Source organism: Haemophilus sp. CCUG 66565, assembly GCF_001679495.1.
In the GTDB taxonomy this organism is placed as follows: Bacteria; Pseudomonadota; Gammaproteobacteria; order Enterobacterales; family Pasteurellaceae; genus Haemophilus; species Haemophilus haemolyticus_K.
On record NZ_LZOX01000017.1, the window covers coordinates 172,281 to 229,951 of the forward strand.

Sequence of the window (57,671 nt, forward strand, 5' to 3'; positions counted from 1 at the left end):
GGCTTTTTCATCAATGGCGGTTTGAATGATTTTGTCCGCTGGCACCATTACGCCCAAGTCAATCACTTCAAAGTTATTACATTGCAACACCACGCTCACAATGTTTTTGCCGATGTCATGCACGTCGCCTTTCACGGTGGCGATCACCACTTTACCGTTACTAGAACCTTTTTGTTTGGTGGCATTGATAAACGGCTCTAAATACGCCACGGATTGTTTCATCACGCGTGCGGATTTCACCACTTGTGGGAGGAACATTTTGCCGTCGCCAAACAAATCGCCCACTACGTCCATACCCGCCATGAGCGGACCTTCGATCACCTCTAACGGCGTTGGCAATTTTTGGCGCGCTTCTTCGGTGTCTTCGATGATGTGCGTGGTAATGCCTTTCACAAGGGCGTGTTTCAAGCGTTCTTCCACCGGCCACGTACGCCATTCTGCCACAGAATCCACCGCACTTTCATCGTTACCTTGGTTGCGATATTTTTCCGCAATATCCAGTAAACGTTCTGTGCCATCAGGCGTGCGGTTTAAGACGGCGTCTTCAATCACATTGCGTAATTCAGGATCCAGATCATCGTAAATTGCAAGCTGACCTGCGTTCACGATCCCCATATCCATGCCTTGTTTGATAGCATGATAGAGGAAGACCGCATGAATGGCTTCACGCATGACGTTGTTACCACGGAAAGAGAAGGACACATTTGACACACCGCCGGAGATTTTGGCGTGTGGCAAGCTGCGTTTAATACGGCCTGTGGCGTTAATGAAATCTACGCCATAGTTGTTGTGTTCTTCAATTCCGGTACCGATGGCGAAAATGTTCGGGTCGAAAATAATGTCTTCTGGCGAGAAGCCTACTTGGTTGACTAAGATGTTATAAGCACGGGTACAGATTTCGACTTTACGCTCTTCGGTATCAGCTTGCCCTACTTCATCAAATGCCATCACCACAACAGCTGCACCGTATTTACGCACCAATTTAGCCTGATGGATAAATTTTTCCTCGCCTTCTTTTAAGGAAATAGAGTTAACGATTGGTTTACCTTGCACCGACTGTAAACCTGCCTCAATCACTTCCCATTTGGAGGAGTCGATCATCACCGGCACTTTTGCCGCATCAGGTTCGGTCGCCATAATGTTGAGGAAACGGGTCATGCATTTTTTGCCGTCGAGCAAGGCTTCATCCATGTTCACATCGATCACTTGCGCGCCGTTTTCTACTTGGTCGATGGCAATTTCAATGGCTTCGGCAAATTTGTCTTCTTTAATTAAGCGCTTAAATTTCGCCGAACCCGTCACGTTATTGCGTTCGCCCACGTTCACGAACAGGCTTTCATCGTCAATATTGAGTGGTTCTAAACCGGATAAACGCATGGCGGTTTTGATTTGTGGCAATTTGCGTGGTGGAATATTTTCTACCGCTGCAGAAAAGGCTTTGATGTGTTCCGGTGTGGTACCACAACAACCACCAATAATGTTCACAAAACCACTTTCTGCCCACTCTTTTAAGTGAGCAGCCATCTCTTCTGCCCCTAAATCATAACCACCAAAAGCATTCGGCAAACCCGCATTCGGATGCACAGAAACATAGGTTTCACTGATTTTTGAAAGCTGTTCTACATACTGGCGTAATTCTTTCGGGCCTAAAGCACAGTTCAAACCGAAAGTGAGCGGTTTTGCGTGACGGAGGGAGTTATAGAAAGCCTCTGTAGTTTGCCCAGAGAGGGTTCGCCCTGAAGCATCAGTAATGGTGCCGGAAATCATGATTGGCAATTCCACGCCTAATTCTTCGAACACGCTTTCAATAGCAAAAACTGCCGCTTTAGCGTTAAGCGTATCGAAAATAGTTTCGATCATAATTAAATCTGCACCACCTTCGATCAAGCCTTTTGTTGCTTGGGCATAAGTATTCACCAACTCCATAAAAGTAACATTACGGAAACTCGGATCATTGACATCGGGTGAAATAGAGGCTGTACGGTTAGTTGGCCCTAATACGCCCGCGACAAAGCGAGGTTTTTCTGGCGTGCTATATTTATCGGCAGCCAAACGAGCTAATTTTGCGCCAACAAAATTGAGTTCATAAGCGATAGATTGCAAGTCGTAATCCGCTTGAGCAATCGTAGTTGAACTAAAAGTATTGGTTTCAATAATATCGGCACCCGCTGCTAAATATTTCTCATGAATAGCGGAGATTAGCAGTGGCTGAGTCAATGTCAGTAAATCATTATTACCGCGTAAATCGACCGCACTTTCCTTAAACTTCTCACCTCTAAAATCGGCTTCTGTCAGTTTATATTTTTGGATCATCGTCCCCATCGCACCGTCTAAAATGAGAATACGATTTTCTAGAGCTTGTTTAAGTTGAGCGGTTTTATTCACCATAATTATTTTGTTCCGTAAATCTTAATAAATAACGAGGAAATAATAGGTGTAAGGGCTAGGGGTGTCAAATGTTAGAAGGAAAGTGCGGTTGGAAAATAAAATATTTTTTATATAGGAAAAATAAAAAGTTTACGCAAAACGGTTGAATTATTGCTCCAAAATCCGTTAGCATAGTAGCGTATTAGTTTATCTAATATGTTAAGTTTAACTATTATTAACTAGAGGATCTCTTCATGAAGAAACTTATCGCAGTTGCGGTGCTTTCTGCATGTGGCTCGTTAGCTCATGCAAACACCAATATTCCAAACTACAATACAGACACCCATCTTTACGAATTCACGCAAACCTACGATTTAATTGCGCCAAAAGGCTCACAAGGACAAACCAATTTATGGGTCCCGTTGCCATTTAATGGGGAATACCAACAAGTGAAATCGATTCACTTTGAAGGTAATTACATGAATGCCTATGTAACAGAAAACAATAAATACGGTGCAAAAACCTTATTTGCCACTTGGGATAAAGATGCACAAAAACGTGATTTAAAAGTCACTATGGTCATTGAAACAAAAGACCGTGAACCGATGGTGAAAGGCGCTTTAGAGAATTATGCTCCGCCAAAAGATATTCAGTATTCCGTGGATGTACAAGAATACTTAAAAGCTACTCAACACATTAAGACTGATGGTATTGTGAAAGAATTTGCTGACAAAATCGTAGGTAAAGAAACTAATCCATTGGAGAAAGCTGAACTTATTCACCACTGGATCGTAAAAAATATGGAACGTGATAATTCTGTATTAGGTTGTGGTGACGGCGATGTAGAAAAAATTCTTACCACTGGCGTGTTAAAAGGTAAATGTACCGATATTAACTCTGTATTTGTGGCACTTGCTCGTGCGGCTGGCATCCCAGCCCGTGAAATTTTTGGTATTCGCTTAGGTGCGGCAGAGAAAATGGGCAAATATTCCAAAGGTGCTTTCGGTAGTGCAAATGAACAAGGCATCGCAAACGTAAGTGGTGGCCAACATTGCCGTGCTGAATTCTACCTTGCAGGTTTTGGATGGGTACCAGTTGATTCCGCAGACGTTGCCAAAATGCGTTTAGCAGAGAAAAAATCTGTTGAAGATAAAGATACACAAGCCGTAGCAAAATATTTGTTTGGTAACTGGGAAGCAAACTGGGTGGGATTTAATCATGCCCGTGACTTCGATTTATATCCACAACCAGAACTTGCTCCAATCAATAACTTCGGCTATCCATATGCTGAAGTGGGTGGTGATCCATTAAATTCCTTTGATCCAAAAGAATTTAAATATGACTACGTCTCTAAAAAACTCTAATAAATCCTTTTGGGTTGCCATAGCCACCGCACTTAGCGCCGCGGTGGCATCAACTTTGTGCTGCATCGCACCATTAATCTATTTAGTGTTCGGCGTATCATCTACTTGGTTGATTGGCTTAGGCGAATATGATTATTTGCGTATTCCCATGCTCATTATTTCATTATGCGCCTTTGCCTATGGATTTTGGCTGTTGATGTTTTCCAAAAAAATTATTTGTAGCAAATATATTTCCCGTAAAAAACTCATCGTTTTATATTGGATTGTATTTATCGTGATGATTTTTTTCTTAACCTATCCAACAATTTTGCCTTGGATTTTAGAATTAGCTAATTAGGAATAAAAATGAAGAAATTATGTACCGCACTTTTACTTTCGCTGTTTGCCATTTCTTTCGCTCATGCGAATGAAACCAAACAAATTGTGCTAAAAGTAAAAGAAATGAATTGCCAGCTTTGTGCTTACTTAGTCAATAAAGAACTGCGCAATATCGATGGCGTTATTTCAACAAAAGCATCCATTAAAGATGGTTTAGTGACAGTTGTGGAAGATCCCAAAGTCACAAACCAACAATTATTCGATGCGATTCACAAGCTGAAATATACTGCTGAAGTCGTGAATTAAATGCTAAATATCTAGCAAAAAAAGTGCGGTGAAAATTCACCGCACTTTTCGTTTCGAACAATCAAATTATTTAATCACGCCACATGCCATACGTGGGCCGCCACCGCCAAGTGGAGCTGGATGATCGGAGTGATTATCACCACCAGCGTGAATCATAATAGAGTGACCGCGAACATCATCTAAATGTTTAAGACGTGGTGCTAAAACAGGGTTTGTTGCTGTGCCATCATGTAATACAGTTAATGCCGGTAAATCACCTAAGTGTGCATCATCTTGCCATGGGTAACCATGTTGTTTTGCACCTTTAGGATCCCAGTGACCGCCAGCGCCTAAACCAGCTGTCAATTTACCCTCTTTTTCTTTTGGCTCACAACTTGGGTTTTCATGGATGTGGAAACCATGTAAGCCTTCGCTTAATCCTTGTAAATTAGGGGTAAACACAAGACCATAGTTAGATTCAGTAATAGTCACTGTACCCACATCTTTGTTACCGTTTACGGGATCAAGTTGTTGCACTTTCACTTCAATAGAAGCACCTTTTGATGCCATATTGTGATCATGATTATGCTCATGTGCTTGCGCAACACCAACTGAACATACCGCACTAACCGCTAGTGCTAATAAGGTTTTCATATTCATTGCAATCTCCTTTATTGCAGTAAAAACTCATGACTATTTTAGTCAATTTCGTTTAAAAAGCCGACAAGTTTTTACGAAAATTTCACATTATTTTAAACATCCACGTACAATCAATACGCCAACATTTCGAGCTTGCGCAACAGCTTTCGGTTTACTCAGTTTAATTTTTAATCCTTGAAGTTGATAACGTGACTCAAGCAAATCCGCCACTTCATAAGCCACTCGCTCAATCAGCAAGAAAGGTTTGCTTTCCACATAATCAATTATCACTTGGCTCACTTCAGCATAATTCAAACAATATGCAACATCATCCGTTTCCGCCGCTTGCTTACAATCCCAAGCCATTTCCAAATCAAACACAAGTTTTTGCTTAATTTGCTGTTCCCAATCATATACACCGATTTGTGCAAAAACAGTCAATTCTTCAATAAAAACACGATCCATAATATTTCCTCTAAAATTATTGTAGGCGTATGCTATCAACTTTGGGTAGAATAACGAATAATTTTTCTTGCTGGAGTACAAAATGAGCCTTTTCGCCCTTTTTTATATGCTTTGCGCCTATCTTTTAGGCTCTATTTCCAGTGCTATTCTAATTTGTCGCGTTGCAGGCTTGCCAGATCCTCGTCAAAATGGATCATGTACCCCAGATGTAACAAATGTATTTCGTATTGGTAATTATTGGGCTGCATTAATTGTATTAATCCTTGATCTTTTAAAGGGTATGCTCCCCGTATGGGTTGGTTATTATTTAGGTTTAACTCAATTTGAATTAGGTATGGTTGCTTTAGCTGCATGTTTAGGCCATATTTTCCCACTATTCTTTCAATTTAAGGGAGGAAAAGGTGTGCCGACTGCATTTGGTGCGATAGCGCCTATTTCATGGGCTGTTGCGGGTTCAATGTTTGGAACGTGGATATTGCTCTTTCTTGTTAGTCGTTATGCATCATTAAGCTCCGTACTTGCGGCATTGCTTGTGCCTTTTTATGTATGGTGGTTTAAACCTGAATTTACTTTCCCTGTTGCTTTAGTTTGTTGTTTATTGGTTTATCGTCATCACGATAATATTCAACGTTTATGGCGAGGTCAGGAAGATAAAGTTTGGAGTCAATTAAAAAAGAAGTAAGAAAATAACCGCACTTTTATCTATAAATTGATGTTATTTCATTGGAGTTGCTGTGCATACTAAACATTCTGTTTCTACACGTATTGCTAAATATTTATTTATTATCCTTATTGTTTCTGGTGTTATTAGCTCACTAAGTTTAGCAATTATGAGTAGCAATAAGTATGATGCTGAAGCGATTAATATTTCAGGTTCATTGCGCATGCAAAGCTATCGTTTGCTCTATGAAATGCAATCTCAACCCTCAACAGTCGAGGCTAATTTACGGCATTATAATATTAGCCTCCATTCATCTGCATTATTAGAAATTCAACGTCAATTTTTTACTCCAGATGCAGTCAAACAATCCTACCATACCATTTTACAGCGTTGGGCATTAATGGAAAAATATGCCCAACAGAAAAATGTAAAAAGTTATAGCGAACAATTAACGGATTATGTCGCAGATGTTGATCGTTTTGTGTTTGAATTACAGCGTTTTAGTGAGCAAAAATGGATCCTTGGCGTATTTGTACTTTGTTTAGCTATGTTATTAATTTTGGTCATGGTTTCCTATTTGATTTGGTATACTCATCGTGAGGTAGTGAAACCTTTAGAGCTGATGACAAAAGCAAGCATGCAAGTGCAGATGCGTCAGTTTAATCATATTTCATTAGATACAACAAAACAGAATGAATTGGGCACATTGGCACATGTTTTTACACAAATGTCGATGGAATTAGGTCAACTTTATTCTCGTTTAGAAGATGCCGTAAATGAAAAAACACAAAAATTACGCCAAACCAACCGCTCTTTGACAAACCTTTATCAAAGTTCACAGATTCTTAATGCGAATTCTATTAATGATAAAATTTTAAGCCAAGTGTTAGATCTCATACGTGTGAGTGAGCATTTGCAATATATCAAAATAGAAGTTATGGGGGCGGAGCATTGGAATATTGCTTTTGGAGAGCAGGATTCTCATCGTACTTTACAACTCGAAGTGCTATCGGTAGATAATGAAGATTTAGGCGTACTTTCTTGGCAATCAGGATTGCCTTGTCCCGACCCTAGAATGATGCAGAATCTGGCACAAATGCTTGCACGAGCTTTGTACTTCCATAAAAGTTTGCGTCAGCAAGAACAGCTTTTGTTGATGGAAGAACGTTCTATTATTGCAAGAGAACTTCATGATTCTTTAGCTCAAGTATTATCGTTTCTGCAAATTCAACTTACGTTGCTTAAACATAATTTAAGGAAAGAAGAACCACACGCAAGAGAAAAAAGCTTGGGGATTATTGCTGATTTTGAACAAGCACTTTCAGGTGGTTATGCACAATTGCGTGAACTTTTAGCAACATTCCGATTAACGATTCAAGAAGCTAACTTACAACTGGCTTTAGAGCAAGTGATTGATTCTTTACGTGCTCAAACTAGTATGAAAATGAGTGTGAATAGTCATTTGCCTTCACAAAGTTTAAATCCTCAGCAGTTAGTACATGTATTGCAAATCGTACGTGAAGCAACAACAAATGCGATAAAACATTCTAAAGGTTCTGCTATTGAAATTCATGCCCTGATTAACCCTGAGGGAGAGTATGAAATTTCTGTGCTAGATAATGGCATCGGTATTCTTAATCTTGAAGAGCCCGAAGGACATTATGGTTTGAATATTATGACAGAACGTTGTCGTCAATTGAATGCAGAATTAGATATTCGACGTCGAGAAGAGGGGGGGACTCAGGTAAAAATTACTTTACCTCATACCCTAGTTTAAACGTAGAGTGAATTTAAAAATTCATACACTTTTGATAATTCATGCACGAGTAGCAAAGCATAAGTGCATCCTAAAATGGTATTTTAAATGCAAAATTTACAACCTTTTCATACTTTTCATATTTCTGTTCAAGCCCATGAAATTATTGATGCGCATAGTGTGGCACAATTGCAAGAAGCTTGGGATCATGCAAAAGCAATGAATCTCCCCATACTTTTTCTTGGTCAAGGAAGCAATATGCTATTTTTAGCAGACTTCAGTGGTATTGTTGTGCTTAATCGATTAATGGGGATTACACATAAACAAGATACTGACTTTCATTATCTTCATGTAAATGGTGGCGAAAATTGGCATCATTTGGTGGAATGGAGTGTAAATGAAGGTATCTATGGTTTGGAAAATCTTGCACTCATTCCAGGTTGTGCAGGCTCAGCACCGATCCAAAATATTGGTGCTTATGGCGTAGAATTTAAAGATATATGCCATTATGTAGAGGTGTTAAATTTAAGTACTCATGAAATATTTCGATTAACAGTTGAAGAATGTGAATTCGGTTATCGAGACAGTATCTTTAAACACCATTATCAGTCTGGCTATGTGATCACTGCGATAGGATTGAAATTAAACAAAAACTGGCAGCCAGTGCTAAAATATGGCTCTTTAACTGAGTTTGATTCTCTGAAAGTTACGGCAAAACAAATTTTTGATGAAATATGTCAAATTCGTCAAAGTAAATTGCCTAACCAAGATGAATTTGGTAATGCAGGAAGTTTCTTTAAAAATCCCGTAGTGAGTGCAGAGCATTTTGCGGAAATCAAAAAATATCACGAAAATTTACCGCACTTTCCACAACCTGATGGCTCAGTCAAACTTGCTGCTGGATGGTTAATCGATCAATGTCAATTAAAAGGTTATCAAATTGGTGGAGCAGCAGTACATGAAAAACAAGCACTGGTGTTGATTAATAAGGGCGGAGCTACTGGTGAAGATGTGGCAAATCTAGCTCGTCATGTGCGTCATACTGTGGAAATTAAATTTGGTGTATGTTTACAGCCAGAAGTCCGTTTTATAGGTGCTGAAGGGGAGGTTGATTCTGTTTCAGTAATTCGTTAACAATCATTAATTTTATTTCAAGACATATTAATCAAATCAGGAACATTATGCGTAACTACATTAAAATTGGCGTGGCAGGCCCTGTTGGCGCGGGCAAAACTGCCTTAATTGAAAAACTCACTCGCGAAATGGCGAATAAATATAGCGTGGCAGTAATTACTAACGATATTTACACCCAAGAAGATGCGGAATTTTTAACGAAAAATAGTTTACTTCCGCCAGAGCGAATTATGGGGGTAGAAACAGGCGGTTGCCCACATACGGCAATTCGTGAAGATGCCTCAATGAATTTAGAAGCGGTCGATGAAATGGTGGCACGTTTCCCTGATGTAGAAATTGTTTTTATCGAATCAGGCGGCGATAACTTATCGGCAACTTTTAGCCCTGATTTAGCAGACGTGACAATTTTCGTGATTGACGTCGCACAAGGCGAGAAAATCCCACGCAAAGGTGGGCCAGGTATCACTCGTTCAGATTTGTTAGTGATTAACAAAACAGACCTTGCACCATTTGTTGGCGCGGATTTAAGTATTATGGAACGAGATGCGCGTCGTATGCGTAATGGTCAGCCGTTTATTTTCACTAATTTGATGAAAAAAGAAAATCTCGATGGCGTGATTGGTTGGATTGAAAAATATGCGTTGTTGAAGAATATAGAAGAACCTGAGGCATTAGTGAGATAAAGAATCATCCCCTCTCCTTTAAAGAGGGGAGTTTTTTACAAATTAAAAAGATTATGAATAGTACCCTCAAACTTTCAACTAAACTTTCCTCAAACGGCAAAACTCAACTTAATGAATACTTTGTGACGCCACCTTTTAAAGTAATGACATTGCCCGCTTACGCTGATTCTTGGGAAAATGGACTTAGCGCAATGCAAATGTCATCTTCGCCAGGGTTATTGGCAGGGGATCGAGTTGATATTCAAATAACGCTCGAAAAATCTACCGCACTTTCTTTAAATACGCAGGCATTTACTCGAGTTCAGGCAATGAATGAGGGAGATTTTGCCGAGCAAAATACATTGATTCAACTTGCTGAGAAAAGTCGTTTATTTTATTTACCTCATCCATTAGTTTTGCATAAGAATTCTGCTCTTAAGCAAAAAACGTTAATCAATATGCAACCTGAGAGTACGCTCATTTATGGTGAAATTGTGGCTATTGGGCGAGTGGCAAATGATGAACGTTTTGAATTTCGCCAATTTTCTTCTCATTTAAAAGTTCAGCTTGTGCAAGAAAATGGGAAAGTTAAACCGCTGATGTTGGATTGTATTCAGTGGTTGCCGTCTAAAATGAATTTAACCGCGTTAAGCCAAATGGAAGGTTTTTCACATCAGGGATCATTGGTTTACATTAACTTACAAAAAACATCTGTAGAAATTAAGCAGATAGCGCAGCAGCTTCAACAGAAAGAAACAGATAAATCCTTACTTCTTGGTATATCTCAGTTGAATGAAGGTGGATTGATTGTACGGGTGTTAGGGCATAGGGCAGAGCAAATTCAGAAATTGTTTGAGAAAATTGGTGAGCAGTTAAAAACTGCGTAAGATTGATAGAAAACTTATTTTCCCCTAAAAAAACTAATCCGAAAAATGAAAATATGTCTTGAGAGCATTTTTTGAAAATGTGATCTTGGTCAAGTTTTTTCTCCTTAAAATTTCTATAATGGCGTCAAATTAACTAACCAGATAAGGTGATTCAAATGACTCAATTTAGAAAAGAAGTAGATTTACTCGGCGAACGTGATGTACCAGCAGATGCGTACTGGGGTATTCATACATTAAGAGCGGTAGAAAATTTCAATATTTCTAACGTAACCATTTCTGACGTACCAGAGTTTGTACGTGGTATGGTGATGGTGAAAAAAGCAACGGCTTTAGCCAATGGTGAATTAGGTGCAATTCCAAGTGATATTGCAAAAGCGATTGTGGCTGCTTGTGATGAAATTCTTACCACTGGAAAATGCTTAGATCAATTCCCATCAGACGTATATCAAGGTGGAGCAGGTACGTCTGTCAATATGAATACCAATGAAGTAGTTGCTAACCTTGCCCTTGAAAAAATTGGCCATAAAAAAGGCGAATATAACGTGATTAATCCAATGGACCACGTTAATGCAAGCCAATCAACCAACGATGCGTATCCTACAGGTTTCCGTATTGCGGTGTATAACAGCATCTTAAAATTGATCGATAAAATTCAATATTTACACGACGGTTTTGATAATAAAGCAAAAGAGTTTGCGAACATCTTAAAAATGGGTCGAACCCAATTACAAGATGCCGTGCCAATGACTGTTGGCCAAGAATTCAAAGCTTTCGCCGTATTACTTGAAGAAGAAGTGCGTAACTTAAAACGTACAGCAGATTTACTCCTTGAAGTAAACCTTGGTGCAACGGCAATCGGTACTGGTTTAAATACTCCACAAGGCTATACAGAATTAGTTGTAAAACACCTTGCTGAAGTGACTGGATTAGCTTGTGTACCAGCAGAAAACTTAATCGAAGCAACATCTGACTGTGGTGCTTATGTCATGGTTCACGGAGCATTAAAACGTACTGCAGTGAAACTTTCTAAAGTATGTAATGACTTGCGTTTACTTTCTTCTGGTCCACGTGCTGGTATTAAAGAAATTAACTTACCTGAATTACAAGCAGGCTCTTCTATCATGCCGGCAAAAGTAAACCCCGTTGTTCCTGAAGTAGTAAACCAAGTATGCTTTAAAGTAATTGGTAACGATACCACTGTGACCTTCGCATCTGAAGCAGGTCAATTACAATTAAACGTAATGGAACCAGTGATTGGTCAAGCAATGTTCGAATCTATTGATATTTTAACGAATGCTTGTGTGAACTTACGCGATAAATGTGTGGATGGCATCACTGTAAACAAAGAAATTTGTGAAAACTACGTGTTTAATTCAATCGGTATCGTGACTTACTTAAATCCATTTATTGGTCACCACAACGGCGACTTAGTGGGTAAAATCTGTGCACAAACAGGTAAAGGCGTACGTGAAGTTGTGTTAGAAAAAGGTTTATTAACAGAAGAACAATTAGATGACATTCTTTCTGTAGAAAACTTAATGAATCCAACTTATAAAGCGAAATTAAATAAATAATCTCGATCTAAATCATCGGGCATTTAAGTCATTAAAGCTCGGTGATTAGCAAATATGATAAAGGGAACTTAACGTTCCCTTATTTTTTACAAGTATAACCTAAAGAATCATTTTCACCAATTTATCTGCTTTAATTCGTGCAAATTTTTTTAAAAGTTTTTGCACTGGTTCTGGGTATTGATTCAATTCTTCTAATTCAGTGTAATGTTTTAATACTTTTGTATGTTGGCGAATTTGGTTTTGCTCTTTTTCCACTTGGGCTAAAAGCTGTTGTTGTGGATCGTAAATTAATAAGCCATTTTCTGCATCTAAACGCCAAGCTCGAGGGTTAAGATTATTGCCCGTAAGTAAAATATAACGGTCATCTACCCACACACCTTTTAAGTGGTAAGTATTATCGCCATCACGCCATAAACGCACCACAAGCTGACCATTTTCAATTTGAGACTCAAATTTTTCACAGAAACGGCGAAGATTACTTTCATAAAGATAAGGTAACGCTCCCGCCATTTTGAATGGTTGTTCTGGTGGAATATAAAAATCGTTTGCGACTTTATCGCCAACAATAATTTCTACCCGTTTACCGTTTTCCAATAACGTTGCTATTTTATGTTGCAATGTGCGTGGGAAATTAAAGTATGGCGTACAAATCACCAATTTTTCTTGCACTTGCAAGAATAAATCTTCAATTACTTGATTTAATTCATTGCCTGATGCGCCTAAGCCAAACAGTGGCGATACACTTAAAACATTCGGTAATTTCACCGCACTTTTTAATGAATATTCTCCATTTTGTGCAAGGTCTTTACGATAAGCGCGTATATTGCCGCGGATCTCTTTGGTGCGAGGGCGGTTGGTGACATCAAGTGGATAAACTGCACTGAAATCTAACAAGTAATCATTGATGAAATTCACCATCGAATCAGCTAATTCGGCATGAGTGATTTTTTGATAGCGGTCGTAACGATATTTTTCAAATTGATGAAGATAGACATTATTAATGCTTGCACCGCTATAAAGCACCGTATCATCAAATACAAAGCCTTTAACGTGCAATACACCAAAAACTTCTCGCGTGTTAATTGGCACACCAAAGAACATATTCGGATCATCTGGCAACTGATAAGTTTGGCGTTGCTCGCAATACCAATCTGCATTGGTGGCCGATTTTTCCGCCCCTAATAAATTGCGTTGTGCGCGATGCCAATCTATGAGAATTTTTACATCCAAGTGTGGATTTTCTTGCTTCACGCGATAAATTTCATCAAGGATTTCCTGCCCCGCTTCATCTTTTTGCCAATAAAGTGTGGTGACATAAATACGTTTTTTTGCGTTTCTGATTAATTCAATAATTTGAGTTTTAAATTCAGCCGGGCTACCCAAAAATTCAATTTGCTCAGCTTGCAAAGCAAGGAATGGCAAATTATTTAAATTTTGTTCAGCTCGTTTGGTTTTATTGATTAACATAATCCATCTCGTGATTAAAGACTAGTGCGTTAGTTTACAATATTTCACGCGCTTATTAATAGAAAAAAGGCTTTTTTTCGTTATAATGCTCACAAATTTTAGCATTTTTTGGCTAAAAAATATTCATTTTTATTCAGGGAAACCCTATGAACGACAAACGCAAACCGTCTTTTCAATCCGCTGGCAGATCCTTTCAAGAACGCTCAGTAGATGAAAAATATAGAGAAAAACCAACTCAAAATCGACCGCACTCTAATGATAAGTTTAATGGAAATAGAAACGAAAAATCTCGTTTTCCTCGTGATAAACAAGAAGTAAAAGAAACTAAAATTACGCAACTTTCTTTATCTCGTGCGCCATCAAATAAAAATGTAGAACAACCTAAAGTTCAAGTGACGATAAAAAGTACGGGTACGGTTTATAAAACAAAAGAAAAGAAAACGGGTGCGCTTTCTCCTAGAGCACCTGAAAAAATTAAGAAAAACCGTGCGGAAGAAATGAAAGTTTATGGTGAAAATTCCTGTTTAGCTTTATTTGCCGAACGTCCTGAAAGTATTGTTCGATTGTGGGCAACCGTACAAATGTCACACAAAATTGGTGAGGTATTGAGTTATTTAGCCGAAAACAAGAAGGCTTATCATGTTGTAGATAGCGAAGAATTAGCTCGAGTGAGTGGAACCGAACATCATGGTGGCATTTGCTTATTGGTGAAGAAACCTCGCGCTTTCACGTTGCAAGGGTATTTAGATATTCCTCGTGAAGAGGATTGTTTAGTGCTATTAGACAACGTGAATAATGCGCAAAATATTGGTGGCGTATTGCGTACTTGCGCTTATTTTGGCGTGAAAAATATTGTCGCCGATAATGTGGAAAATCTGTATTCGGCAGCCTCAATGCGCGTAGCAGAAGGTGGTGCAGAATATATTCGAGTGTTAGAAACGGATTATATCGATTCAGCCTTGATGCAATTGCGCAAATCAGGCTATCAAATTATTCACGTATCGCACAATAAACAAGGCGAGCCGTTGGATAAAGTGCGGTTAAAAAATAAAGTGGTTTTTGTGCTAAGTGAAAGTTCTACGGAAAGTTTAGCGACTCAAGAAGACACGCAAGTGCGTTTAACGCTTGCAAGTCCAATTAAATCAGGCTTAAACATTGCAGTGAATGCGGGTGTGTTGTTAGCGAAGTGGTATTTTAGATAGTGATGATTAAAGGGGAAAATAGTTTCCCCTTTAAAATTTCAAATAAAAGTCTTTAGTCAATTCAATAAACGCTTCAGTGTATTGATTATCCTCATCATAAATCACTAATTGATCTTGCATTAAAACTTGGGGCTGTTTAGCAAAGGTAAGTAGCATTCTCTGGGGAGTTTTTCCCACTTTAGTAACGACATTCGTCTGTTTTATGCAAAAAAGTGCGGTAGATTTTATAAGCGTTTTGCCTGCATCATAAGGTAAAACAAAACTTATTTTCCCATTTTCCGCTAAGCGCATTGCAGCCCATTCTAACCAATTTAAGTGGCTTTGCTTGGTATAACGAGCCAATTCTCTTTCCTCATTTTTGCAGGCAATACCTTGTTCAAAATAAGGTGGATTTGCCACAATTAAATCAAAGGTTTGTTCAGTGGTTTGTAAAAAATGTTGTATATCTGTTTGAATAAGTTGAATGCGATTTTTCCAGACAGAATCATTGATGTTTTCTTGTGCTTGTTTTGCTGCAATGGGATCCAACTCAACCGCTTGAATTTGACAGTTTTCTTCAGTTCGTTGTGCCAACATTAGAGCCAATAATCCTGTACCACTGCCCATATCTAAAATATTTTTACAATGTTTTACATCAGCCCAAGTACCTAACAAAATGCCATCAGTGCCGACTTTCATGGCACAAGAATCTTGATTGATATGGAATTGTTTAAAGGTAAATCCGCTCATAAATTTTTCGTAAATTGACCGCACTTTCAGGTATAATCCCCACTAATTTTAACAAAGAACCGCACAATAATGAATTTATCCCAATTTGAACAATTTGATCTTTCTCCCGAACTTTTAAAGGCGCTTGAAAAAAAAGGTTATTCCCGCCCAACAGCTATTCAAATGGAAGCCATTCCTGCAGCAATGGAAGAGCGTGATGTATTAGGCTCTGCACCAACGGGAACAGGGAAAACGGCTGCTTTTTTATTACCTGCGCTACAACATTTATTGGATTATCCGCGTCGTAAACCCGGACCGCCGCGTATTTTGGTATTAACACCAACCCGTGAACTGGCAATGCAAGTGGCAGAACAAGCGGAAGAATTAGCACAGTTCACCCATTTAAATATTGCGACAATTACAGGTGGCGTGGCGTATCAAAATCATGGTGATGTATTCAATACCAATCAGGATTTGGTGGTGGCTACGCCAGGTCGTTTATTGCAATATATTAAGGAAGAAAATTTTGATTGCCGTTCGGTTGAAATGCTGATTTTTGACGAAGCAGATAGAATGTTACAAATGGGATTTGGACAAGATGCAGAAAAAATTGCGGCTGAAACCCGTTGGAGAAAACAAACCTTGTTGTTTTCTGCAACCTTGGAAGGGGAGTTGTTGGTCGATTTCGCAGAGCGTTTGTTGAATGATCCTGTTAAAGTGGATGCTGAACCAAGCCGTCGAGAAAGAAAAAAAATTAATCAATGGTATTATCACGCAGACAGCAATGAACACAAAATCAAATTGCTTGCACGTTTTATTGAAACTGAAGAAGTGACGCGTGGAATTGTGTTTGTTCGTCGTCGTGAAGATGTGCGTGAACTTTCTGAAACATTGCGTAAACGAGGTATTCGTTCTGCGTATTTAGAAGGTGAAATGGCACAAACTCAACGTAACAATGCGATTGATAAATTGAAATCAGGTATTGTGACGGTATTGGTTGCAACGGATGTGGCTGCGCGTGGTATTGATATTGATGATGTAAGCCATGTTATGAATTTTGATTTACCCTATAGTGCGGATACTTATTTACATCGAATTGGACGAACAGCACGAGCAGGCAAAAAGGGCACGGCAGTCTCTTTTGTCGAAGCCCATGATTATAAGTTACTCGGTAAAATCAAACGCTATACCGAGGAAATTTTAAAGGCGCGCATTTTAGAAGGTTTAGAACCTCGCACTAAGCCACCAAAAGATGGTGAAGTGAAATCTGTAAGCAAAAAACAAAAGGCACGTATTAAAGAAAAACGTGAAGAAAAGAAAAAAACAGAGGCGAAGAAAAAAGTGAAATTGCGTCATAAGGATACGAAAAATATCGGCAAACGACGTAAGCCGAGTAATCCTATATTTTATCAATGATGTTTTTATTAAAATGGCGTATGTTTATTCACATCACATACGCCTTATTTTTTAATTGTGTTTTATTTTAAGAAAAATTGTCCTTTGGCTAATTTGTAGATGGTCATTAATACGAGTAAGCCAATCATAAGGTTAGAGAATACAAAGGCAAAAATTGAGATACCTTGTAATACGTCGCCGTGAAAAAAGGCAATTGAGCTATTTGCCATAGACGCTAATCCGAATGAGAATCCCCATAATCCAATATTCAAGCCTTTTTCCATAATCCAAGGTAATAACCGTAATAAGAAAAAGAGTTGTAGAAAGCCATATCCCCAAAGAATTTTGACGAATGTATCAATTTCCCCTTTATTTAGAGATAAATATGCAGCAGCTCCTACAAACGCTGGAGCAAGAATGATTCCCATCGTAGCTCGAAATGGTGGTTCAAGTGATGAAATTCGTAGGTGTTGAAGCAATACGGGTTCAAAAATGATCCATGCTATTAGACCTGCACCAAAAAATAAATACCCTAAATCGTGATAGCCAAGTAAGGCAAGAGAGCTTGCACTCGTGAAGTTGGCTGCAACAGCAGGTAAATAAAAAGGTGGGCGAGTAGATTTTTGTTCAAATACACCACCTTGCCATAGCTCACTAATGCGTAAGGACGAGAAAAGTAATTGACCAATAGTGCCAAGCCAAATCATTACTTCCGCAAGCCATGGAGTCCAGCGATAAGTAATATCGCCTATAAGCATTGTGGTGATAGGAATGAGTGCAATGAAAGAAAAACGTACTGGGCAATGATATTCTGAGCGAACTTCATCACTATAATAACGAAGTTTATAGGCGTACATTAGAATAAATAGAATCCAAATTGCACTTGCTATGATACCGATTACATCACTTATAGTGCGAGCTACTGGAAAGTGATTTTCTAAGTGCAACCAAGCTAGAGATAATGCTGCCAGTCCAAGAGGAATACCGAAATAACCCGTAGGAAGCGGGAATGTTTTTGTTGAATTCATAACATAGTCCTTGTATTAATAAATTTCCTATTATATTACTGCGTATCTTAAGTAATCACTTTGCTTAGAATCTCAAATTATTGTATTTTTGATTAAATAAGTATTATTTAAATGGTACTGGTTTACCGAATATTCGTCTTTTAATTCGCCCCAATTCATTGATCACTTTTTCTAATGGGGTTGTTTTGGTTTGATTAGCATGAACGGTTCCTCTACCATCTTGTAAGCTACTCTTAAATTTACCTTCACCATTTATAATTAAATCTTGGATACAGACAGCGGGATAGAGTTGCATAACTTTATATTCTCTTTGGTTTAAGAGTTTATCAAAAATAAGCGTGTCTATTGCTAGAACAAGTTGTCTATTTTGGATTTTATTCAATAAATATCGAGCACCTTTGGCTGTGATGGTATACCCTCCCATACCAGTATGTTTATACTTTAATTGAAATATATTTCGTTGACATTTTATTTTATACATACTGCCGAGCATAATTTTACCGTACAATGTTTCTAGTTTAAGAATATCGGTATCTTTGGGGATGTAATCGATTTCAAGTAATTCTTTTGCATTTTCCCCCAAATAAATATCATCTTCAAAAATATTAATATAATCTAAATTATTTTCTAAAACGAAATTCCATAAAACGATATGGCTTAGTGCACAGGCTATCTCACCGTCACACAAAGTTGCTTTTGATGAACGATCAAAGGTGATATTGAATTTTTTAGCCGTTTCTTCAATAAGTTCAGGCGTGATAGCATCAAAAAATTCAAAAGGAATATTCTGCTTACCGAATTCTTCTGTAATATGTTTTCGGCGTTTTTGTTCAGTAGTTAAACTGATAACATAATTGTGCTGAGCTGAGCATAAAAGTTACCCAAATAAATAAAATGTGGAATGGTATAAGATAAAAAGTGCGGTGAAAAATCATAGAAATTTTCACCGCACTTCTTCATTTTAAATATTATGTGCTAAACGATATTCAACCAAATCTTCAATGGTTAGCACAGAATAACCAAATTTCTTTGCAAATTCTACAATCTCAGGGGCGCGAGCCATTGTGCCGTCGTCATTCGTGATTTCACAAATCACACCTGCATGTTTAAATCCAGCTAGACGTGCTAAATCAACAGAAGCTTCAGTGTGTCCGCGGCGGGTAAGTACGCCACCATTTGCTGCACGAAGTGGAAAAACATGACCGGGACGATGTAAATCTTTTGGAACTGCATTATCAGCAATCGCTGTTTTAATGGTTGTGACTCGGTCTGCGGCAGATACGCCTGTAGAAACACCTTTCGCGGCTTCAATCGTTACAGTAAAAGCCGTTTTGTTTACGCTATTATTATGTTCTACCATTGGCGGTAAATCGAGTTGTTGGCAACGTTTATCGGTAATGCATAAACAAACGATACCACTTCCATAACGAATTAATTTTGCCATTTGCTCTGGCGTGATTGTTTCTGCTGGGAAAATTAAATCGCCTTCATTTTCACGATCTTCATCATCTAAAACTAATACGCCATTTCCATTTTTGAAGGCATTAATTGCGTTAAGTACGCGTTCTTCAGCGGTATTGCCGAATGGAGATAAAATTGACTGATTCATAGTAATTTCCTAATTTGAGATTTCAATTAAATACCAGAATCAGGGCTGAGAAATGCAAATAAAATGAACGATTTGGGAACCCAACTCGTTTTATTCTCTTTCATCCAGACTTTACTGTCGGCTTTGGAATTTCACCAAATCTGCTGACTTTAAAAGTGAAAATCAGGACAATTTAGCTGGAAAAATTTGCCAAAAATTGACCGCACTTTTAAACGCTCGTGGGCTTTACCACCGGTAGGGAATTTCACCCTGCCCTGAGAATGCGCACTAAGTATAGCGCAAAATACCTAGGCACTAAATCAGAACGTGAAAAATATTTTCATTTAGCCTACAATAAACGTACTCAATTCTTACGCTATCAAGAGCCGATTATGTCAAAAGCAAAAGAGAAAAAAGTCGGTGTCATTTTCGGGAAATTTTATCCCGTGCACACAGGCCATATAAATATGATTTATGAAGCGTTCAGTAAAGTAGATGAACTACACGTTATCGTGTGTAGTGATACGGAGCGCGATTTGAAATTATTTTACGATAGTAAAATGAAACGCATGCCAACCGTGCAAGATCGTTTGCGTTGGATGCAGCAAATTTTCAAATATCAAAAAAATCAGATTTTTATTCATCATTTGGTTGAAGACGGTATTCCGAGTTATCCAAATGGCTGGCAATCTTGGAGCGAAGCGGTTAAAACCCTATTTCATGAAAAACATTTTGAACCTTCAATCGTATTTAGTAGCGAACCTCAAGATAAAGCACCTTACGAGAAATACTTAGGTTTAGAAGTTTCGTTAGTCGATCCTGACCGCACTTTCTTTAATGTGTCTGCAACTAAAATTCGTACGACTCCATTCCAATATTGGAAATTTATTCCGAAAGAAGTTCGCCCTTTCTTTGCCAAAACGGTGGCGATTTTAGGTGGAGAAAGCAGCGGTAAAAGTGTGCTTGTGAATAAGTTAGCTGCCGTATTTAATACCACGTCTGCATGGGAATACGGCCGTGAATTTGTATTTGAAAAGCTAGGTGGCAATGAGCAGGCCATGCAATATTCTGACTATCCGCAAATGGCTCTTGGTCATCAACGATACATTGATTATGCAGTGCGCCATGCACATAAAATTGCATTTATTGATACGGATTTCATCACCACGCAAGCGTTCTGCATTCAGTACGAAGGAAAAGCCCATCCATTTTTAGATTCGATGATTAAAGAATATCCATTCGATGTCACTATTTTGCTTAAAAATAATACTGAATGGGTGGATGATGGCTTGCGCAGTTTAGGTTCACAAAAGCAACGCCAACAATTTCAACAACTACTCAAAAAACTGTTAGATAAATATAAAGTCCCTTACATAGAAATTGAATCGCCAAGTTATCTTGATCGCTATAACCAAGTGAAAGCAGTCATTGAGAAAGTGTTAAATGAAGAAGAAATCAGTGAATTGCAAAATAGTCCATTTGTTATAAAAGGAAAACATCAATGATCTTATTTGCCGGTGATCCACACGGAAGCTACGATCATATTTACCCTTTTGTGAGAGAACAGGAAAATGTCGCACTCATAATTTTAGGCGATTTACAGCTCACGACAACAGATGAGTTGGATAAACTTGCTAAACATTGTGATATTTGGTTTATTCATGGAAATCATGATAGCAAAACAATTAGTGCTTTTGATGCGATTTGGGGTTCTGAATGGCAATCACGGAATTTACACAATCGCGTAGTTGATATTCAAGGCACCCGCATTGCAGGATTAGGCGGTGTATTCCGAGGGCAAATTTGGATGCCGCCAAATCGCCCCATGTTTTTTGATCCTATTCATTATTGTCAATATAGCCCACAAGAGAAAATCTGGCGAGGCGGTGTGCCTTTACGTCATCGCACGTCAATTTTCCCATCGGATATTGAAATCTTAGAAAACCAACAAGCGGATGTGTTGATTTGTCACGAAGCCCCTAAGCCACATCCGATGGGTTTCCAAGTGATTAATGATTTGGCAATGAAGATGGGTGTTAAGCAAGTATTCCACGGTCATCATCACGAAAACTTTACTTATCGAACAAAGTATCCCTACAAAATCACGAATGTAGGTTTCCGCAGTCTTGCTGATGCAGATGGAAATTATTTGCTACAAACTATCGACGATCGTGAAAAATAAATCTATTCCAAAACAAAAGCCGATTCAAATGAATCGGCTTTTTTACATTCAAAGTGCGGTATTATTCCGCATTGTTTTTCGATTTAATAATGGCATAAACCACACCTGTTGATAAAGCACCAATCGCAATTGCACCAAGATATTTCAACGGCTCAGATACAAATGGAATTACAAATAATCCGCCGTGTGGAGCTTGTAATGTAATATTTAAGCCCATAGAAATCGCACCAGCCACTGCACCACCAATCACAGAGCTAATAATGACACGAATTGGATCTGCTGCCACAAATGGTAATGCACCTTCGGAAATAAAACATAAACCAAGAACGAATGATGCTTTCCCCGCATCGCGTTGGCTAACAGTGAATTTATTGCGAGCAATCCAAGTCGCCACTGTCATACCAATTGGTGGAACCATACCCGCGGCCATTGCCGCAGCCATTGGCGTATAAATTTGGGATGCAATCAATCCAACAGAAAAGGTGTATGCTGCTTTATTTACCGGCCCGCCCATATCGATACACATCATTGCACCAATAATTGCGCCTAACACAATCGCATTCACTTCGCCCATTGAAGTAAGCCAATTACTTAGCTCTTTCATAATTTCAGCTACTGGTGGATTAATGAGGTAAATCATCGTCAAACCAACAATCATCGAACCCAAGAGCGGTAAAATTAAAATCGGTTTTAATGAAGTCAGGCTTGCTGGCAATCGAATAATCACATTCAGCCCTTTCACTACATAGCCCGCTAAGAAACCCGCAATAATACCGCCAAGAATCCCTGCACCCGCTTCACTTGCCAGCATCCCCGCAATCAAACCAACTGCAAGCCCTGGACGATCAGCGATAGAAAATGCAACATAACCGGCAAACACGGCAATCATTAACTTGAACGCCACACCACTACCGATATTCATCAACATATTGGGAAGATCTTGAAAAACTCCTGTATTTTCAATTACATTAAAACTGAACATAAACGAAATCGCGATCAACAACCCACCCGCAACCACTAACGGTAACATATGAGAAACGCCAGTCATTAAGTGTTTGTACACACCTTTTTTCTCACGGCTTTCTTCTTTTGAGCCAGCATTATTTCTGCCATCAAAAACTTTGGCCTCTTTAAATGCTTTATCAAATTCTTGCTCGGTTTTCTTCAAGGCTAATCCTGTTGAAGTGCGATACATTGGTTTACCTTTAAATTTATCTAAAGACACATCAATATCTGCTGCAACAAATACCAAATCAGCCGCCGCGACTTCTTCTGCAGTAATTTCATTGCCAGCCCCAACTTGACCACGGGTTTCAACTTTTACATTCCAACCTTGTTTTTTCGCATAGGCTTCAATCGCTTCGGCTGACATAAACGTATGTGCAACGCCAGTTGGACAAGCAGTTACCGCAACAATATTTTTTACACCAGAAACACCTGTAAAATTCACCGCACTTTTCGGAGCAACATAATCTGCTCCATTGGCTAAGGCATTTGCCAGCGTGACTTCAGGAGAAATCATGGCGATAGCTTCGCCGATAATAAAGACTTTTTTACCAACTAACGCAGGGTTATTGGGTAATACAGAACCAAATACGAGAACAAGATCTGCTTCGGCTGGTGTTTCTACAATAGAGACATTTGCTTTTTGCGCAGCTACTCGAAAAACTTCATGTAATAAATAGGCTTTCGCATCGCCTACATTAGCTGATTGGGTTAAAAATAACTTCATACTATCCTTCAATCATCGTTATTTGTACTTTTTCTAAAATGGGCTCAAGTAAATTCAAATCACTCACACCGACATTACTTTGAGACACCGCAAAAGCGGACACAGCCGTAGCAAAAGCTAAGGTTTCAGCTTTCGATAAACCTTTTTCAAAACCATAAATTAAGCCTGCTACCATTGAATCGCCTGCCCCAACAGTACTCACTACATTTTCACATTTTGGCGGTTCGGCTTTGAGCACGCTTTCATTATTAATCCATAAAGAACCTTTGGCTCCCATTGAAATAATCACGTTTTCAATACCTTCCGCTTTGAGTTGCTGTGCAGCAGCAATAATTTCTTCAAGACGATTTAATGGATGACCAACCCAAGCCTCAAGTTCTCGATGATTGGGTTTTACTAGCCAAGGTTTCGCTTTTAATCCAGCGGTAAGCGCAGCATTGCTACTATCAAGCACCACTTTTACGCCAGCTTGGTGAAGCTGACTCAACCAATCAGCAAATAATTCAGGAGATACACCTAGAGGTAAACTGCCACAAACTGCGACAATGTCATAATTTAAACAATAAGCCAAAGAATCCGTCACAAATTGTTGCCAAACTTGTGGGCTTATTTGATATCCCAAGAAATTTAAATCTGTCACATCTGCTTCAGTTTCGGTAATTTTTACATTGATACGAGTTTTGCCATCCACACGGTTGAATTTATCTTCCAAACCGTGCTTATTAAACATTTGCTCGAAATCAGCTGAATTATCCTCGCCCAAGAAACCGCCTACTGAAACATCAACGCCTAAATCTTTTAGTACTTTTGCGACATTAATGCCTTTCCCCGCAGGAAATAAGCCAAGGGTTTCTACGGTATTTACTTCACCAAGTTGGATATGAGTTAAACGCCCGACTAAATCATAGGCGGAATTTAAAGTAATTGTTACAACGCTTGCCATACTATTCCCCTAAACCCGATTCAATCACAGCACCGATTCCATCAATAGCCTGTTGCGCTTCATCGCCCGTTGCAACAAAACGTAAACGAGTCCCTTTTACTACGCCTAATGCCACAATTTTCATTAAGCTTTTAGCACTCACTAATTGAGAATTACGATCAAGATTCTGAACCGCTACAGAGGCATTATATTTTTTCACTTCGTTTACCAACACTGCACTTGGGCGAGCGTGCAAACCGTGTTCATTCTTAATTACAAACACTGCCTCAATAGCATTTGCCGGCAAGTTATTATCTTCTGTTACCTCTGGTGCGTGAATTTGCTCCCCCATAATTTCAATGGTATCTGGTTCAGATGGCGGCACGGCAGAAACATTCTCACCCAAGCCGTCGGCAATCACTTTGCCCAATGCTTCAATAGCTTGTTTTGCATCTTCCCCTTCTGCCACAAAACGTAAACGATGCCCTTGTATTACACCAAGTGCAACAATCTTCATCAAACTTTTTGCACTGACGACTTCACTTTCACGAGTAAGATTTTGCACGGTAATTTTCGAAGTGAATTTTTTCACTTCATTAACCAAATTCGCACTTGGACGCGCATGTAAACCATGTTCATTACGAATCGTAAAGGTTCCTACAACAGCACCTTCTACAGATTGAGTTTCAACATCACACTCTGAACCCAAAAGTGCGGTCAAAATTTCTGTTGAATTACCATTGAGTAAGGTTGTTTGGACATCGTCATCTAATAAACGCGCTAAAGTTGGATTAATTTGATCACTGATAGCTGAAACGGTTATCACGCCTTTTACAGCTTTGCCATTGTGGCTAAAAATCGTTTTGGCACGACTAAATGCCAAGGCATTTTTCACATTCCCTACGACAGAATCGGTTACCCATAACCCTTTGCCAAGTGGTAATGCCGCATTATTAATCACCTCAGAAATAAAGCGATTTTCTACCGCACTTTGCATCTGTAATTGCCCCGCATTAATCGCGACTAAAGTTAATAAACTTTGGGTATCTACATCTACACTGATATTGGCAGCAGGAATTTCAAATGGCTCAATTGTCTCGCCCATTAAAATCGCACGAAATTCAGCAACATCCGTTATTTTTGCTAATTTCGCTGCGGTATCTTCATCACTCAAAACGTGAGTAAGTTGACGTAATAAGGACAAATGCTCATCAGATCGCGCCGCAATACCAATCACGACATAAGCAATATTTCCTTCTCCCCATTCTATGCCTTGAGGAAATTGAAACACTTGCACGCCCGTTTTCTTTACCATCGAACGAGTATCCAAGGTGCCATGAGGAATAGCGATGCCATTGCCTAAAAAGGTTGAGGTTTGCAACTCGCGCGCTAGCATTCCTTGCAAGTAACCATTTTCCACATTGTCTGCTTGAACTAATGCGGACGCTGCGATTTCAATCGCTTGTTGTTTATCAGCTGCGTTAGCATTTAAATGAATGTTGCTTTCCGAAAGTTCTAACATTCTTGCTCCTTAATAATTTAAAAATAAAGCTGCTGGTGAAATAAATCGACCAGCAGCTTGTTGAAAAACAATTATTTAGATGTGCAGGCTTTCAGCAGTGCTTCACTACCTTGCGCAATATATTCATCATTTTCACCGCGCTCTTTGCCTTTTTGCAAATCACGCATCGCATCATAAATACCTTGAGTTATGCTTTGCGAATCCACTTTTTCCCAACAATTTGCGTTCAAACGTTTAATGTTCGCTTGCAATGCTTCCGCATGTAACACGCCGCTATAATAAGCATATACATCAGAATCATGGCCGCCTGTATAAAGTTTATCCTGAATTTGTTTAACAGGAACTAAAATACGGCCTAGATACCAGTCATTCGCACCACTTGCAAAATTATCTACAAAGAAATTTTCATTCACGCGACCTTTATATGTCGCTATAGTCGCTTCATAAGCTGCTGCATAGGATTTCTGATCGATTTTATCTTTATCTAAATCAATCACTTTTTTATCGTTCCCTATAAATGGAATATAGTTGGTAACCGATGACCAAGAAGAACAACCTGCCAACATTAACGTAAAAAATAAAACAGAGATTTTTTTAAACATAGTCATACCTGATTAAAGTTAATAAAACGCCGCCATTATACTGGCTGAAGGGGATTAAAGAAAGGGCGGTAATTATTCCGCCTCTTTTACTAAAGACACCAAAATCTGATCGATTTTAAAGTTTTCCGTATCAATTACTTCAAACTTGTATTTTCCGTAAACCACAGAATCGGTTTTTTTCGGAATTTTACGTAGCATATACATCATAAAGCCACTGATGGTTTCGTAATTTTCTTCATCAGGGAAAGATTCAATATCTAACACTCGTGTCACATCTTCTAATGGCGTTGCGCCATCAATAAGCCACGAATTTTCATCACGACTAACAATATATTCTTCTTCGTTAGAAACCAATTCCCCCATGACAATACTCATGACATCATTTAGCGTAACAATACCTACTACAAGGGCATATTCATTCACAATAATCGCAAAATCTTCACCGGTAGATTTAAACAATTCCAACACTTCGTAAAGAGAAAGCGTATCAGGCACAAATAATGCTTTACGTAGTAGTTTAGGATCAGTCAGCACCACATTTTCATTCTGCAAATACATGGTTAGCAACGTATGGGATTCGACATAACCTAAGATTTTGTCGAGGCTATTGTCACAAATCACGATTTTAGAATGAGAATCACGAGAAAGCGTATCCATGACTTCTTGGCGAGAAAAAGTGCGGTCTAAATACACGATATTTTCACGGGTTGTCATGGTGGAAGTCACTGTACGCGCTTGCATATCGAAAATATTTTCGATGAGATAATGCTCTTGAGTTTTCAATACACCTGCTTCTGCACCTGCTTCTACTACAGCGAAAATATCTTCAGACGTCATGCCATCTTCACGCACAGTGGAAATACGAAATAAGCGGAAAAATACATTAGCAATCGTATCAAAAAACCATACAAGTGGCTTAAACACAAACATACTGAAATTCATGATGCCGACAACACGCAAAGCCACCATTTCCGGATAAGTAATAGCAATACGTTTTGGAATAAGATCAGCAAATAAGATAAAGAAACAAGTAACCAATACAAACGCAATTGTGGAAGCTGTTGGCTCAATCCAATCGCCCACAAAAGAGCGGCTTAAAATTTCCGCGATATAAGGACTTAGTGCGCTTTCACCAATTCCCCCTCCAAGAATTGCCACCATATTCAAACCAATTTGAACTACGGTAATAAAACGACCAGGATGCTCTTGTAATTTAAGCACTTGAAGCGCACGCACATCCCCTTCATTTGCAAGGGTTTGTAGTTTCAATTTACGCGAACCCGCCAGTGAAATTTCTGCAGAAGAAACAACCGCACTAATTAGAATTAAGGCAATAATCGCCAAAATAGTATGAAATAATTCCATAATCATTACTCAAAAATATGAAAGAAAACGACCGCACTTTGCGGCCGTTCAGGATATTACTCTTCGCTGTCAAACCAGCCACGAACAAATTGAATAGACAAGAATAAAGTAGCTAACAGGAATGCATAGAAAATCCAAGAAACGATTGGATGACTTGGCGTGTCGTCAGCAGTAATTTCTTTTATTGAGGTTGCATTGCGATATTCATCCATCATCGTAATACGCCAACCATAGTATTTAATTTGCACAAGTTTGTTGTCATTACCCAAAGCCTGCGCTTCAGCCTGTAAATTGGCCGATCCAAATTTGAAGTAAAACGGGAAACCCCAACGTGTATCTTCATTGCGATACACCATAATTTTTCCATCGTCATTTTGCGTATTGATGTAATACACATCACGTGTTGGGCCATCAGCTGGATTCGATTTTGTGATGGGCCCATCTTTATCAACGCGTTTTACTTCTACGCCAGTAACACGTGTCACATCGTAATGAGGGAACACATAATTCACCACAGAAAACATAAAACCGTGGAATAAAAAAACAACAATAAATAAGAAATATTTAAAAAACTTTCGCATACTTTTCCCTTGTCAGAACTGTGCATTTATTCTACACGAATTTTAAATAAACGCTCGAAATTTTGCGTGGTGATTCTAGCAAACGACTCAGCCGAAACACCCTTTAATGTTGCCACATATTCACATACTTCTCTCGTATAAGCCGGTTGGTTTTCTTTTCCTCGATAAGGTACTGGCGCAAGATAAGGAGAATCCGTTTCAACCAATAAGCGATCCGTTGGCACATAACGAACAACCTCACGAATCGCTTCGGCATTTTTAAAGGTGACAATGCCAGAACAAGAAATATAAAAACCTAAATCCAACGCTTTTTTCGCAAATTCCATGCTTTCCGTAAAACAATGAATAACGCCACCGCACTTTTCAGCATGGTGCTGGCGTAACATTGCAATGGTGTCATCGCCCGCAGAACGAGTATGAATAATTACTGGCTTATCTAACTGGTTTGCAATATCGATTTGGCTACCAAACACCGCTTGTTGCTCCGCTTTATTGTCCGCGCTGTAATAATAATCCAATCCAATTTCGCCAATAGCAATCACTTTTGGATCTTGCGCTAAACGTAATAAGCGTTCTGCGTCATAAGGTTCCTCTTCAAAATCCAGTGGGTGAACACCGCAAGCAAGCGAGACATTATTAAATTCGCGCAAAGATTCATAAGCCTGCTCAAAACGGCTTAATGTTACACCAATCGCGAGCAAATGTTTCACATCACGCGCGCGTGCTTTTTCCACCACATCCGCGATGTTTTTGTGTAAATTTTCATAATCCAAAGCATCTAAATGACAGTGGGAATCAACAATGAACATAATTATTTTTCCTTATGCCTAAGGCTTGAACGCCATAGGCGATATATCTTTAATTTATTGCGTTTCAAATACTTCAGTGACTAATCGCGTCAAGCCATCTAATAGCATCAAGTCAACATTCACACCATTAATTGTAAGCAAATCTGACCGCACTTTTTGCATAATTTTGATTGCTTGTAATAAACCAAGGGCTGTTTGCTCATCGCTGAATTGTTCGATACCACGACCAAGATCGGCAACTTGTCGATGACTGTCAATTTCAAGTTTATGTTTTAAACAATCGGAAAGAAAAGCCAAAATCCAATCCACTTGCTGAACATAGCGTTCTTTATCAAACAACTGAAGTAATTCCAATGGCGAACGTCGGCGATAGAACACCCAAAATTGACGTAAGAAGTTTTTACGCTGTTCAATCAGCCCTTGTTGTAAAGTTTCTAAGGCTAAAAGCGGTCGTCCAAGATTCATCGCAAGTGCGGTCAAAATTTCCTGATTTTCAGCCGCACTTTCTGATTTCAACCAATCAAGAGCCATTTGTTCATTAGGCACGGACAGATTCCACACTTGGCAACGACTGTAAATGGTTGCCAACAAACTTGACGAACTATCCGTTTGAAGCAAAAAATAAGTATTTGGACGAGGCTCTTCCAATGTTTTCAATAATGCATTGGCAGCTGCTTCTGTTAAACGTTCTGCTCCTTGCACATACACTACTTTATTGCCGTTTTGTTGTGCATGTTGAGTAACCATTTCATTAATGTCGCGTACTTGATCGACGCCAATATCCTTGCCGTCATTAGGGCTTAATTCATGATAATCTGGATGGCTATGGGCCTGCATTAAATGACAAGAATGACATTGACCACAAGGTTTATCACCTTGAGCCACACACATTATTTTCTGTGCAAGCGCATTAAATAAGCTTTCCACGCCTAAACCAGAATCAGCTTTAATCAGCACAGCATGATGCCCCAAACCTTCGTCAAAGGTTTGAGTAATTTGATGATAAATTGGCATTAACCAAGGGTAAAGTGCGGTCATTTTTCGTTTGATTTCCACCAATTTTTTACCGCGCTTTCGATATCAGCTTGAACAAGTTCAATACTCTGCTCTGCATTAATCATTACTGCTTTTGGATTATCTTTTACTAACGCTAAATAGCGTGCTCGAGTACGATGGAAAAAATCCAAATCCATTTGCTCAATACGATCTAACTCGCCACGTCCACGAGCTCGCGCTAAACCGACAATCGGATCTATATCCAAATAAATGGTGAGATCTGGCTCAAAATCACCTAATACGGTTTCTTTCAAGGTGAGCATAAAATGCGGGTCTAATTGACGCCCACCACCTTGATACGCCTGAGATGACATATCATGGCGATCACCTACTACCCATTTTCCTTGCATTAAAGCAGGTTTAATCACATTTTCCACCAACTGAATACGAGCCGCATAAAGCATTAATAACTCTGCTTTATCTGTCACAGGTTCTTCGGTTTCGTGTTTGATGAGATGACGTAATTTCTCTGCCAACGGGGTCCCACCAGGTTCTCGTGTAAACACGACATCTTGAATACCAAGTTCATGCAAAACTCGCACAACAGACTGATGAGCGGAACTTTTCCCCGCACCTTCCAAACCTTCAATGACAATAAACTTTCCTTTCATATTTTTTCTGCACTTTTATTTGGCATTTTTCTGACTGCGATACCAACGTAAATATTCTTGCACCGCTTTATTATGTTCATTCAAATTTCGGGTAAATTTATGCCCACCAGAACCATCTGCCACAAAATAATAAAAATCTGTTTTTTCTGGATGCGCAACAGACTGTAATGAACTTTCACTTGGCATAGTAATTGGCGTTGGCGGCAATCCATCAATCACATACGTATTATAAGGCGTTGACATTTCTAAATCTTTTTTACGAATATTACCACTATAATTCTCGCCCATACCATAAATTACCGTTGGATCCGTTTGTAATTTCATTTTTGCTTTTAAGCGGTTGAGAAATACAGAGGCCACTTTTGCTCGCTCATCAGCCACGCCCGTTTCTTTTTCCACGATAGAAGCCATAATCAACATTTCATAAGGATTTGCTAAAGGTAAATCCTCATCACGCTCGTTCCAAGCCTTATTTAACGCCTTTTTCATTCGCTCAGCCGCTCGCTTCAGTAGCTCTAAGTCTGTCGATTTAGGCGTATAGTTATAAGTATCAGGATAAAGCCAACCTTCCACATTTTTTAGTTCAAGATTTTGACCGACATCTGGCAAATCAAGTAATGTGAAAATATCTTCGTTACTCTTATCTTTCAAGGTTTGCACCAAGTGCGGTGCATTTTCAAGATCTTTTCGCCAATCCTTGAAGGTTTTTCCTTCAATCCATTTTACATTGAACTGCACTTCCTTACCTGAATTAAGCAAATCCAGTAAATCTTGCACGGTTTTAACATTCTCAAGAGAATAAGTCCCAGCTTTTATTTTATTTAGTTCAGGTTTCAACTTCAGTAAATAAGGCAATAATTTCCCATCATCAATTAACTTTTCTTGCTCAAAAAGTGCGGCTAATTTTGAACCTGTTGTGCCACGTTCAATCGTTAAAAGTTGATCGGCCTGCACATTTACCGGTGTTTTTACAAATTCAATAATTTTGTAATAACCAAAACTGGCCACGCCCGCTAAAATCAAAATTAAAAGTAAAATCGCAATTAAAAATTTCTTCATAAGCTATAAGAAAGAGAAAATAAAAAACAACAAAAGGGGCAATTAAGCCCCTTTCTTTTAAATATTAAATCATTTATTAAAATATTGGATATCTGCTTTTTTACGCAATGCTTTAACCCAGTCTTTTGTTGCATCTTGCAACTGAGAATTTACTAAATGTTCATAGGCTTTTTGTGCGTAGGACTCTGCAGTAAGATCGCCGTCTCGCATTCCTGTCACTTCTAAAATATGCCAGCCAAACTCTGTTTTAAACGGTGCAGAAATTACTCCTTGTTTACTTTGTACAACAGTTTGTGCAAACTGTGGCGCATAAGTTTCGGGGAATGCATAACCTAAGCTGCCGCCATTTGCGCCGGATAAATAATCTTTTGAATATTTTAACGCTGCATCTGAGAAAGAAATTTTTCCAGCAATAATATCTGAGCGAATTTTGGTAAGTTCTGCTTTGGCTTGCGCATCATTTAGCATTGGATTTAGTTTAAGCAAAATATGACGAACTTCATATTCTTTTCCTGTTATTTTCTGTGCAGAACCTTTTTCTTTTGCTTCCTCTAACATTTTTTGTCCAAGGGCCCAAGCTTCACTACGTGCTTGTTCAACATCCACGCTTTCATGAATTACTTTATTTCGAATTGCATCGCGGGTCATCGTTTGTAATTGGTTTTCCCAGGCTTTTTTGACATCTTTTGCGATACGTTGGCGAAATTCATTTAGTGAGGAACCTTCATTACTTAGCGCAATAGCGAACTGCCCCAAGGTTAAATTGTTTGCTGCAGCAATATGATTAAGTTGTTGCTCTACAGCTGCATTTAATGCTTTAGGGTCAATTGAGGGGGCTTTCACATCTTGCATTGCTTGATGAAGCAAAATGTCATCAATGATTTTATCTAAAGCAACTTGGCGATCTCCATTTTTTCCTATATTTGCTTGAATCTGGCTTTCAAGGACTGGAACGCCATTCACCATTGCTACAACACGTTCTTCGGCTTTTACAACAGAAGCTAAAACAATGGCGCCAATAGTGGCTAGAAACAATGATTTAAATGTAGATTTTTTCATTTCTGTTTTATCAAAAAGTATCAACAATGCTCTTTAGATTATCAGTTCTAAAGAAGGTTCACAAGTGACAGTAATTATTTCCCAATAATAGCAACTTCATAGCAACCATCATATTTTTCAGTGCGAACTTGTACTAATTCCTCGCGACTTGTTGGGACATTTTTTCCTACATAGTCAGCCCTAATTGGTAGTTCTCTATGTCCACGATCGATAAAAATGACTAACTCAATTTTTGCCGCTCTACCAAAATCAGTGAGTGCATCCATTGCTGCTCGAATGGTTCGACCAGTAAAAAGTACATCATCGACAAGAATTACTGTTTTGTCTTGAATATTCAAATATTGTGAGGAGCCACTGTATACAGGCATTTTATCCTCTTGATCTACTAAGGTTAGATCGTCTCGGTAAAAGGTAATATCCAGTTCCATAGATGGTAATTTATTACCACTTAATTTTTCTACTCTATGCTGTAATAATGCGGCAATTTCAGCCCCGCGGCGTTTGATTCCAACAATCACTACATTATCGAGAGATTGGTGTTTTTCAATGATTTCATGGGAAATGCGTGAAATTGTACGAGAAAAACGATCGTGATCGATAATAATTTTTTCCATCTTGTCCAGCTTAATAAAAGATTTTCTAGGGGCTAGAGTATAAAGAAAAAGTAGTTAAAAAGCGATTGTATTTACACCCTTTTTCTTATTGTTCCGTTATACTATTAAACAGATAGATTATTGATTAGGAGGCGAGACAATGCATTATTCTATTCAGGATTTTATTCAACTTATTGCTCAATTGCGTAATCCAAATGGCGGATGTCCTTGGGATTTAAAACAAAATTATGAATCCATGATTCCTTGCTTAACGGAAGAAACTTACGAAGTAATCGAAGCGATTGAGAAGAAAGACATACCAAATTTACGCGAAGAATTAGGGGATTTATTGTTACAAGTCGTTTTCTTCAGCCAGCTTGCTACGGAAGATAAATACTTTACTTTTGACGATGTATTGCAAGATGTAGCTGAAAAAATTGTGCGCCGTCATCCTCACGTGTTTGGTGATGCAAAAGCGGGGGACGAAACAGAAGCCCTTTCCCGTTGGAACGAAATGAAAGCCAAAGAAAAACAAGGTAAAAGTGCAGAAACCTCTATTTTAGATAATATACCTCGTGCTTTGCCTTCTCTTACTCGAGCAGCAAAATTACAAAAATGTTGTTCAAAAGTAGGTTTTGATTGGGAAGAAATTTCACCCGTATTTGACAAAGTGCGGGAAGAATTAGAAGAAGTTCAAGCTGAAGTTAACCGCACCTCGATTGAACAAAATAAAGTGGAGGAGGAAATCGGCGATTTATTGTTCGCAACCGTCAATCTTGCTCGCCACTTAAAATGTGATCCTGAAGATGCATTGCGAAAAGCGAATTTAAAATTTGAACGTCGTTTTCGAGCAGTAGAACAAGCGGTTCAACAACAAGGTAAGCAAGTTAATGATGTGCCACTTATTGAATTAGATTTGTTGTGGGATGAAGTGAAAAAACAAGAAAACTAATTGAGAAGTGCGGTAAAAATTTCTCTCATTTTTACCGCACTTTCTTCGTTAAAGTTGCTGAATATTCAATGCCATTTGGTCTAACATTTCATAACGTTTACGATACATAGAACGTTTTTTACTTGCGATATCTTCTAACTGTTTGCGTTCAATATCTAAAGGTAATTGCCAATAATTATTGCGATATTCCCCTTGATTCTCTTGCCAGAACTCATCGTAATTAAACAAAATCTTACTGCGCGCAGAAAGACGATATTTTCCTTGCGCTTTGTGCGGAATGCCCACTAACTCGCATTGCCATTTTTCAGCGAGCATTTTGAATGCATTGACTAACAGAAACATTGGACGCATACCGTGCAATGCTTTCGTAGCCTGTTTCACAAGCTCTTGAGCATTGTCACTTGAGGGGCCTTGAATCGAGGCGATAAGCAATTTATTCGGGCTCAAAAAAGTGAAAGAAGCATCGTATACTCGCTCATTATGTTGATTACGAATATTAATAGAAAAATACCCTTCAAAGGGATCGATATGGTTGATACTCAAAGATAAACGCAAATCATCGGTTAATTGTGTTAACATAATATTTTGTTGATCTAATAATTGTTGGCAAACCGAACGTCCCATTTTTTCTTCTGCCAAACGTAAATTCTCCGTAATCGCCGTTAAACGTTCTGAAGCAGAAAAGCGTTTATCGCAAAAAGTAGTCAGAACTGTATTGATACGATAATAATCTTGTGTAAATAGAGGCTGCCATTGAATTTCTGTATTAAGAAAATCCACTAATTGGCTACATTGCTTTTGATACAACCATTTATAGCCATAATAACGTAATTTTTCCCGCACTTGTTTGAGAAAAGGGCGATCCTTAGAATAAGGATACATTTGAACGTAAGTGGGGAAAATAAAATTATTTTTCGTGGACATAACTCAATATTTTGTAAAATTTAATAAAATTGTCAGCCATTTTAGCGATTATCACTTCATTTGCCAAAATTCTTTTTTGTTTAAAACCCACTTTACAACTCAGATTTTGTTATAATCTTTTCCTTGAATTCCTTTTTCCCTACCCCAATATTTACCCAAATTATCAGAAAGAATTAAGAGAGATAAATTATGGCGAAGAATACCCAACGTACGATGCCTGTGTTGCCATTACGCGATGTCGTCGTTTTCCCTTATATGGTGATGCCACTTTTTGTAGGGCGTGCGAAATCAATTAATGCCCTTGAAGAAGCGATGAACGATGATAAACAGCTTCTTTTGGTATCTCAGAGAGAAGCAGATTTGGAAGAACCTACCCCTGAAGATTTATTTGATGTAGGTACCATTGCTAACATTATTCAGTTACTAAAATTACCTGATGGCACAGTGAAAGTGCTCGTTGAAGGCCAGCAACGTGCAAAAATTTCGAGTATTGAAGATGGTGAGAAATGCTTTTCTGCTCAAATAACGCCTATCGAAACGACTTATGGTGATGAGAAAGAATTACATGTCGTGAGAAGTACGGTGTTGTCTGAGTTTGAAAATTATCTTACTCTGAATAAAAAGGTACCTGCTGATATATTAAATGCTATTCAACGTATTGATAATGTAGATCGTTTTGCTGATACGATGGCTGCACATTTGCCAGTTGCTGTGCATCATAAGCAGAATGCATTAGAAATTGTTGATGTACAAGCTCGCTTAGAGTTTTTGCTCGGTATAATGGAGTCGGAAGCGGACATTCTTCAAGTAGAAAAACGTATTCGTGGCCGAGTAAAAAAACAAATGGAGAAAAGCCAGCGCAACTATTATCTTAGCGAGCAAATTAAAGCCATTCGTAAAGAAATGGATGATGGTGAAAGTGAGGATACGATTGATGAAGTTGAACAACTTCGTCAAAAAGTAGAAGCTGCTGGCATGCCAGCAGATGTGCGCAATAAAGTGGAAAATGAGCTACAAAAACTCAAAATGATGTCATCCATGTCTTCTGAAGCAACCGTTGTTCGTAGCTACATTGAATGGATGATCCAAGTGCCTTGGCATCAACGTTCTAAAGTGAAAAAAGACATTTCGAAAGCACAACAAGTATTAGATGCCGATCACTATGGTTTAGAACGAGTGAAAGAACGTATTCTTGAATATCTTGCAGTACAAGCACGTTTAAACAAAGTGAAAGGACCTATTCTTTGCTTAGTTGGCCCTCCTGGCGTAGGTAAAACCTCTCTTGGTCAGTCTATTGCCAATGCTACTGGTCGTAAATATGTACGCATGGCATTAGGCGGTGTTCGCGATGAGGCAGAAATCCGTGGTCACCGTAAAACCTATATTGGTGCATTGCCGGGTAAATTAATTCAAAAGATGGCAAAAGTGGGTGTAAAAAATCCATTATTCTTGCTTGATGAAATCGACAAAATGGCATCCGATATGCGAGGTGACCCAGCATCAGCATTGCTTGAAGTATTAGATCCCGAGCAAAACACCACGTTTAACGATCACTATTTAGAAGTGGATTATGATCTTTCTGATGTAATGTTTGTAGCAACATCAAACTCTATGAACATTCCAGGCCCATTATTGGATCGTATGGAAGTGATTCGTCTTTCTGGTTACACAGAAGATGAAAAACTTAATATTGCGATGCGTCATTTGTTAGCGAAACAAATTGAACGTAATGGTTTGAAGAAAGGCGAGCTTACCGTCGAAGAAAATGCAATTTTAGATATTATCCGCTATTACACACGTGAAGCGGGCGTTCGTGGATTAGAACGTGAAATCTCAAAAATCTGCCGTAAAGCAGTGAAAAATTTATTGGTAAATCCAAAACTTAAATCTATCACGGTAAATTCAGATAATCTGCACGATTATCTTGGCGTCAAACGCTTTGAATTTGGCAAAGCCGACACACAAAACCGCATTGGTGAAGTAACAGGCCTAGCTTGGACAGAAGTGGGCGGCGATTTACTCACTATTGAAACCGCATCTGTTGTTGGAAAAGGAAAACTCACATTTACCGGTTCATTAGGTGATGTGATGAAAGAATCCATCCAAGCGGCCATGACTGTTGTGCGAGCTCGTGCGGATAAACTAGGTATTAATTCTGAGTTCCATGAGAAACGAGACATTCATATTCACGTGCCAGATGGTGCAACACCAAAAGATGGTCCGAGTGCAGGTATTGCAATGTGTACGGCATTAGTTTCTTGTTTAACAGGTAATCCTGTACGTGCTAATGTAGCCATGACAGGTGAAATCAGTTTACGCGGAAAAGTGTTACCAATCGGTGGATTAAAAGAAAAACTTCTTGCGGCACATCGTGGTGGAATTAAAACCGTATTAATTCCAAAAGAGAACGTTAAAGATTTCGAAGAAATTCCAGAAAACGTAAAACAAAATCTTGCGATTCATGCAGTAGAAACCATTGATGAAGTACTTGGTCTTGCGTTGGAAAATCCGCCTGAAGGCATTGAGTTTGTCAAAATTGAAGCTAAAGCGGCAAAATCACCTCGCCGTAAAGCGACCAGTAAGACAACAAGAGCGGTCAATTAATTGAATGTTTTAGGGCCTGTGAAAACAGGCCCTTTTTATCAAAATTCACAGCGTCAACCAAGATGCCATATTTGCACAACATTAATTTGTACTTTTTCAACTGTTCTCACATTTAAAACTTGTTAATAACACCATGCTCAAACTTCCTCCACTTTCCCTTTATGTACACATTCCATGGTGCGTTCAAAAATGCCCTTATTGTGATTTCAATTCGCACGCACAAAAAGGCGATATACCAGAACAAGACTATATTCATCACCTTCTAAAAGATCTACAAACCGATTTACAGCGCTTTAAAGATTCTATTCAGCAGCGAAAACTCCATTCAATTTTTATTGGTGGCGGTACGCCAAGTTTATTCTCTGCAGAAAGCATTGCGTATCTCTTAAAAGAAATAAAAACGCAGATTGATTTTGAAGATAATATTGAAATCACATTAGAAGCTAATCCTGGCACGGTAGAAGCTGAACGTTTTAAAGGTTATGTATCCGCAGGGGTTACGCGAATTTCTATGGGGATACAAAGTTTTAATGATGACAAATTACAGCGTCTTGGGCGAATTCATAATGCAGCAGAGGCAAAAAGCGCGGTCAATTTAGCGAAAGTTTCTGGGCTAAAAAGTTTCAATTTAGATTTAATGCACGGTTTGCCAAACCAAACGCTGGAAGAGGCTTTAGATGATCTTCGTCAAGCTATTGAGCTATCGCCTCCTCACCTTTCTTGGTATCAGCTCACTATTGAGCCAAATACAATGTTTGCTTACCGCCCACCAAAATTACCAGATGACGATGAGCTTTGGGATATTTTTGAGCAAGGCCACCAACTTTTAACCGCAGCAGGCTATCAGCAATACGAAACCTCAGCTTACGCAAAAACAGGTTTTCAATGTAAACATAATTTGAATTATTGGCGGTTTGGGGATTATTTAGCCATTGGCTGTGGTGCACACGGGAAATTGACGTTTCCGAATGGCGAGATTACCCGTTTTTCTAAAACCAAACACCCGAAAGGTTATTTACGTGGCGAATATTTTTACGAAGAAAAAAATGTGCCAGAAATTGACCGCCCTTTTGAGTTTTTTATGAATCGCTTTCGTTTGTTAGAAGCGGTACCCAAACAAGAGTTTGAAGATTACACAGGTTTATCGCAAAGTGCGGTGAAAAATCAAATTGATTTTGCTATTCAACAAAACTATATTGTGGAAAACGATGATTCTTGGCAAATCACTGAGCATGGCAAATTATTTCTCAATGAACTATTGGAATTATTTTTAACGGAATCGTAGCTCATCCGTTAAACCTCTCATTGCTGAAAATTACACTTGTTTATTAAATACTCTCGTAATAAAGTAAAGCAATCGTTCACTTATTAAAATAAGGAAAAGAAATGAATCAATTAGAAATGAAAAAACTCGCTGCACAAGCCGCATTACAATATGTAAAAGCTGACACAATTGTTGGCGTGGGAAGCGGCTCCACGGTAAACTGCTTTATTGAGGCTTTAGGTACAATCAAAGATAAAATTCAAGGCGCAGTTGCAGCTTCAAAAGCATCAGAAGAATTATTACGTAAACAAGGTATCGAAGTATTTAATGCAAATGATGTCTCTAGCTTAGATATTTATGTGGATGGTGCAGATGAAATCAATCCACAAAAAATGATGATTAAAGGCGGTGGCGCAGCGCTCACTCGTGAAAAAATCGTTGCTGCATTAGCGAAAAAATTTATTTGTATTGTGGATTCTAGTAAACAAGTGGATGTGTTAGGTTCGACCTTCCCATTACCAGTTGAAGTTATTCCAATGGCTCGTTCACAAGTAGGCAGAAAATTAGCCGCACTTGGTGGCGCCCCTGAATATCGTGAAGGTGTGGTGACTGACAACGGCAATGTGATTTTAGATGTGCACAACTTCACTATTTTAAATCCAGTCGAAATGGAAAAAGAATTAAACAACGTTGCGGGTGTCGTCACTAATGGGATATTCGCGTTACGTGGCGCAGACGTTGTGATCGTCGGTACACCTGAAGGCGCCAAAATTATTGACTAATTCATAATAAAAATCATAAGGAAGCAAACATGACAAACAAAGTCTCTCTAGACAAATCAAAAATCAAATTTGTATTGTTTGAAGGTGTGCATCAAAGCGCACTTGATACGCTCCATGCGGCAGGCTATACCAATATTGATTACTATAAAAAAGCACTAGATGGTAATGAATTAAAAGAAGCCATTAAAGATGCACACTTTATCGGCTTGCGTTCTCGCACCCATTTAACGGCAGAAATGATTGAGGCCGCACCCAAATTAATCGCAGTGGGATGTTTCTGTATTGGTACCAACCAAGTGGATTTAAACGCAGCAAAAGCGCGTGGAATCCCTGTATTTAATGCCCCATTCTCAAACACTCGCTCCGTTGCAGAACTTGTATTAGGTGAGATTTTATTACTTATGCGCAATGTGCCACAGGCTAATGCCGAAGTACATCGTGGCGTCTGGAATAAATCAGCAACTGGATCTCATGAAGTGCGGGGTAAAAAATTAGGAATTATTGGTTACGGCCACATTGGTTCACAATTAAGTATTATTGCGGAATCATTAGGCATGGATGTACATTTCTACGATATCGAAAATAAACTTCCGCTCGGTAATGCCAAACAGGTTCGTAGCCTTGAAGAATTACTCAGTTCTTGCGATGTGGTTTCATTACATGTGCCAGAACTGCCATCTACCAAAAACTTAATGAACGCTGAGCGTATCGCACAATTAAAACAAGGTGCAATTTTGATCAATGCTGCGCGTGGCACAGTGGTAGATATTGATGCGCTCGCTCAAGCCTTAAAAGACGGGAAAATTCACGGTGCTGCAATTGATGTATTCCCAATTGAACCTGCGTCAATTAATGAAGAATTTGTCTCGCCGTTACGCGAATTTGATAATGTGATTTTAACACCACATATCGGTGGTTCAACAGCTGAAGCACAGGAAAATATCGGTTTTGAAGTGGCAGGCAAATTTGTCAAATATTCAGACAATGGTTCAACACTTTCTTCCGTCAACTTCCCTGAAGTATCTTTACCAGAACATGAAGGAACAAAACGCTTATTGCATATTCACGAAAATCGTCCTGGTATATTGAATAAACTGAACCAAATTTTCGTCGAAGCTAACCTCAATATTGCGGCGCAATATTTACAAACTGACCCGAAAATTGGTTATGTTGTCGTAGATGTAGAAACGAATGATGCATCGCCATTACTGACAAAATTGAAGGAAATCGATGGCACAATTCGTGCGCGAGTACTTTATTAGTTAGAAAATAACCCAACTTATATGAGACAAGTTGGGTTATTTATTTTACTCGCTAGATTAAGTAAAGGAGAGCCTAGATTTTAGGATGGATTCAATTTAATTAAAAATTGTCTAGTTTTCTTAATTTCTTTCATAAGGTGCATCCGTTAAGGTCTTTAAAAAAGATTCTAGTGCGTCAATTTCTGTATCAGTTAATGGTTTTCCTTTAAGCGCGTCGTGGCTTACAGTTGGTGCATATTCGGGCAAATCCCAGGGCTTACTGGTTTCTGGATTAATTTTTCGTGCAGGGTTATTGTAGCTATCTAAGAATAATAATACGGTGCGAAGTTCTTTAAAGACTCCATTGTGCATGTAAGGTGCAGTAACTGCGACATTACGGAGTGTGGGCACTTTGAATTTTCCTTTCTGTTTTTCATCTCCCTTTACCATTGGATTATCGAGCAGGCCATTATCAATCCAGTTATTGTCTAATTTATTATGTGCAATTAAGGCTTCATTCTTAGGAACACCAAGATTGAAATAACGATAGTTTGTGAAAGTTTCTTCATCGTGATCGGCTGTTTGTAATTGATGACAATTACTACAATTTGTTTTTTCTTTATCAAAAAATAATGCCTTTCCTAAAGATTCTTGTTCTGTGAGGGTATCTTTTCCAGCTAAAGTGCGGTCGTATTTTGAGCTGAATTGGCTAAATAAATCTAAATGTTCAAAAGTAGCTAATGCTTGTTCCATAATGGCATATATTTTCTGATTATCTTTCCATATTTCGGCACCGAAATATTTTGTAATGTAATCTTTCACGGCTTGATTTTCTTCAATACGTTTTACTACATCTGCTTTATCTTTCATGCCCATTTCTACAGGGTTTAATGGCGGACCTCCGGCTTGTTCTGCAAGATTTTTTGCTCTACCATCCCAGAATTGTCCGCCCACATAATCGTTAATTTTTTCATCAAAATGGAAGCTAGGTGAATACTTAGCATAAAGTGCAGTTGGCGTGTTACGGTTACCAAATTTTGTTGGATCATCTCCTTGAGAGACCATATGAGCGATGTCATTTTGACGCAAGTCAGCAAAGGCTGCTGCTGGCATATGGCAAGTGGAGCAGGATTGGGTCTTATTATGAGAGAGGGATTTATCAAAAAAGAAAACCTCTCCAAGACCGAGTAAAATAGGATCGATTTTTGTTTCCTGTGCTAGACATAGAGTGGGGAGAATTAACATAGGAAGTAATAATTTTTTCATTTAGACTCCAATAAAAAATAGGCAAAAACAAACCGCACTTTGGGTTTTATTCTATATGTTCACTCAAGAATCCACCGCTTTGGTGAGCCCATAGTTTTGCATATAGTCCATTTCGTTCTAGTAATTCAGCATGGGTACCTTGTTCGACAATTTGTCCTTTATCAAGCACAATCAGGCGATCCATCGCAGCGATGGTGGATAAACGATGGGCAATAGCAATCACTGTTTTATTTTCCATCATCTTATCGAGACTTTCTTGTATTGCCACCTCCACTTCTGAATCCAGCGCGCTTGTGGCTTCATCTAACAATAGAATTGGTGCATCTTTTAACATGACTCGAGCAATAGCAATGCGCTGACGCTGGCCACCTGAAAGTTTTACACCTCGTTCACCCACATGGGCATCATAGCCTTTTCTGCCTTGAGCATCAGTGAGGAATGGAATGAAATCAGCAGCTTCCGCTCGTTCAGCAGCTAAAACCATTTCTTCATCTGTAGCATTAGGGCGTCCATAAATAATATTGTCACGAACAGAGCGATGTAGCAGTGAAGTGTCTTGAGTCACTAAACCGATTTGGCAGCGTAGGCTTTCTTGTTGCACATCTAGTACATTTTGCCCGTCAATGGTAATCGCACCTTGTTGTGCTTCATAGAAACGAAGTAACAAGTTCACAATTGTAGATTTTCCTGCACCAGAACGACCGATCAGTCCTACTTTTTCACCAGGTTTGATGGTGAGATTGAAATGATTGAGTAATGGTTTTGTCGGATCATAAGCAAAGGTAATGTCGTTAAACTTAATTTCCCCTTGTGTCACTTGTAACGGCGATGCTTGAGGTTTATCCACAATAGTGTGAGGTTTAGTTAAAGTATTCATTCCGTCGTTTACGGTTCCGATATTCTCAAACAAACGCGCAGATTCCCACATAATCCAGCGAGACAGCCCATTTACTCGTAATGCCATTGCAGTTGCTGTTGCTATTGCCCCCACGCCAACTTGACCATTTTTCCATAAGATAATTCCGAGTACGGCGGTGCTTAGTGTAAGTAAAATATTAGCTGCATAGGTGAGTGTATCCAATGATGTGGCTAAGCGCATTTGGGCGTGCACCGTCACCATAAAATCTTCCATGGACCGTTTGGCATAAGCGGCCTCGCGCGAACCATGAGAGAATAATTTTACTGTGGCAATATTGGAATAAGCATCTGTAATGCGTCCTGTCATTAAAGAACGAGCGTCAGCTTGTCGTTGAGCAGTTTTTGATAATTTAGGAATGAGGGTTCGTAGGATAAAAACAAAAATCGTAATCCAAGCAATAAATGGCAGTAAGAACCAAGAATCTAATGCTGCGAGAACCAAGCCCGATGTAATAAAATATACGATGACATATACAAACATATCTGCAAGTGTGAGTACCGTATCACGAACAGCAAGTGCGGTTTGCATTACTTTGGCAGACACTCTGCCAGCAAATTCATCTTGATAAAAACTCAAACTTTGTCCAAGCATTAAACGATGGAAATTCCAACGTAATCGCATTGGAAATACGCCTTGTAAGGTTTGTAAACGTACGGTAGAGGCTAAAAATCCCCACATGATGCTAACAAGTAATAGGGCTGCTATGCCAATTAATAAATGGCCTTTTTCTTGCCATAATGTCTCAGGCGTAAATGTCCCTAACCAATCTACAAGCGTTCCCATAAATTGGAATAATACGGCTTCCATTACACCCGTACCAACCGTTAGCACTGTCAGTAAGAGAATCCAGCCTTTCATTCCTTCAATGCTAGACCAAATAAAGCGTAATAAGCCTTTTTTAGGTGTTGTTGGATTACCTTCTGGATAAGGATTTAAACGGTTTTCAAACCACGAAAAAATTTTGTTAAACATATCTTTTCCTTAAAAAGAAAAGGCAACAGATGTTGCCTTTCAAAAAACTTGGTGATTATAGCGCAAAAATTCCCCAATTTATAGGCTGGCAGATTTTCTGTATTGGCTTGGCGAAAGTTGGTAGTAATTCTTAAAGGCTTTACTAAAATGCGCCTCCGATTGATACCCCACTTCTAAAGCAATGGCAAGCACGGATTGTTGGGATTGCTTTAATAAAAACGCTGCCGATTGTAACCGCACTTGAGTAATAAAACGCCCTGGTGACATACCAAGTTGTTGTTGAAAAACACGAATAAAGTTTGCTCGAGACATTGCAGAAAGATCGGCTAATTGTTCGATTCGCCAATCTTCTTGAGGGCGTTGTAATATCACACCTAGCACCGCATTTAATCGCTTGTCTTGCAACGCGAGTAGCACACCACCTGTAATTAAGTTCTCTTGAATCGCATGGCGTAAAATATAAATTAAAAGTACATTCGAAAGTGCATCTACGACTGATTTCGTACCAGCATCGTTTTTTTGTGCTTCTTGTAGAAAAAGCTGAACCAAAGGATGAATCGGTGTATCACATAAATTGAGATGTAAGTATTCAGGCATGGAAGCTGTAAGGAGTGCATCTTGCTGATAATAAAATGCACCGCAGAACATTTTTAAATCTGGTGTGCCTTGCCCTACTTGATACAATTCAAATGCACCTTGCCAGCTTTTTTTCAATGATGCGTCCTTTGTTTGGTTGGATGAATGACGCATAAAGTGCGGTTGATTTTGGGGAAGGAAAAAGATATCACCTTCCTTTAAATGAAATTGCTTTTGTCCGAGTGTAAGCCAGCATTCGCCTTGTTCAATAAGATGGAATACGCCTTTTCCTGCATCTTTTTCTTGGTGGGCAACTTGCCATTCACCTTGAAATTCACAGCGAATATTAATTTCCCCACGCACTTGTGCTAAATGGGTGAGTTTATCTAAATAATCCATAATGAGATGTTAGCGATAAAAATTGAGATAAATAAGCAAGTATCATAATCCAATCTGCCTATAATTTACCACACCAGTTCGTTATTAATTCAATATATTTAGGAGAACATTATGTTTGCAGATTGGAAAGAAGAAACATCACACGTTAAAAAATCATTTGGTGCGTTAGGTAAACAATATCCAAAAATGTTACAAGCTTACCAAGCATTAGGCGCAGCAGCGGCAGAAGGTAATGTACTTGACGCTAAAACTCGTGAACTTATCGCATTAGCCGTTGCGGTAACAACTCGTTGCGAAAGCTGCATTAGCGTACACGCAGAAGAAGCTGTGAAAGCTGGCGCAAGCGAAGCTGAAGTGGCTGCAGCATTAGCAATGTCTATCGCATTAAATGCAGGCGCAGCTTATACTTATTCTTTACGTGCATTGGAAGCATATAACGTACAGAAAGGTTAATTACCCGTCATTCCATAGAGTTAAGTTGATTAAAATGAGCGTTATCTTCTGGTGATGCTCATTTTTCTATTCCGGTGTAATCCAGTCGACCGTCCAGCTTCCTGTACCTTCTGGAACTAATGTTTTTGTGAGATAAGGCAAAATTTCTTTCATTTGGGTTTCTAATGTCCAAGGTGGATTAATTACTACCATACCGCTTGCCGTCATTCCTCGTTGATCGCTATCAGGGCGAACGGCGAGTTCAATTTTTAGAATTTTTCTAATTCCTGTTGCTTCTAAGCCCTTAAAAATACGTTTAGTTTGTTGGCGTAATACAACAGGATACCAAATCGCGTAGGTACCAGTGGCAAAACGTTTATAACCTTCTTCAATGGCTTTGACGACGAGATCATAATCTTCTTTTAATTCATAAGGCGGATCGATTAGCACCAAGCCACGGCGTTCTTTTGGAGGTAGAGTTGCTTTGACTTGTTGAAAGCCATTGTCACATTTTACGGTGACATTTTTGTAGTCACTAAAATTATTGCGAAGAATTGGATAATCGCTAGGATGAAGCTCGGTCAATAGTGCGCGATCTTGTGGGCGCAACAATTCAGCGGCAATTAACGGTGAGCCAGCGTAATAACGTAGTTCTTTGCCACCATAATTGAGTTTTTTGATCATTTTTACATAACGAGCAATATCTTTGGGTAAGTCTGTTTGATCCCACAAGCGTCCAATGCCTTCTTTATATTCCCCTGTTTTTTCTGATTCGTTTGAGGATAAACGATAACGCCCCACGCCAGAGTGCGTATCCAAGTAAAAAAAGCCTTTTTCTTTGAGTTTAAGATTTTCCAAAATGAGCATTAAGACGATATGTTTCAAGACATCAGCATGATTGCCCGCATGGAATGAGTGACGATAACTCAGCATAATATATCCTTTGTTTAATAACGAAGGCGAGCCAATTGACTCGCCTGATTGTGCACTAAAGTGCGGTCATTTTTAGAAGAGTTCTTCTGGCTGGCTAACTGGCACTGGCGCTTTGCCTCCAGTACCATTTAAGCGTTGTTGTAGTTCCGGTGGAACATAGTAACCACGCTCTTGCATTTCGGAAACGTATGTACGGGTTGGTTCAGTTCCCACAATAAAGTATTCTTTTCGTCCACCGGATGGAGAGAGCAAACCAGTCATCGTATCAATACTTTTTTCCATAATTTTTGGTGGTAATGGTAATTTACGTTCAGGTTTGTCGCTCAATGCTGTTTTCATATAAGCGACCCAAGCTGGCATTGCTGTTTTTGCACCCGCTTCGCCTTTACCCAATACGCGTTTGTTGTCATCAAACCCGACATAAGTAGTAGTTACCAAGTTTGCACCAAATCCTGCATACCAAGCCACTTTTGAACTATTGGTGGTACCTGTTTTACCGCCTATATCGCTACGTTTAATGGTTTGTGCGATACGCCAGCTAGTTCCTTTCCAGTCTAGACCTTGTTCACCATAAATCGCCGTATTTAAGGCACTACGAATTAAAAATGCTAACTCGCCACTGATTACTCGAGGGGCATATTCTGTTTTAGATGAACCATTTTTTGCATCCGCCATTAAATCAATCGCATCTTCTTTAAGTGCGGTTACATTTGACTGTAATTCTGGCAGTTCAGGTACAGTTTCAGGTTGTTGATCAACTTCTTCACCGTTTGTACTGTCATCTGATGGTTTTAAGGCATTTTCGCCTAAAGGAATATTCGCAAAGCCGTTGATTTTGTCTTTCGTTTCGCCATAAACAACAGGGATATCATTGCATTCAATACAAGCAATTTTAGGGTTTGCAACAAATAAGTCTTTACCCGTGTTATCTTGAATTTTTTCAATGATATAAGGTTCAATAAGGAAACCGCCATTATCAAACACCGCATAAGCTCTAGCCATTTCTAATGGTGTGAAAGAGGCTGCGCCAAGTGCTAAGGCTTCACTTGCAAAATATTGATCACGTTTAAAACCAAAACGTTGTAAAAATTCTGCTGTGAAATCAATACCTGCCGTTTGGATAGCACGAATAGCAATCATATTTTTGGATTGACCTAATCCTACGCGTAAACGCATTGGACCATCATAACGATCAGGTGAGTTTTTTGGTTGCCACAATTTTTGTCCTGGTTTTTGAATAGAAATAGGACTGTCTTGTAATACACTAGAAAGCGTTAAGCCTTTTTCTAATGCCGCTGCGTAAATAAATGGTTTGATAGAAGAACCCACTTGAACTAAGGATTGTGTCGCTCGATTGAACTTACTTTGTTCATAGCTAAAGCCACCAACAATGGCTTCAATCGCACCATTATCTGAGTTAAGCGATACTAATGCAGAGTTAGCAGCTGGAATTTGTCCTAATTGCCATTCACCATTAGTGCGTTGACGAATCCAAATTTGCTCACCTACTTTTACAGGATTACTTCTGCCAGTCCAACGCATTGCATTAGTTGATAGCGTCATTTTTTCACCAGATGCTAATAATAGATCTGCATCACCTTTTGCCATTCCAACCACTGCTGCTGGAATAAATGGGTTAGAATCTGGCAATTTACGTAAAAACGCTAGAATACGTTCATCATCCCAAGCAGCTTCATTTTTTTGCCATAAAGGCGCACCACCACGATACCCACGACGCATATCGTAATCAATTAAGTTGTTACGTACGGCTTTTTGGGCTTCAGCTTGGTCTTTTGAAAGTACAGTGGTAAATACTTTATAACCACTGGTGTAGGCATTTTCTTCACCAAAACGGCGAACCATTTCTTGGCGTACCATTTCAGTGACATAATCAGCACGAAATTCAAATTTTGCACCGTGATAACTGGCGATGATTGGCTCTTTTAATGCCGCATCATATTCTTCTTTACTGATGTATTTTTCATCTAACATTCGGCCTAGCACCACATTGCGGCGTTCTTCTGAACGTTTTAAAGAATAAAGCGGGTTCATGGTTGAAGGTGCTTTTGGTAAGCCTGCGATAATGGCCATTTCCGATAACGTCAATTCATTTAATGATTTACCGAAATAGGTTTGTGCAGCAGCCGCAACACCATAAGAACGATAGCCTAAAAAGATTTTGTTTAAATAAAGCTCTAAGATTTCTTGTTTAGTGAGAGTATTTTCAATTTCTACCGCAAGCACGGCTTCACGAGCTTTACGAATAATGGTTTTTTCTGGGGTTAAGAAAAAGTTACGTGCTAATTGTTGGGTGATCGTACTTGCACCTTGTGATGCGCCACCATTATTCACTGCAACAAACAATGCTCGGGCAATGCCGATAGGGTCTAATCCGTGGTGATCGTAAAAGCGGCTATCTTCTGTCGCTAAAAATGCATCAATTAAGCGTTGTGGCACATCTGCTAATTTCACTGGAATACGTCGTTGCTCACCCACTTCACCAATTAATTTACCGTCGGCCGTATAAATCTGCATTGGCTGTTGTAATTCAACGGTTTTTAATGCTTCTACTGAGGGCAATTCTGATTTTAGGTGGAAATACAGCATTCCGCCTGCGACTAAACCTAAAATACATAAAGTTAATAGGGTACTAAATATTAATTTTGCGATCCGCATCGTAAAATTCTCGCTTCGTTAATGAATATTCTTGTCAAGAGACCTATGATTTGGCTGCTAAGTATAAAAGATTCAGTCTTTAAAGAATAGGAAAGAATATGCAATTCTCCCTGAAAAATCACCGCACTTTACAAATCGGAGTTCATTGTAAGCAGGGTTATTTTGATTTTGTGTGGTTTGATGAACTTGAACAGCCACAATGTTATCAAGCCTCTATCAATGATAGTGATTTAAAAAATCGTTTTTTGCGACATTTAAAAAACCAATCTCAAGGGAAAACCTTTTCTTTGCAGTTTGTGGCGAGTATTTCTGCTCACTTGACTTGGTCGAAAGTATTAATGTTGCCGCAAATATTAAATGCGCAAGAATGTCATCAACAATGTAAATTTGTGATTGAGAAAGAGTTGCCTATTCCTTTGGATGAATTGTGGTTTGATTATATTTCTACTCCGTTAAAGCAAGGTTTCCGTTTAGAGATTACAGCCATTCGAGAGGCGAGTGCTCAAACTTATTTGCAAGATTTTCAACCATTTAAAATTAATGTGCTAGATATTGTTCCTCATAGCATCTTGCGTGCATTTCAATATTTGTTGAATGAGCAAGTGCGGTCAGAAAATACCTTATTTTTATTTCAAGAAGATGACTATTGTTTGGCGATTTGTGAAAGATCTCAGCAATCGCAAATTTTACAATCTCATGAAAATCTCACTGTACTTTATGAGCAATTTACGGAACGTTTTGAGGGAAAACTTGAACAAGTTTTTGTGTATCAAATTCCTTCAAGTCATACACCATTACCAGAACACTGGCATAGAGTAGAAACAGATTTACCCTTTATCGCGCTCGGCAATGCGCTGTGGCAAAAAGATTTACATCAACAAAAAGTGAGTAGCTAAATGTCGATGAATTTATTGCCTTGGCGTATTTATCAATATCAAAAGCGTTTACGTCGTTTAGCTTTTTATGTTGCCTTATTTATCTTACTTGCTATTAATTTAATGTTGGCTTTTAGCAATTTGATTGAACAACAGAAACAAAATTTGCAGACACAGCAAAAGTATTTTGAGCAACTTAATCAGCAACTTCACAAAACTACCACTCAAATTGATCTGTTACGTAGTGCGGTGAAAGTTGGTGAAGTTTTGCACTCTCTCACAAATGGGCAAGTTCAAAATAGTTTGCAACGATTAAGTGAATTGCCTCTTCAGAAAGGCGAATTAAACCGATTTAAACAAGATGGCCATAACTTAATTTTGGAAGGTCGAGCGCAAGATCAAATGGAATTTGAGTCGGTACATCAATTTTTAAAGCAACATTTCCCCAATGTGAAATTAAGTCAAGTTCAGCCTGAACAACATACATTGTTTTTTCGCTTTGATATGGAACAAGGAGAGGAAAAGTGAAAGCCTTTTTTAACGATCCTTTTACACCTTTTGGAAAATGGCTAAGTCAGCCTTTTTGTGTGCACGGTTTAACTTTTTTATTGTTATTAAGTGCGGTGATTTTTCGCCCCGTTTTAGATTATATTGAGGGGATCTCGCGTTTCCATGAAATCGAAAGTGAATTAGCAGGGAAAAGATCAGAATTGTTGCATCAACAGAAAATCTTAACCTCTTTACAGCAGCAATCGGAAAGCCGAAAACTTTCTTCAGAACAGGCTGCACAAATTATGCCGTTGAATAAACAAATTCAACGTTTAGCTGCGCGTAACGGTTTATCTCAGAATTTACGTTGGGAAATGGGGCAACAGCCCATTTTGCATTTACAGCTTACAGGGCATTTTGAAAAAACGAAGACATTTTTAACCGCACTTTTAGCTAATACGTCACAGCTTTCTGTAAGTCGGCTGCAATTTATGAAACCCGAAGACAGCCCATTGCAAACCGAGATTATTTTTCAGCTAGATAAGGAGACAAAATGAAACATTGGTTTTTCCTGATTATATTATTTTTTATGAATTGTAGTTGGGGACAAGATCCTTTCGATAAAACACAGCGTAACAGTTCTCAGTTTGATAACGCACAAACAGTAATGGAACAGACAGAAATAATTTCCTCAGATGTACCTAATAATCTATGTGGAGCGGATGAAAATCGCCAAGCAGTTGAAATTCCTTTGAACGCTTTAAAATTGGTAGGCGTAGTGATTTCTAAAGATAAAGCCTTTGCGTTATTGCAGGATCAGGATTTGCAAATTTACAGTGTTTTAGAGGGCGTTGATGTGGCTAAAGAGGGCTATCTAGTGGAAAAAATTCATCAAAATAAAGTGCAATTTATGCGTAAGCTCGGTGAGCAATGTGATAGCACTGAACAGAAAGAATTAAGTTTTTAAAGGAAGATTATGAAGAAATATCTTTTAAAGTGCGGTTGTTTTTTAATGTATTTTTGGTTGCCATTAATCGTTTTTGCTAACCCCAAAACTGATAACGAACGTTTTTTTATTCGTTTGTCGCAAGCGCCTTTAGCTCAAACTCTGGAGCAATTAGCTTTCCAACATGACGTCAATTTAGTGATGGATGAGACGCTAGAAGGCAATATTTCTTTGAAATTAGATAATATTGACATGCCACGTTTGCTACAAATAATCGCTAAAAGTAAGAAGCTTACTTTGAATAAAGATGAGGGTATTTATTATCTGAATGGAGGGCTATCAGGCAAAGGTCAAGTTGCAGGAAATCTTGCTACAAATGAACTGCACTTAGTGAGCCATACGGTAAAACTCCATTTTGCTAAAGCCTCTGAATTAATGAAATCCTTAACAACAGGAAGTGGATCGTTGCTTTCGCCTGCAGGGAGCATTACCTTTGATGATCGTAGTAATTTACTGGTTATTCAGGATGAACCTCGTTCTGTGCAAAATATTAAAAAATTAATTTCTGAAATGGATAAACCTATTGAGCAGATCGCTATTGAAGCTCGTATTGTGACAATTACGGATGAGAGTTTGAAAGAACTTGGCGTTCGGTGGGGGATTTTTAATCCAACGGAAAATGCTGCGCGTGTAGCCGGCAGCTTAGCCGGTAATGGCTTTGAAAATATTGCGGATAATCTTAATGTAAATTTTGCGACAACGACGACACCTGCTGGCTCGATAGCATTACAAGTCGCGAAAATTAATGGGCGATTGCTTGATTTAGAATTGAGTGCGTTGGAGCGTGAAAATAATGTAGAAATTATCGCTAGTCCTCGCTTACTAACCACGAATAAGAAAAGTGCGAGTATTAAACAGGGAACAGAAATTCCTTATGTTGTGAGCAATACTCGTAACGATACGCAATCTGTGGAATTTCGTGAGGCAGTGCTAGGTTTGGAAGTGACACCACATATTTCTAAAGATAACAATATTTTGCTTGATTTATTGGTGAGCCAAAATTCCCCAGGTTCTCGTGTCGCTTATGGACAAAACGAGGTGGTTTCTATTGATAAGCAAGAAATTAATACTCAAGTTTTTGCCAAAGATGGGGAAACCATTGTGCTTGGCGGCGTGTTCCACGATACGATCACAAAAAGCGAAGATAAAGTGCCAGTACTTGGCGATATACCAGGGATTAAACGATTGTTTAGTAAAGAAAGTGAACGACATCAAAAACGTGAGCTAGTGATTTTCGTGACGCCGCATATTTTAAAAGCAGGAGAAACGTTAGATGCTTTGAAGCAAAAAAGTGCGGGTAAAAAATAACTTTTTTAGATGATGAATTTTTTTAATTTTCGCTGTATCCACTGTCGTGGCAATCTTTATGTCGCAAAAAATGGGCTATGTTCACGTTGCCAAAAACAAATTAAATCTTTTCCTTATTGCGGTCATTGTGGTTCGGAATTGCAATATTATGCGCAGCATTGTGGTAATTGCCTTAAACAAGAACCTAGCTGGGATAAGATAGTCATTATTGGACATTATATTGAACCACTTTCTGTATTGATTCACCGTTTTAAATTTCAAAATCAATTTTGGATTGACCGCACTTTGGCTCGGCTTTTATATCTTGCGGTGCGTGATGCTAAACGAACGCATCAACTTAAATTGCCAGAAGCAATCATTCCTGTGCCTTTATATCATTTTCGTCAGTGGCGACGGAGTTATAATCAGGCTGATTTATTATCTCAGCAATTAAGTCGTTGGCTGGATATTCCTAATTTGAATAATATCGTAAAACGCGTGAGACACACGCATCCCCAACGTGGTTTGAGTGCAAAAGATCGTCGTCAGAATTTAAAAAATGCCTTTTCTCTTGCTGTTTCGAAAAATGAATTTCCTTATCGTCGTGTAGCATTGGTGGATGATGTGATTACTACTGGTTCTACACTCAATGAAATATCAAAATTGTTGAGAAAATTAGGAGTGGAGGAGATCCAAGTGTGGGGGCTGGCGCGAGCTTAATATAAAGCACTGGAAAAAAAAGCGCGATGAGCGTATTATTCCCGATACTTTCTCTCAAGTATTTAGGACATTATTATGGAACAAGCAACCCAGCAAATCGCTATTTCTGATGCCGCACAAGCGCATTTTAGAAAACTTTTAGACACGCAAGAAGAAGGAACCAATATTCGTATTTTCGTAGTTAATCCTGGCACACCTAATGCGGAGTGTGGCGTATCTTATTGCCCACCGAATGCCGTGGAAGAAAGTGATTTTGAAATGAAATATGACACTTTTTCTGCATTTGTTGATGAGGTTAGCTTGCCTTTTTTAGAAGAAGCAGAAATTGATTATGTTACCGAAGAGCTTGGTGCACAACTTACCTTAAAAGCACCAAATGCTAAAATGCGTAAGGTGGCGGATGATGCGCCATTAATTGAACGTGTTGAATATGTGATTCAAACTCAAATTAATCCACAGCTTGCAAGTCATGGTGGACGCATAACCTTGATTGAAATTACTGAAGATGGTTACGCAATTTTACAATTCGGTGGTGGCTGTAATGGTTGCTCAATGGTGGATGTTACGTTAAAAGATGGCGTAGAAAAACAACTTATTAGCCTATTCCCTAATGAATTAAAAGGTGCAAAAGATGTAACCGAACATCAGCGTGGAGAGCACTCTTATTATTAGTGAGTGGTAAAAAGAAGATTTATAATAACCGCACTTTGAAAGTGCGGTTATTTTTATGGAGTAAAAAATGAAAACACTTCATCCAGATGATTTTGGTTATTGGTTGCTTACTCAAGGTTCGAATCTTTATTTGCTGAATAATGAGTTGCCTTGTGGTACGGCTAAAACACTTGGAATGGAAGGATTGCAGGCAATGCAAATCGGGGAATGGAAAAATCATCCGTTACGGCTTGTGGCTGAGCAAGAAAGTGATGAACGGGAATATGTAAGTTTACGTGGATTACTTTCACTACCAGAGGATGAATTCCATGTATTAAGCCGAGGTGTGGAAATTAATCATTTCCTGAAAACCCATAAATTCTGTGGAAAGTGCGGTCATAAAACACAACAAACTCAAGAAGAGCTTGCCGTGCAATGCACTCACTGCGGGTATCGAACTTATCCTGTAATTTGCCCATCCATTATTGTTGCAATTCGACGTGGCAAAGAAATATTGCTTGCTAATCACAAGCGTCATTATCACCCGAACGGAGGAATGTATACCACTCTTGCAGGTTTTGTAGAGGTCGGTGAAACATTTGAACAAGCGGTGCGGAGAGAGGTTTTTGAGGAAACAGGGATTTTGATAAAAAATATTCGTTATTTTGGTAGCCAGCCTTGGGCATTTCCGAATTCTCAAATGGTCGGTTTTCTTGCTGATTATGAGAGCGGTGAAATTACTTTGCAGGAAAGTGAAATTCATGATGCGAAGTGGTTTTCTTATGATCAACCCTTGCCAGAATTACCGCCAACAGGTACTATCGCACATAAACTTATACATACGACGCTTGAGCTTTGTCGAGCAGAGGATAATCAGAAGGAAATCTAAATGTCAGTATTAAAAAATGATCGTTATTTAAAAGCTTTATTACGTGAATCAGTGGATTACACCCCTGTTTGGATGATGCGTCAAGCTGGACGTTATTTGCCTGAATATAAAGCGACGCGTGCCCAAGCAGGAGATTTTATGTCACTTTGTCGCAATGCTGACTTAGCTTGTGAGGTGACGCTCCAACCGCTTCGTCGTTATGATTTAGATGCTGCGATTTTATTTTCTGATATTTTGACTATTCCAGATGCTATGGGGCTAGGTTTAAGTTTTGGTGCGGGGGAAGGTCCTAAATTTGCCCGACCAATTGAGTGTAAAAGCGCGGTAGAAAATTTACCTATTCCAGATCCTGAGGAAGAACTTCAATATGTTATGAATGCTGTACGCACAATTCGTGGTGAGCTAAAAGGCGAGGTCCCTCTTATTGGTTTCTCTGGTAGTCCTTGGACATTAGCTACTTATATGGTAGAAGGTGGCTCAAGTAAGACCTTCGGAAAAATCAAAAAAATGATGTATTCTGATCCGAAAACACTTCATTTATTACTCGATAAATTAGCTGATTCCATCACGCTTTATTTGAATGCCCAAATTAAGGCTGGCGCTCAGGCTGTGATGATCTTTGATACTTGGGGCGGAGTGTTGGGACATAGAGAATATTTAGCTTTCTCTCTTCAGTATATGCATAAAATTGTAGATGGATTGATTCGTGAGAATGATGGTCGTCGAGTCCCCGTAACATTGTTCACCAAAGGTGGTGGTTTATGGTTAGAAGCCATAGCTAATACCGGATGTGATGCGATTGGATTAGATTGGACAGTGAATCTTGCTGATGCTAAAGCACGTGTAGGGCATAAAGTTGCATTGCAGGGTAATATGGATCCAAGCGTATTATATGCATCATCAGAGCGTATCGAACAAGAAGTTCAATCAATCTTAGCTGATTTTGGTACTGGAAGTGGTCATGTATTTAATCTTGGGCATGGAATTCATCAAGATGTGCCAGAAAATGCACCTAAAGTTTTTGTAGATGCGGTGCACCATTATTCTAGAATCTATCATAAATAAGAGAATATCATGCGAAATCCAATTCATAAACGTTTGGAGAATTTAGAAAGTTGGCAACATCTTACTTTTATGGCTGCATTATGTGAACGAATGGCACCTAATTTCAATTTATTCTGTCAGATGAATAATCTTGAAATGGAAATAAAGGTTTATCAAAACATACTTAATCTAGTATGGGAATATTTAACCGTAAAAGATGCGAAAATCAATTTTGAGAGTCAGCTTGAAAAATTAGAAGAAATTATTCCTGATGTAAATGATTATAATAGTTTTGGGGTTATTCCAGCATTAGATGCGTGTCAATCTCTTTCAGAGATATTACACGGCATCATAGCGGGCGAAACCTTAGAAAGAGCGGTTGAAATTAGTCAAATTTCTTTAGGTACAATCACGAGTTTGCTAGAAACTGAAACAGGACGAGATTGGACTGAACATGAATTGAAAGAAAGTGAAGATATCCAAGGTGAATTAGATATACAATGGCAAGTTTATCGTTTGCTTAAAGAGTGTGAAAAGCGAGATATTGCTTTAATTTTAGGCTTAAAGAATGAAATTAGAGCTGAAGGTATATCTAATATTGGTATAGAATTCCATCAATAATGTGATATTTGTCACAAAAAATGAAAATCTTTCTTTTATTTCTTTGAAAGTTAGATTATCCTTTGCAAAGCTATTGCGGTAAAGTCCGCTGGCGTATTTAAATAGTAAAATTTTTCTTTTAACAGAAGGTACAAATTTATGAACAAAACAGATCTAATTGATGCGATTGCAAGCGCAGCAGAATTAAATAAAAAACAAGCTAAGGCTGCATTAGAAGCTACTTTAGATGCAATCACAGCAAGTCTTAAAAAAGAAGAGCCTGTACAATTAATCGGTTTCGGTACATTCAAAGTAAATAAACGCGCAGCGCGTACTGGTCGTAACCCACAAACTGGTGCTGAAATTAAAATCGCCGCATCTAAAGTACCAGCATTCGTATCTGGTAAAGCATTAAAAGACGCAATTAAATAATTAATATTTGAATGATTTTAAACCCTGCCAATGAGCAGGGTTTTTTGTTGACAAAAATTTACTTTACAAAACAATATCGTTTATATAAAATTTCGAAACGAAACTTTTGTATCTAAAGATAGCTTAATGAAAAGAAATAGCCAGC

The 57,671-nt window shown here is 38.8% G+C and carries 55 protein-coding genes, 2 pseudogenes and 1 riboswitch (2 of these 58 cut by a window edge); of the genes and pseudogenes, 31 read left to right on the forward strand and 26 right to left on the reverse strand.

Going from position 1 to position 57,671, the window contains the following annotated elements; genetic code table 11:
* On the reverse strand, positions 1–2,388 hold the 5' portion of the coding sequence (metH, locus tag A9501_RS08670) for a methionine synthase (protein ID WP_065265585.1). It extends 1,302 nt beyond the left edge of the window; 2,388 of the gene's 3,690 nt are visible here — the first part of the coding sequence; it begins with the start codon at positions 2,386–2,388; its stop codon lies beyond the left edge, outside the window.
* Between the two features lie 233 nt (positions 2,389–2,621).
* Between metH and A9501_RS08675 the strand changes: the two genes are divergently transcribed.
* The 3 genes from A9501_RS08675 to A9501_RS08685 are packed head-to-tail and all read left to right on the forward strand — an operon-like array spanning position 2,622 to position 4,355.
* Positions 2,622–3,731, forward strand: a complete 1,110-nt coding sequence (locus tag A9501_RS08675) for a transglutaminase domain-containing protein (protein ID WP_065265586.1) — start codon at positions 2,622–2,624, stop codon at positions 3,729–3,731.
* The gene (locus A9501_RS08680; RefSeq protein WP_005635782.1) at positions 3,706–4,068 is read left to right on the forward strand and encodes a mercuric transporter MerT family protein; all 363 of its coding nucleotides are present in this window, start codon (positions 3,706–3,708) and stop codon (positions 4,066–4,068) included. Before A9501_RS08675 ends, A9501_RS08680 begins: the two co-directional genes overlap by 26 nt.
* Positions 4,069–4,076: 8 nt before the next feature.
* Entirely contained in the window at positions 4,077–4,355 is a 279-nt protein-coding gene (locus A9501_RS08685) for a heavy-metal-associated domain-containing protein (RefSeq protein WP_005651690.1), read from the forward strand.
* Positions 4,356–4,421: 66 nt separating this feature from the next.
* Here the strand turns inward: A9501_RS08685 and sodC are convergent, their stop codons facing one another.
* Positions 4,422–4,994, reverse strand: a complete 573-nt coding sequence (gene sodC / locus A9501_RS08690) for a superoxide dismutase family protein (protein ID WP_065265587.1) — start codon at positions 4,992–4,994, stop codon at positions 4,422–4,424.
* 87 nt (positions 4,995–5,081) lie between these two features.
* Positions 5,082–5,438 carry a dihydroneopterin aldolase gene (folB, locus tag A9501_RS08695; RefSeq protein ID WP_065246561.1) on the reverse strand — a complete coding sequence of 119 codons (357 nt, stop codon included), beginning with the start codon at positions 5,436–5,438 and terminating at the stop codon, positions 5,082–5,084.
* A gap of 82 nt (positions 5,439–5,520) precedes the next feature.
* On the opposite strand from folB, the gene plsY reads away from it, so the two are divergent.
* From plsY to aspA, 6 genes are all read left to right on the forward strand, one after another.
* A complete protein-coding gene (plsY, locus tag A9501_RS08700) occupies positions 5,521–6,120 on the forward strand; it encodes a glycerol-3-phosphate 1-O-acyltransferase PlsY (protein WP_065265588.1) in 600 nt (199 codons plus the stop codon).
* Between the two features lie 52 nt (positions 6,121–6,172).
* A complete protein-coding gene (gene narQ, locus A9501_RS08705; protein WP_065265589.1) occupies positions 6,173–7,876 on the forward strand; it encodes a nitrate/nitrite two-component system sensor histidine kinase NarQ in 1,704 nt (567 codons plus the stop codon).
* A gap of 87 nt (positions 7,877–7,963) precedes the next feature.
* Complete coding sequence (gene murB, locus A9501_RS08710) at positions 7,964–8,989, forward strand: UDP-N-acetylmuramate dehydrogenase (RefSeq protein WP_065265590.1); 1,026 nt, start codon at positions 7,964–7,966, stop codon at positions 8,987–8,989.
* 47 nt (positions 8,990–9,036) lie between these two features.
* Entirely contained in the window at positions 9,037–9,672 is a 636-nt protein-coding gene (gene ureG / locus A9501_RS08715; RefSeq protein ID WP_065265591.1) for an urease accessory protein UreG, read from the forward strand.
* Positions 9,673–9,725: 53 nt separating this feature from the next.
* Positions 9,726–10,538 (forward strand): urease accessory protein UreD, encoded by an 813-nt coding sequence (locus A9501_RS08720; RefSeq protein ID WP_065265592.1) that lies wholly within the window; start codon positions 9,726–9,728, stop codon positions 10,536–10,538.
* A 155-nt stretch (positions 10,539–10,693) separates the two neighbouring features.
* Positions 10,694–12,112: an aspartate ammonia-lyase gene (aspA, locus tag A9501_RS08725; protein ID WP_009500795.1), complete on the forward strand. Its 1,419-nt coding sequence runs from the start codon at positions 10,694–10,696 to the stop codon at positions 12,110–12,112.
* Positions 12,113–12,211: 99 nt separating this feature from the next.
* Here aspA and pssA read toward each other — a convergent pair whose 3' ends face one another.
* Positions 12,212–13,579 (reverse strand): CDP-diacylglycerol--serine O-phosphatidyltransferase, encoded by a 1,368-nt coding sequence (gene pssA / locus A9501_RS08730; RefSeq protein WP_065265593.1) that lies wholly within the window; start codon positions 13,577–13,579, stop codon positions 12,212–12,214.
* 146 nt (positions 13,580–13,725) lie between these two features.
* Here pssA and A9501_RS08735 point away from each other — a divergent pair, with 146 nt between their 5' ends.
* The gene (locus A9501_RS08735) at positions 13,726–14,781 is read left to right on the forward strand and encodes a tRNA/rRNA methyltransferase (protein WP_065265594.1); all 1,056 of its coding nucleotides are present in this window, start codon (positions 13,726–13,728) and stop codon (positions 14,779–14,781) included.
* A gap of 30 nt (positions 14,782–14,811) precedes the next feature.
* Here A9501_RS08735 and A9501_RS08740 read toward each other — a convergent pair whose 3' ends face one another.
* The gene (locus A9501_RS08740) at positions 14,812–15,510 is read right to left on the reverse strand and encodes a tRNA1(Val) (adenine(37)-N6)-methyltransferase (protein WP_065265595.1); all 699 of its coding nucleotides are present in this window, start codon (positions 15,508–15,510) and stop codon (positions 14,812–14,814) included.
* Positions 15,511–15,579: 69 nt separating this feature from the next.
* On the opposite strand from A9501_RS08740, the gene srmB reads away from it, so the two are divergent.
* Positions 15,580–16,905, forward strand: coding sequence for an ATP-dependent RNA helicase SrmB (gene srmB, locus A9501_RS08745; protein WP_065265596.1), 1,326 nt, complete (start codon positions 15,580–15,582; stop codon positions 16,903–16,905).
* A 62-nt stretch (positions 16,906–16,967) separates the two neighbouring features.
* On the opposite strand, the gene tehA is transcribed toward srmB, so the two are convergent.
* The 3 genes and pseudogenes from tehA to ribB all read right to left on the reverse strand — a co-directional run bounded on the left by tehA (position 16,968) and on the right by ribB (position 19,521).
* The gene (gene tehA / locus A9501_RS08750) at positions 16,968–17,912 is read right to left on the reverse strand and encodes a dicarboxylate transporter/tellurite-resistance protein TehA (protein WP_048952955.1); all 945 of its coding nucleotides are present in this window, start codon (positions 17,910–17,912) and stop codon (positions 16,968–16,970) included.
* Between the two features lie 103 nt (positions 17,913–18,015).
* Positions 18,016–18,859: pseudogene (locus A9501_RS08755) on the reverse strand (glycosyltransferase family 25 protein).
* A 14-nt stretch (positions 18,860–18,873) separates the two neighbouring features.
* Positions 18,874–19,521 (reverse strand): 3,4-dihydroxy-2-butanone-4-phosphate synthase, encoded by a 648-nt coding sequence (gene ribB / locus A9501_RS08760; protein ID WP_009500753.1) that lies wholly within the window; start codon positions 19,519–19,521, stop codon positions 18,874–18,876.
* Positions 19,522–19,609: 88 nt separating this feature from the next.
* Positions 19,610–19,787: riboswitch (FMN riboswitch) on the reverse strand.
* On the opposite strand from ribB, the pseudogene nadR reads away from it, so the two are divergent.
* Positions 19,764–21,005, forward strand: a pseudogene (gene nadR, locus A9501_RS08765) (multifunctional transcriptional regulator/nicotinamide-nucleotide adenylyltransferase/ribosylnicotinamide kinase NadR); the annotation flags it as partial. (Overlaps the previous riboswitch by 24 nt.)
* Positions 21,002–21,682 carry a metallophosphoesterase family protein gene (locus A9501_RS08770; RefSeq protein WP_065265598.1) on the forward strand — a complete coding sequence of 227 codons (681 nt, stop codon included), beginning with the start codon at positions 21,002–21,004 and terminating at the stop codon, positions 21,680–21,682. The pseudogene nadR and the gene A9501_RS08770, both read left to right, overlap by 4 nt.
* A 61-nt stretch (positions 21,683–21,743) precedes the next feature.
* Here the strand turns inward: A9501_RS08770 and A9501_RS08775 are convergent, their stop codons facing one another.
* The 12 genes from A9501_RS08775 to pyrR form a co-directional block, all read right to left on the reverse strand.
* The gene (locus A9501_RS08775) at positions 21,744–23,414 is read right to left on the reverse strand and encodes a fructose-specific PTS transporter subunit EIIC (RefSeq protein WP_065265599.1); all 1,671 of its coding nucleotides are present in this window, start codon (positions 23,412–23,414) and stop codon (positions 21,744–21,746) included.
* 1 nt (position 23,415) lies between these two features.
* Positions 23,416–24,357 (reverse strand): 1-phosphofructokinase, encoded by a 942-nt coding sequence (gene fruK, locus A9501_RS08780; protein WP_065265600.1) that lies wholly within the window; start codon positions 24,355–24,357, stop codon positions 23,416–23,418.
* Between the two features lies 1 nt (position 24,358).
* Entirely contained in the window at positions 24,359–25,858 is a 1,500-nt protein-coding gene (gene fruB / locus A9501_RS08785; RefSeq protein ID WP_065265601.1) for a fused PTS fructose transporter subunit IIA/HPr protein, read from the reverse strand.
* Positions 25,859–25,929: 71 nt separating this feature from the next.
* Complete coding sequence (locus A9501_RS08790) at positions 25,930–26,460, reverse strand: hypothetical protein (RefSeq protein ID WP_065265602.1); 531 nt, start codon at positions 26,458–26,460, stop codon at positions 25,930–25,932.
* A 72-nt stretch (positions 26,461–26,532) separates the two neighbouring features.
* Entirely contained in the window at positions 26,533–27,831 is a 1,299-nt protein-coding gene (locus tag A9501_RS08795) for a hemolysin family protein (RefSeq protein ID WP_005635716.1), read from the reverse strand.
* A 50-nt stretch (positions 27,832–27,881) separates the two neighbouring features.
* A complete protein-coding gene (locus tag A9501_RS08800; RefSeq protein WP_005626131.1) occupies positions 27,882–28,406 on the reverse strand; it encodes a DUF1523 family protein in 525 nt (174 codons plus the stop codon).
* Between the two features lie 26 nt (positions 28,407–28,432).
* The gene (locus A9501_RS08805; RefSeq protein ID WP_065265603.1) at positions 28,433–29,215 is read right to left on the reverse strand and encodes a YchF/TatD family DNA exonuclease; all 783 of its coding nucleotides are present in this window, start codon (positions 29,213–29,215) and stop codon (positions 28,433–28,435) included.
* Positions 29,216–29,269: 54 nt separating this feature from the next.
* The gene (locus A9501_RS08810; RefSeq protein WP_065265604.1) at positions 29,270–30,253 is read right to left on the reverse strand and encodes a DNA polymerase III subunit delta'; all 984 of its coding nucleotides are present in this window, start codon (positions 30,251–30,253) and stop codon (positions 29,270–29,272) included.
* Entirely contained in the window at positions 30,250–30,882 is a 633-nt protein-coding gene (tmk, locus tag A9501_RS08815; RefSeq protein ID WP_065265605.1) for a dTMP kinase, read from the reverse strand. The genes A9501_RS08810 and tmk overlap by 4 nt, the downstream gene beginning before the upstream one ends.
* A gap of 15 nt (positions 30,883–30,897) precedes the next feature.
* The gene (gene mltG / locus A9501_RS08820; RefSeq protein WP_065265606.1) at positions 30,898–31,941 is read right to left on the reverse strand and encodes an endolytic transglycosylase MltG; all 1,044 of its coding nucleotides are present in this window, start codon (positions 31,939–31,941) and stop codon (positions 30,898–30,900) included.
* Between the two features lie 69 nt (positions 31,942–32,010).
* Complete coding sequence (locus A9501_RS08825; protein ID WP_065265607.1) at positions 32,011–33,000, reverse strand: peptidylprolyl isomerase; 990 nt, start codon at positions 32,998–33,000, stop codon at positions 32,011–32,013.
* 74 nt (positions 33,001–33,074) lie between these two features.
* On the reverse strand, positions 33,075–33,614 hold the full coding sequence (gene pyrR, locus A9501_RS08830; protein WP_048952948.1) for a bifunctional pyr operon transcriptional regulator/uracil phosphoribosyltransferase PyrR: 540 nt from the start codon (positions 33,612–33,614) through the stop codon (positions 33,075–33,077).
* 139 nt (positions 33,615–33,753) lie between these two features.
* Between pyrR and mazG the strand changes: the two genes are divergently transcribed.
* Entirely contained in the window at positions 33,754–34,545 is a 792-nt protein-coding gene (mazG, locus tag A9501_RS08835) for a nucleoside triphosphate pyrophosphohydrolase (protein WP_065265608.1), read from the forward strand.
* 48 nt (positions 34,546–34,593) lie between these two features.
* On the opposite strand, the gene A9501_RS08840 is transcribed toward mazG, so the two are convergent.
* Complete coding sequence (locus A9501_RS08840; protein ID WP_065265609.1) at positions 34,594–35,469, reverse strand: VirK/YbjX family protein; 876 nt, start codon at positions 35,467–35,469, stop codon at positions 34,594–34,596.
* Positions 35,470–35,658: 189 nt separating this feature from the next.
* On the opposite strand from A9501_RS08840, the gene lon reads away from it, so the two are divergent.
* From lon to serA, 4 genes are all read left to right on the forward strand, one after another.
* Positions 35,659–38,073 (forward strand): endopeptidase La, encoded by a 2,415-nt coding sequence (lon, locus tag A9501_RS08845; RefSeq protein ID WP_065265610.1) that lies wholly within the window; start codon positions 35,659–35,661, stop codon positions 38,071–38,073.
* Between the two features lie 133 nt (positions 38,074–38,206).
* Positions 38,207–39,358 (forward strand): radical SAM family heme chaperone HemW, encoded by a 1,152-nt coding sequence (hemW, locus tag A9501_RS08850; protein ID WP_065265611.1) that lies wholly within the window; start codon positions 38,207–38,209, stop codon positions 39,356–39,358.
* A gap of 101 nt (positions 39,359–39,459) precedes the next feature.
* Positions 39,460–40,119: a ribose-5-phosphate isomerase RpiA gene (rpiA, locus tag A9501_RS08855; RefSeq protein ID WP_005627100.1), complete on the forward strand. Its 660-nt coding sequence runs from the start codon at positions 39,460–39,462 to the stop codon at positions 40,117–40,119.
* A 29-nt stretch (positions 40,120–40,148) separates the two neighbouring features.
* Positions 40,149–41,381 (forward strand): phosphoglycerate dehydrogenase, encoded by a 1,233-nt coding sequence (serA, locus tag A9501_RS08860; RefSeq protein WP_046950465.1) that lies wholly within the window; start codon positions 40,149–40,151, stop codon positions 41,379–41,381.
* 120 nt (positions 41,382–41,501) lie between these two features.
* On the opposite strand, the gene A9501_RS08865 is transcribed toward serA, so the two are convergent.
* From A9501_RS08865 to A9501_RS08875, 3 genes are all read right to left on the reverse strand, one after another.
* A complete protein-coding gene (locus A9501_RS08865) occupies positions 41,502–42,626 on the reverse strand; it encodes a cytochrome-c peroxidase (RefSeq protein WP_065265612.1) in 1,125 nt (374 codons plus the stop codon).
* 46 nt (positions 42,627–42,672) lie between these two features.
* Positions 42,673–44,517 carry an ABC transporter ATP-binding protein gene (locus A9501_RS08870; RefSeq protein WP_065265613.1) on the reverse strand — a complete coding sequence of 615 codons (1,845 nt, stop codon included), beginning with the start codon at positions 44,515–44,517 and terminating at the stop codon, positions 42,673–42,675.
* A 78-nt stretch (positions 44,518–44,595) separates the two neighbouring features.
* A complete protein-coding gene (locus A9501_RS08875) occupies positions 44,596–45,492 on the reverse strand; it encodes a cupin domain-containing protein (protein WP_065265614.1) in 897 nt (298 codons plus the stop codon).
* A gap of 111 nt (positions 45,493–45,603) precedes the next feature.
* Between A9501_RS08875 and A9501_RS08880 the strand changes: the two genes are divergently transcribed.
* A complete protein-coding gene (locus A9501_RS08880) occupies positions 45,604–45,945 on the forward strand; it encodes a carboxymuconolactone decarboxylase family protein (RefSeq protein ID WP_005627672.1) in 342 nt (113 codons plus the stop codon).
* 66 nt (positions 45,946–46,011) lie between these two features.
* Here the strand turns inward: A9501_RS08880 and A9501_RS08885 are convergent, their stop codons facing one another.
* Both A9501_RS08885 and A9501_RS08890 read right to left on the reverse strand, forming a co-directional pair.
* Positions 46,012–46,857 carry a 23S rRNA (adenine(2030)-N(6))-methyltransferase RlmJ gene (locus A9501_RS08885; RefSeq protein ID WP_065265615.1) on the reverse strand — a complete coding sequence of 282 codons (846 nt, stop codon included), beginning with the start codon at positions 46,855–46,857 and terminating at the stop codon, positions 46,012–46,014.
* 72 nt (positions 46,858–46,929) lie between these two features.
* Positions 46,930–49,533, reverse strand: coding sequence for a penicillin-binding protein 1A (locus A9501_RS08890; protein ID WP_065265616.1), 2,604 nt, complete (start codon positions 49,531–49,533; stop codon positions 46,930–46,932).
* 98 nt (positions 49,534–49,631) lie between these two features.
* Here A9501_RS08890 and A9501_RS08895 point away from each other — a divergent pair, with 98 nt between their 5' ends.
* The 12 genes from A9501_RS08895 to A9501_RS08950 all read left to right on the forward strand — a co-directional run.
* The gene (locus A9501_RS08895) at positions 49,632–50,429 is read left to right on the forward strand and encodes a pilus assembly protein PilM (RefSeq protein WP_065265617.1); all 798 of its coding nucleotides are present in this window, start codon (positions 49,632–49,634) and stop codon (positions 50,427–50,429) included.
* Positions 50,430–50,936 (forward strand): competence protein B, encoded by a 507-nt coding sequence (locus A9501_RS08900; protein ID WP_065265618.1) that lies wholly within the window; start codon positions 50,430–50,432, stop codon positions 50,934–50,936.
* Positions 50,933–51,454, forward strand: coding sequence for a competence protein ComC (gene comC / locus A9501_RS08905; RefSeq protein ID WP_065265619.1), 522 nt, complete (start codon positions 50,933–50,935; stop codon positions 51,452–51,454). The genes A9501_RS08900 and comC overlap by 4 nt, the downstream gene beginning before the upstream one ends.
* Complete coding sequence (locus A9501_RS08910) at positions 51,451–51,864, forward strand: pilus assembly protein PilP (protein ID WP_048952933.1); 414 nt, start codon at positions 51,451–51,453, stop codon at positions 51,862–51,864. The genes comC and A9501_RS08910 overlap by 4 nt, the downstream gene beginning before the upstream one ends.
* A gap of 9 nt (positions 51,865–51,873) precedes the next feature.
* Positions 51,874–53,211: a type IV pilus secretin PilQ family protein gene (locus A9501_RS08915; RefSeq protein WP_065265620.1), complete on the forward strand. Its 1,338-nt coding sequence runs from the start codon at positions 51,874–51,876 to the stop codon at positions 53,209–53,211.
* 12 nt (positions 53,212–53,223) lie between these two features.
* Complete coding sequence (locus A9501_RS08920; protein ID WP_065265640.1) at positions 53,224–53,910, forward strand: ComF family protein; 687 nt, start codon at positions 53,224–53,226, stop codon at positions 53,908–53,910.
* Positions 53,911–53,985: 75 nt separating this feature from the next.
* Entirely contained in the window at positions 53,986–54,582 is a 597-nt protein-coding gene (gene nfuA / locus A9501_RS08925) for a Fe-S biogenesis protein NfuA (RefSeq protein WP_065265621.1), read from the forward strand.
* 67 nt (positions 54,583–54,649) lie between these two features.
* Positions 54,650–55,450 carry an NAD(+) diphosphatase gene (nudC, locus tag A9501_RS08930; RefSeq protein ID WP_065265622.1) on the forward strand — a complete coding sequence of 267 codons (801 nt, stop codon included), beginning with the start codon at positions 54,650–54,652 and terminating at the stop codon, positions 55,448–55,450.
* Positions 55,451–56,515, forward strand: coding sequence for a uroporphyrinogen decarboxylase (gene hemE / locus A9501_RS08935; protein ID WP_065265623.1), 1,065 nt, complete (start codon positions 55,451–55,453; stop codon positions 56,513–56,515). It abuts the gene before it with no gap.
* A gap of 9 nt (positions 56,516–56,524) precedes the next feature.
* Positions 56,525–57,115, forward strand: a complete 591-nt coding sequence (locus A9501_RS08940) for a YjaG family protein (RefSeq protein WP_065265624.1) — start codon at positions 56,525–56,527, stop codon at positions 57,113–57,115.
* Positions 57,116–57,253: 138 nt separating this feature from the next.
* Positions 57,254–57,526, forward strand: a complete 273-nt coding sequence (locus A9501_RS08945) for an HU family DNA-binding protein (protein WP_048952927.1) — start codon at positions 57,254–57,256, stop codon at positions 57,524–57,526.
* A 126-nt stretch (positions 57,527–57,652) separates the two neighbouring features.
* Positions 57,653–57,671: the start of a DeoR/GlpR family DNA-binding transcription regulator gene (locus A9501_RS08950; protein WP_065265625.1), read on the forward strand. It continues 755 nt past the right edge of the window; only the first 19 of its 774 coding nucleotides appear in the window; the start codon lies at positions 57,653–57,655; its stop codon lies off the right edge, out of view.

Coding starts and splice junctions, on each gene's coding strand:
- A9501_RS08675 (WP_065265586.1), top strand. CDS start 2,622: ATGAAGAAACTTATCGCAGTTGCGGTGCTTTCTGCATGTGGCTCGTTA.
- A9501_RS08680 (WP_005635782.1), top strand. CDS start 3,706: ATGACTACGTCTCTAAAAAACTCTAATAAATCCTTTTGGGTTGCCATA.
- A9501_RS08685 (WP_005651690.1), top strand. CDS start 4,077: ATGAAGAAATTATGTACCGCACTTTTACTTTCGCTGTTTGCCATTTCT.
- sodC (WP_065265587.1), bottom strand. CDS start 4,994: ATGAATATGAAAACCTTATTAGCACTAGCGGTTAGTGCGGTATGTTCA.
- folB (WP_065246561.1), bottom strand. CDS start 5,438: ATGGATCGTGTTTTTATTGAAGAATTGACTGTTTTTGCACAAATCGGT.
- plsY (WP_065265588.1), top strand. CDS start 5,521: ATGAGCCTTTTCGCCCTTTTTTATATGCTTTGCGCCTATCTTTTAGGC.
- murB (WP_065265590.1), top strand. CDS start 7,964: ATGCAAAATTTACAACCTTTTCATACTTTTCATATTTCTGTTCAAGCC.
- ureG (WP_065265591.1), top strand. CDS start 9,037: ATGCGTAACTACATTAAAATTGGCGTGGCAGGCCCTGTTGGCGCGGGC.
- A9501_RS08720 (WP_065265592.1), top strand. CDS start 9,726: ATGAATAGTACCCTCAAACTTTCAACTAAACTTTCCTCAAACGGCAAA.
- aspA (WP_009500795.1), top strand. CDS start 10,694: ATGACTCAATTTAGAAAAGAAGTAGATTTACTCGGCGAACGTGATGTA.
- pssA (WP_065265593.1), bottom strand. CDS start 13,579: ATGTTAATCAATAAAACCAAACGAGCTGAACAAAATTTAAATAATTTG.
- A9501_RS08735 (WP_065265594.1), top strand. CDS start 13,726: ATGAACGACAAACGCAAACCGTCTTTTCAATCCGCTGGCAGATCCTTT.
- A9501_RS08740 (WP_065265595.1), bottom strand. CDS start 15,510: ATGAGCGGATTTACCTTTAAACAATTCCATATCAATCAAGATTCTTGT.
- srmB (WP_065265596.1), top strand. CDS start 15,580: ATGAATTTATCCCAATTTGAACAATTTGATCTTTCTCCCGAACTTTTA.
- tehA (WP_048952955.1), bottom strand. CDS start 17,912: ATGAATTCAACAAAAACATTCCCGCTTCCTACGGGTTATTTCGGTATT.
- ribB (WP_009500753.1), bottom strand. CDS start 19,521: ATGAATCAGTCAATTTTATCTCCATTCGGCAATACCGCTGAAGAACGC.
- A9501_RS08770 (WP_065265598.1), top strand. CDS start 21,002: ATGATCTTATTTGCCGGTGATCCACACGGAAGCTACGATCATATTTAC.
- A9501_RS08775 (WP_065265599.1), bottom strand. CDS start 23,414: ATGAAGTTATTTTTAACCCAATCAGCTAATGTAGGCGATGCGAAAGCC.
- fruK (WP_065265600.1), bottom strand. CDS start 24,357: ATGGCAAGCGTTGTAACAATTACTTTAAATTCCGCCTATGATTTAGTC.
- fruB (WP_065265601.1), bottom strand. CDS start 25,858: ATGTTAGAACTTTCGGAAAGCAACATTCATTTAAATGCTAACGCAGCT.
- A9501_RS08790 (WP_065265602.1), bottom strand. CDS start 26,460: ATGTTTAAAAAAATCTCTGTTTTATTTTTTACGTTAATGTTGGCAGGT.
- A9501_RS08795 (WP_005635716.1), bottom strand. CDS start 27,831: ATGATTATGGAATTATTTCATACTATTTTGGCGATTATTGCCTTAATT.
- A9501_RS08800 (WP_005626131.1), bottom strand. CDS start 28,406: ATGCGAAAGTTTTTTAAATATTTCTTATTTATTGTTGTTTTTTTATTC.
- A9501_RS08805 (WP_065265603.1), bottom strand. CDS start 29,215: ATGTTCATTGTTGATTCCCACTGTCATTTAGATGCTTTGGATTATGAA.
- A9501_RS08810 (WP_065265604.1), bottom strand. CDS start 30,253: ATGACCGCACTTTACCCTTGGTTAATGCCAATTTATCATCAAATTACT.
- tmk (WP_065265605.1), bottom strand. CDS start 30,882: ATGAAAGGAAAGTTTATTGTCATTGAAGGTTTGGAAGGTGCGGGGAAA.
- mltG (WP_065265606.1), bottom strand. CDS start 31,941: ATGAAGAAATTTTTAATTGCGATTTTACTTTTAATTTTGATTTTAGCG.
- A9501_RS08825 (WP_065265607.1), bottom strand. CDS start 33,000: ATGAAAAAATCTACATTTAAATCATTGTTTCTAGCCACTATTGGCGCC.
- pyrR (WP_048952948.1), bottom strand. CDS start 33,614: ATGGAAAAAATTATTATCGATCACGATCGTTTTTCTCGTACAATTTCA.
- mazG (WP_065265608.1), top strand. CDS start 33,754: ATGCATTATTCTATTCAGGATTTTATTCAACTTATTGCTCAATTGCGT.
- A9501_RS08840 (WP_065265609.1), bottom strand. CDS start 35,469: ATGTCCACGAAAAATAATTTTATTTTCCCCACTTACGTTCAAATGTAT.
- lon (WP_065265610.1), top strand. CDS start 35,659: ATGGCGAAGAATACCCAACGTACGATGCCTGTGTTGCCATTACGCGAT.
- hemW (WP_065265611.1), top strand. CDS start 38,207: ATGCTCAAACTTCCTCCACTTTCCCTTTATGTACACATTCCATGGTGC.
- rpiA (WP_005627100.1), top strand. CDS start 39,460: ATGAATCAATTAGAAATGAAAAAACTCGCTGCACAAGCCGCATTACAA.
- serA (WP_046950465.1), top strand. CDS start 40,149: ATGACAAACAAAGTCTCTCTAGACAAATCAAAAATCAAATTTGTATTG.
- A9501_RS08865 (WP_065265612.1), bottom strand. CDS start 42,626: ATGAAAAAATTATTACTTCCTATGTTAATTCTCCCCACTCTATGTCTA.
- A9501_RS08870 (WP_065265613.1), bottom strand. CDS start 44,517: ATGTTTAACAAAATTTTTTCGTGGTTTGAAAACCGTTTAAATCCTTAT.
- A9501_RS08875 (WP_065265614.1), bottom strand. CDS start 45,492: ATGGATTATTTAGATAAACTCACCCATTTAGCACAAGTGCGTGGGGAA.
- A9501_RS08880 (WP_005627672.1), top strand. CDS start 45,604: ATGTTTGCAGATTGGAAAGAAGAAACATCACACGTTAAAAAATCATTT.
- A9501_RS08885 (WP_065265615.1), bottom strand. CDS start 46,857: ATGCTGAGTTATCGTCACTCATTCCATGCGGGCAATCATGCTGATGTC.
- A9501_RS08890 (WP_065265616.1), bottom strand. CDS start 49,533: ATGCGGATCGCAAAATTAATATTTAGTACCCTATTAACTTTATGTATT.
- A9501_RS08895 (WP_065265617.1), top strand. CDS start 49,632: ATGCAATTCTCCCTGAAAAATCACCGCACTTTACAAATCGGAGTTCAT.
- A9501_RS08900 (WP_065265618.1), top strand. CDS start 50,430: ATGTCGATGAATTTATTGCCTTGGCGTATTTATCAATATCAAAAGCGT.
- A9501_RS08910 (WP_048952933.1), top strand. CDS start 51,451: ATGAAACATTGGTTTTTCCTGATTATATTATTTTTTATGAATTGTAGT.
- A9501_RS08915 (WP_065265620.1), top strand. CDS start 51,874: ATGAAGAAATATCTTTTAAAGTGCGGTTGTTTTTTAATGTATTTTTGG.
- A9501_RS08920 (WP_065265640.1), top strand. CDS start 53,224: ATGAATTTTTTTAATTTTCGCTGTATCCACTGTCGTGGCAATCTTTAT.
- nfuA (WP_065265621.1), top strand. CDS start 53,986: ATGGAACAAGCAACCCAGCAAATCGCTATTTCTGATGCCGCACAAGCG.
- nudC (WP_065265622.1), top strand. CDS start 54,650: ATGAAAACACTTCATCCAGATGATTTTGGTTATTGGTTGCTTACTCAA.
- hemE (WP_065265623.1), top strand. CDS start 55,451: ATGTCAGTATTAAAAAATGATCGTTATTTAAAAGCTTTATTACGTGAA.
- A9501_RS08940 (WP_065265624.1), top strand. CDS start 56,525: ATGCGAAATCCAATTCATAAACGTTTGGAGAATTTAGAAAGTTGGCAA.
- A9501_RS08945 (WP_048952927.1), top strand. CDS start 57,254: ATGAACAAAACAGATCTAATTGATGCGATTGCAAGCGCAGCAGAATTA.